This is a genomic window from Labilithrix sp., from assembly GCA_019637155.1.
Taxonomy (GTDB): Bacteria; Myxococcota_A; Polyangia; order Polyangiales; family Polyangiaceae; genus Labilithrix.
The window spans coordinates 113604-170821 of the sequence record JAHBWE010000011.1 but is presented as its reverse complement, the minus strand read 5'-3'; the positions used below and the strand labels follow the sequence as shown (position 1 = coordinate 170821).

Genomic DNA, 57218 nt, shown 5'->3' with positions numbered 1-57218 from the left:
CACCGCGCCGTCGGTCTCGAGGAAGTGCGCGGCGAAGTAGAGCTTCGGCGTAGGGCCGACGCCGACGTCGATCACGCGCGCGCCGGCGGCGACGAGGCCCTTCGTCAGCGCGGCGAAGAGGCGAGGCGACGAGAGGCGGCAGTCGCGCCCGACCGCGACCGTCTTGCCCGCGCCGCCGATCATCGCGCCGAAGCCGCGCCCCACGCCGTAGGCGAGGTCGTCCGAGAGATCGCGCTCGGCCACACCTCGGATGTCGTACTCGCGGAAGATGTGCCCCGGAACGGACGCGCTCATGACCCGCGACCAAACCGCTTTTCTTCGCCGGGCGCAAGCGGAGCGCAAAGCCATGCAGAAGGCATGGTAGGGTGCGCCCGCCGTGGACCCGCCTGCGCCGCCTCCGTCGCACTACGAGGAGCCGCCGTACGTCTATGCGCCGTCGGACATTCGACCGCGGCAGGCACGCGAGATCGAGCTCTGCGAGCAGGCCTCGGGCTTCGACTGGATGTACACCGGCGCGTTCGCGCTCAGCTTCGTCGGCAGCGTGTACCTCAACATCAAGCACCTCAAGCACATGAGCCCCGCGCCGGTGCGCTTCATCGGCCCCACGCTCGTCGGCTTCACGTGGGGCGGCTTCCTCGGCGGCGGCTACCTCTCGCTGCCGAAGTGCGATCCGCTCTATGCGCCCGGCCCGGGCCCGGACGGCAACGTGCGCACGACGTGGCCGATGGCGCTCGCGATCGCGATGCTCGCCGGCGTCAGCGCGCCGATCATGGACTACAACTTCCTCGGCCCGGTGAAGCCCTTCTGGGAGGTCGCCGAGCGCAGCGCGCGCGTGTTCATCGCAGGCGGCTTCGGCGTGCTCGGCTCGCTCTTCCCCTACCTCGTGCCGCCGCGCACATGGTCGGCGGCAAAGGAGATCGAAAAGATGCGCATCGAAGGCTACCGCGACGGCGCCATCCTCTCCTACCGCGTCATCTTCTAACGCGAAGCTCCCCTCTCGAAGAACTCGAACGCGCGGCGGGCGCCGCAGATGCCGTGCGCGAACGCGTAGGGACCGACGAGCCCGCAGCCGCTCGCGGGGTCGACCGGGAAGCCGTGCCACATCCCCTCGACGCGGTAGGTCTCCACCACCTTCTGGTCGTCGTCGTCGAGCCAGACTGCGTGCGGGTGCCCGTCGACCTCGTCCACGATCGACGGCTCCGCCCCCACCCCGTGGAGCTCGGTCCACTGCTTCGTGAGCTCGCGCTGGTTCTTCGGGAACACGACGTTGTCGAGCGCGCCGTGCCAGATCGAGATCCGCGGACGGCGCCCGGTGTAGCTCGGAAACGCGGCCTTCACCCGGCGCGCGTGCTCGCTCGGCGAGCGCTCGATCCCGGGCATCATGCAGCTCACCGACTCCGGCAGCGTGGAGGCGCACCCGTACGGCACGCCGGCGAAGCTCGCCGCGGCGGCGTAGACGTCCGGATACGCCGCCGCGAGATCGACCGCCATCGCGGCCCCCGCCGAGAAACCTGCAACATACACGCGTTCCGCGTCGCCGCGATGGCGCCGCAGCGCGTGCGCCGTCATCTCGCGGATCGACTCGCTCTCGCCGCCGCCGCGCTTCGCGTCGTCGTCGCCGAACCCCATCGGGTTCGCCCAGTTGAAGCAGTAGGCGCCGTTGTTCCAGTACGACTGCTGCGGATAGACGACGATGAAACCGCGCTGATCGGCGAGCTGGTTCCATCCCGTGCCCGCGATGTGGAGCGCGTTCGTGGTGCAGCCGTGGAGCACGACGACGACGGCGGGGTTCGGCGGCAGGTTCGCCGGCACGTGCTCGAACATCCGGAGCGCGCCGGGGTTCCGCCCGAAGCCGGTCACCTCGACGAGCCCGCTGCCGAAGAGCGCCGCGTCGTCGGTCGCGATCTCTTCGCTCTCTCCTTCACGTTCGCTCGGCGGCGCCACGCACGCGGCGGCGGCGACGAACGTGACGGCGACGACGAAGGCACGCATGACGCGGCCGAACCCTACGCCGCGCGCCCGCCGCCCCCGCGTCTCGATCGCGCCCCGTATTGCCCAGCGTTTTCGCCTACATTGCCGCTGATCGGCGCCTCTCCCAACGAGCGACCTGCCGGCCGCCCTGGATTCGGTTAGTTTCCCGCGCATGCAATGCATGAACTGCGGCGGCCAGCTCGAATGGGCCGGCGGCGGGAAGTACGCCCGCTGCATGCGTGATCTCTCGCTGTTCTCGCAGGAAAACGGCCAGCTCACGCCGGTCGTCCCGCAGGCGCCGGGGGGCGGCTTCAACCCCGAGTTCAACAACATGTTCGCGCAGAACCTCGGCTTCGGCCCGCCGCCGCCAGGCGCGCAGCCGATGCCGCCGATGCAGCAGCAGCAGGCGTATCCGCAGCAGCCGCCGCAGCCGAACCACAACGTCGGCGCGGGCCAGTTCGATCTCGGCGGCGGCCATCAGCTCCGCGTGAAGATCAACGGCCAGACGCCGGAGAACTACGTCAAGAACCGCGTCTCGTCGATGGTGTGGGGCTGGATCATCGGCCTCATCGTCCTCGCCCTCATCGTCCTCGGCGGCATCGGCCTTGGCATCTACATCTATTTCCAGGCGAAGGACGGCGGCAGCTCGCCCGTCGCCGCGCAGAAGCAGGCGCAGGCCGCGGCGTGGGACGGCAAGACCCCGCTCACGTGCAGCGGCGTCGACGCGATCGCGGTGAGCAACGTCACCGCGACGGCGGGCGTGGTCGCGAGCGGCAACTGCCAGGTCACCCTCGCGAACGTGAGCATCACCGCCCCGATCGCGATCGAGGCGAGCGCCAACGCGAAGGTCACGATGACGGGCGGCAGCATCACCGCCTCCACCAACTCGGTCGTCGCGAGCGCCAACGCCACCGTCACCCTCACCGGCACGAAGGTCACCGGCAAATCAAAGAAGAACGGCAACGCCAAAATCACCGGCGCCCCGTAACGCTCCTCCGCACCACGACGTGCACGCCGCGACGACGTGCACGTTCGCGACCATCACGAATTTTTCTTTGGCCAGCACGAGTAGCCGGCCTTTCGCTACGTCGTCGGTATGGGGCGCTGTGAGGATCTGCCGTTCGCAACGCCTCGCGGCACCCTCGAGCCAAACCCGCCCGCCCCCGCGCGCCCCCCCCGCCAGACGTGCGCCGCTCGCGTCGCGGCGCGGCGGCCGATGCTACGCTCGCGCGCGTGCTCCGCGCGCCGATCTGCTCGTTGCGCCGGACGTGCGGCGCGCTGTTGCTGCTCGGCGTCGGAGGCGGCGTCGGGGTCGGGGGCGTCGCTTGCGCGAAGCACGTGCGGCCGCATCCGCACGCGACGACGAGCGCGTCGATCGATCTCGCGGTCGGACAAGCCACGTCGATCCCGACGGAGGGGCTGCGCGAGTACGGGATCGACGGGCAAGGGCTCGTCGGGGTCCGCCGGACGAAGGACATGCTCGTCCTCACCGCGCTGCGCCCGGGCACGACCGCGATCTACCTCGTCGATCGCGAGGGCGCGGTCGCGCGGCGCGAGATCCACGTCACGCTGCCCGTCCCGCGCACGCGCGGCGACGAGCTCGCCGACGAGCTCGCGAGCTTCCGCTGCTTCCGCGTCGTCCGCTCGGGCGAGCGATGGACGATCGAGGCGACGCCGCTCGACGACACCGAACGCCTCCAGCTCGAGGAGCTGAAAGACAGCTACGCCGCGCAGAGCGTCGACCTCCACCTCGTACCACGCGCATGCCCCTCCGCCCCGACGCCAGACGCGGGCGCGACACCAACTCCCGACGCGTCCGCGGACGTCGACGCGTCGACGCCGTGATCACGCATCGCCATGTGCCGTGGTGTGCCAAGGCGCGCCAGCGGTAGCAACGTCTCCCCAATTCGCCCGAGTTTCCGCGTCCGCCATACAGGAACGCACCGTGCTTGATGGGGAGCATGCTCGTCCCCTGCCCCGCCTGTCTGCGCCACGTCCGTGCGAACGAAACGTCGTGTCCGTTCTGCCAGAGCGCCCTCGCTGCCGGGCTCGCGGCGCGCGCCGTCCCCTCGACGACGCGACGCCTCGACCGCCTCGCGCGCTTCACCTTCGCGGCGTCGATCGCGCTGGCCGCGTGCGGCGGCCAGACCACGGATCCCACCCCTTCTGGCGCGGTCGTGGTCGGGGACGACGACGAGGACGAGAAGACGTCGACCGAGGGCGTCCCGAAGGTCACGAAGCCGGCGGTCGCCGATGACAGCACGGACGAAGACCGAGGCGGCGGCGGCACGCCCCCTGGAGACATGGGCGGCATGTCGTCCGCCTATGGCGGCCCGCCGTCGTCCTCTGGCTGGCCGCCGCCGCGCGACGGCGGCTCGTGACGATCACGCGAGCTTCAGGAACCGCGCGAGGACCTTCTTCTCGCCCCAGCCTGGGAAGAAGGCGACGACGGCGGGCTCGCCGACCGTGACGACCTTCATCACCTCGCCGCGGCCGAAGCGCTGGTGCACCACCGTGCTGCCGCGGCGGAGCGGGCCCGCCGCGCTCGGCGGCGGGTCGGCGCCCTCGTCGTACTCGACGTAGCGCTCGCCCGGATCGCGCGAGGCCGCGCGATGACGGCGGCTCTGCAGCGCGGCCGGGCCGGGGCCCCACTCGTCGCCGGGGATGACGTCCGCTTGCGGGTGCTTCCACGCGGGCGACGGCGACGCGGACGGGCGCTTCCAGCTCGTCGGCGCTTGGTCGCGATCGATCCAGCGACCCGACGCCCCCGCCGCGCGCGCGGCCGACGTCTCCATGTGCTCCGCCGCCTCGGGCGGGAGGTCGCCGACGAAGCGGCTCGGGACGCCGAGGCGCGTCGTGCCGAAGATCTGGCGCTGGCGCGCGTGCGTGACGATGAGGTGATGGCGCGCGCGCGTGATCGCGACGTACGCGAGGCGGCGCTCCTCCTCCATCTCCTCCGGCGTGCGCGGCTCCTGGTTCCGGTAGGGGAACATGTCCTCTTCCATGCCGGTGAGCAGCACGAGCTCGAACTCGAGGCCCTTCGCGCCGTGCACCGTCATCAGGGTGACCTTCTCGATCGGCGCGTCGCCCTGGTCCGTGTCCGCGACGAGCGAGACGCGCTCGAGGAAGCCGTCGAGCGTCGGCGGCTCGCCGCGCGCCTCCGCTTCGGTCTCGTAGTCCTGCATCGAGCCCTCGAGCTCGGCGAGGTTCTCGAGGCGGCCCTCCGCTTCGGCGGTGTCCTCGTCTTCGAGCGCCTTTTTGTAGCCGGTCTTCGCGAGGAGGAGACGGAGGACCTCCGGCGCGGAGCGGGCGCGCGCCTCGCCCGCGAGCAGCTTCATCAGCTCGCGGAACTGGCCGAGGCGCTTCCGCGGCGCGGAGCCGAGGTCCTCCGCGAAGTCGTCGAGCCGCTCGAGCGCCTCGAAGATCGAGATGCCCTGCATGTTCGCGTAGCTCGCGACGCGCTCCACCGTCGTGCTGCCGATGCCGCGCGCCGGCACGTTGATGATGCGGAGCATGTCGACGTCGCTCTTCGGGTTCACGAGGACGCGCAGGTACGCGATCGCGTCCTTGATCTCGGCGCGGTCGTAGAACTTCGTGCCGCCGATGATCTGGTACGGCATGTCGACCGCGCGGAGCGACTCTTCGAGGACACGCGACTGCGCGTGCACGCGATAGAAGACGGCGATCTCCTTCGGGCCGATGCCGGCCTCGCGCGCGTCGCGGATCGCGCGGACGACGCAGGCCGCCTCGTCGCGCTCGTCGGCGCACGCGATGACGCGGATCGGCGTGCCGTTCGGGTTGTCGGTGAAGAGCTCCTTCGGCTCGCGCGTCGGTGACGGTGCGATGACGGCGAGCGCGGAGGCGACGATGTTCTTCGTCGAGCGGTAGTTCTGCTCGAGCTTCACGACCTTCGCCGCGGGCCAGTCCCTGCGGAAGCCGCGGATGTTGCGGACGTCGGCCCCGCGCCAGCGATAGATGGACTGATCGTCGTCGCCGACGACGCAGAGGTTCTTCGTCCGCGACGCGAGCTTCTTCAGGAGGCGGTACTGGATCTGGTTCGTGTCCTGGAACTCGTCGACGAGGACGTGATCGAACTTCTTGAGCAGCGTCTCCTGCGCGCGCAGCACCTCGACCCCGACCGAGCCGTCGGCGGGGGCCTCGAGCACGCGCACCACCGAGAGGATGAGGTCCTCGAAGTCGAGCGCGTTCGCGGCGCGGAGCGCGGCCTCGTACTTGCGGTAGGCCTTCTGCACCGCGTCGTCGAGGTAGCTGTCGAGGCTCATCTCGTCGGGGCCGCGGCCCTCTTGCTTCTCTTTGTGGATGCGACCGAGCACGGCCTTCGGCGTGTAGCGACGGTCGTCGAGGTTCATGTCGCGGAGCACGCGCGTGACGACCGCCTTCTGATCGGTCGAGTCGTAGATGACGAAGCTCTTGCTGCGCTCGATCGCTTCGGGAAACATGCGGAGGAACTTCGCGCACGTCGCGTGGAAGGTGCCGACCCAGAGGTCGCGCGCGACGGGGCCGAGGAGGTCGGGGCGCTCGAGGCGCGCCCGCATCTCGCCCGCCGCTTTGTTCGTGAACGTCACCGCGAGGATGCGCCACGGCGCCACGCGCTCGCGCGCGACGAGGTTCGCGATGCGGTACGTGATGACGCGCGTCTTGCCGCTGCCGGCGCCGGCGAACACGAGGAGCGGCCCGTCGACGTGGAACGCCGCCTCGGTCTGCGGCTCGTTCAGCTCGGGCTGCATCGAACCGAAGGACTTAGCCCACTTCACGTCGGCGTGCGATCACTACCGCGGCGCTCGGAGCGAGCCCGAGCATGTCGCGTCGACGCGGAATCCAGTGCCGTCGAACGGCACAGCGATGAGCCGCGCCGAGCCGCGGCGCTGTCCGAAGCCGAAGGGTTCTCTCTTGAGTGTGGGCAATTCGGGTATAGTCGTGGGCATATGTCCGGCGAAGGCGAGAGCGAAGAGAAAGACACCGGCGCGAACGGCGAGAGCGAGGCTGCGAGCGGCCAGCCCGCCTCGGCGCCCGCGAAGGCCGAAGTGGATCCGGTCGCGGAGGCGAAGGCCGAGGCCGCGCGCATGAAGGATCAGTGGATGCGCACGGCGGCGGACTTCGACAACTTCCGGAAGCGGTCGCGACGGGAGATCGAGGACACGCGGAAGGCGGGCAAAGAGGACCTCCTCAAGGAGTTCCTCCCCGTCTTCGACAACCTCGAGCGCGCGATCGCGAGCGCCCAGCGCGCGACGGACGTGAAGGCCGTCGCCGAGGGCCTCACGATGGTCCTGCGCCAGTACACCGACACCCTCGCGCGCGGCGGCATCACGAAGGTGCCCACCGTCGGCGAGCAGTTCGATCCGACGCACCACGAGGCGATCCAGCAGGTCGAGACCGACGAGCATCCGCCAGGCACCGTCGTCGCCGAGGTCCAACCCGGCTACGCGCAGGGCGATCGACTCATTCGCGCCGCCATGGTCGTGGTCGCGAAGCCGAAGTCGAAGTCCGAGTCCGAGGGGAAGGCAGAGGGGTCTGGGTCCGACGACGCGAAGGCGTCTTCGTGAGGGCGTGAGGGGTTAAATGTCGAAGGTCATCGGTATCGACCTGGGCACGACGAACTCGTGCGTCGCCATCGTGGAGACGAGCCCGACGGGCAAGGTCGACGTGAAGATCATTCCGAACGCCGAGGGCGCGCGCACGACGCCGTCGATCGTCGCGTTCACGGGGAGCGGCGAGCGCCTCGTCGGCCAGCCCGCGAAGAGGCAGGCGGTCACGAACGCGACCAACACGGTCTACGCCGTGAAGCGCCTCATCGGCCGCAAGGTGAAGTCCGAGGAGGTGCGCCGCCAGCTCGACCGCAGCCCGTACAAGATCATCGAGGCGCCGAACGGCGACGCCTGGGTCTCCGTCGGCGGCAAGGACATGTCGCCGCCGGAGGTGAGCGCGATGGTGCTCACCCGCATGAAGGAGATCGCGGAGAGCTACCTCGGCGAGCCGGTGACCGAGGCGGTCGTCACCGTCCCCGCGTACTTCGACGACGCGCAGCGCCAGGCGACGCGCGACGCCGGCAAGATCGCCGGCCTCGACGTCCGCAGGATCATCAACGAGCCCACCGCCGCCGCGATCGCGTACGGCCTCGACAAGAAGACGACCGAGCGCATCGCGGTCTACGACCTCGGCGGAGGCACCTTCGATATCTCGATCCTCGAGATCCAGGAGGGCGTCTTCAGCGTGAAGGCGACCAACGGCGACACGTACCTCGGCGGCGAGGACTTCGACCTCCGCATCGTCGACGCGATCGCGGAGGTGTTCCAGAAAGAGAACAACGTCGACCTCAAGAAGGACCGGATGGCGCTCCAGCGCCTGAAGGAGGCGGCGGAGAAGGCGAAGCACGAGCTCTCGTCCTCGCTCGAGACCGAGCTGAACCTCCCCTTCATCGCGACCAACGCGAAGGGGGAGCCGCTCCACGTCCAGCGCACGATGACGCGCGCGGAGCTCGAGCTCCTCACGACCGAGCTCATCGAGCGGAGCCTCGAGCCGTGCCGCAAGTGCCTGAGCGACGCGGGGGTCAACCCGAGCGACATCCAGTCCGTCGTCCTCGTCGGCGGCATGACGCGCATGCCGGCGGTGCAGAAGGCGGTTAAGGAGTTCTTCGGCCGCGAGCCGAACAAGGGCGTGAACCCGGACGAGGTCGTCGCCGCGGGCGCCGCGCTCCAGGGCTCCGCGCTCGGCGAAGAGTCGCCGGTCGAGATGCTCCTCCTCGACGTCACGCCGCTCTCGCTCGGCGTCGAGACCGGCGGCGGCGTCTTCACCGTCCTCATCCCGCGCAACACCACGATCCCGACGGAGCGAAACGAGGTCTTCACGACCTCCGTCGACAACCAGAATTTCGTGCCGATCCACATCCTCCAGGGCGAGCGCCCGATGGCGGCCGACAACCGCTCGCTCGCGCGCTTCGAGCTCACCGGCATCCCGCCCGCGCCGCGCGGCGTGCCGAAGATCTCGGTCACGTTCCGCATCGACGCGAACGGCGTCGTCAGCATCGACGCGAAGGACCTCGGCTCGGGGCGCTCGCAGCAGATGAACATCACGCCGACGAGCGGCCTCTCGAAGGACGAGATCGACCGCATCGTCACCGAAGGCGAGCGCCACCAGGCCGCGGACGCCGTGCGCAAGGAGCTCGCCGAGGTGCGCAACCAGGCCGAGACGCTGCTCTACACGACCGAGGCCGCGCTCGAGGGCTACCAGGACCTCGTCGACGGCGAGATGATCGAGCGCACGAAGGACTCGTGCAAGCGGCTCCGCGAGCTCATCGAGCAGCAGGGCGATCTCACGAGCATCCGCTCGCAGTACCAGGACCTCGAGGCGCTCACCTTCAAGATCGCCGAGTCGCTCTACGGCACGGGCTGATCGCGACGCGGGAGGGGCGGGGCGATGTTCGAGAAGTCTTCGGGCACGATCCGCCATCGCCGCAAGTGGCTCCTCGTCGCGATGAAGAGCTGGATGCTCGGCGGGCTCGTCCCGCTGGTCGGGGCGATCCAGCTCTCCGCGCCGATGTGGCTCGCGACGCTGCTCGCCGGCTTGTACCTCACCGGCGTCATCGGGGCACCCCGCGCATGGCTGGCGTTCCGGACCGAGCGGCGCGGGCCGCTCCGCGCCGACGAGGAGGGCCTGTGGCTCGACGGACGCCTCGTCGTCGCGCGGAGCGCGATCCAGCACGCGTACCCGCTCGCCGACGGCGGCGGCCTCGTCCTGCGACTGCTCGAGCGCGGGACGCCGGCGACCGCGATCGACGTCGCGGTGACGGACGACGCGGAGGCGGCGGAGCTCCTCGGCGCGCTGCGGCTCGACGCAGGGCGCTCCCTCACGGAGTGGGAGCTTCGCGGCGGGACGAAGCTCTCCGATCGCAAGCAGCTCGTGCTCGAGGGCATGGCCGTCTCCTTCGCCGTCGCGATGGGCATGCTGTTCACCGCGACGGGGCTCAAGGCGCAGAGCGTCGCGTTCACGATGATGGGGGGGACGTTCGTCGTGGCGGCGATGATCGGCTTCCTCCTCGCGCGGCACTGGCGCGCGGCCTACGTCACGGTCGGCGCCGACGGCGTGCGGGTCCGCGAGCTGCGCGGCACGCGCTTCGTCCCGTTCTCGGAGATCGAGCGCGTGCGCTCCGAAGGGAACGACCTCATCCTCGATCTCCGCGACGGCACGAACGTGGAGCTCCATCATCCGATCGGCTCGAACGCGAGCCTCGAAGCGGACCGGAGCCACGAGGCGAAGAAGCTCGGCGAGCGGATCGCGGAGCAGCTCGCCGCCCATCGGCGCGCGCCGCGCGTGAACCTCGACGTGCTCACGCGCGCCGGACGCCGCGCCGAGGAGTGGCTGCGCGCGACACAGGCGCTGACCGAGCAGAACGCGACGTTCCGCACGCAGGCGGTGCCGCACGAGGCGCTCTGGCGCGTCGTCGAGGACGCGAGCGCGGCGCCGACCGCGCGCGCCGGCGCGGCCCTCGCGCTGCGGCGCGAGCTCGACGACGCCGCGCGCACGCGCCTCCGCGTCGCCGCCGACGCCTGCGCCGCGCCGCAGCTCCGCGTCGCGCTCGAGGCGGTGACGTGCGAGGACGACGACGCGCTGCTCCACGCGCTCGAGCCGCTCGAAGACGAGGGACGCCGCCTCCGGATGGCGTGAAGGATCGCCGCTTCACCGCGAGATCGAGGCGATCCGCGAGGATGCGCAGAGCGGGTTCGAGGCTAGCCACTCGTCGCCGGCGGGAGACGCCAGGCTGGAACGCAAATGCAGGCATTTCATGCATTTGCGTTGGCGCTCGGCCGGGCACGACTCCTGAAAAGAGGGGTCCCCATGACGCGCAAGCACTTCGTCACGTCGATCGTCTTCGGTCTCACGGGTGTCCTCAGCTTCGCGTGCGGCGAGCCGGACTGGGTCGGAGGGGAGCTCGACGAGGACACGAACCAGGGGCAGCTGACGAACGAGCCGGAGGAGGCGTGCACCGAGAGCGGCGGGGACGGCAAGCCGGGCCTCGGGGTCGACCCTTCGACGCTCGAGGCGTGCTGCGAGGACAAGGGCAAGGCGCACTGCGTGGACGAGGCGCTCGTCAGCTCGTCGAAGGACAAGCTCGACGCGTGCGGCAGCGGCGGGCGCTGCGTGCCGGACACGATCATCACCGGGACCGAGGCGAAGACGTGCACGAGCTCCGTCACGAACAGCCCGGGCAAGTGCCTCAGCCCGTGCATCAAGGCGATCGCGGAGAAGGCCTCGCTCCTCAAGGCCGACGGCTGCACCGGCGGCGAGCTCTGCGCGCCGTGCGAGCTCGGCGGCACCCCCACCGGCGCCTGCGAGATCGGCAAGCCGAAGAGCGGCGGAGGCGCGAAGACGTGCGCGCCGAAGAACGGCGACAAGGAGTCGAAGGAGCCGGCCGCGGATCCGCCGAAGAGCGCGGGCTGCTGTGGTGGCAAGGGCCTCTGCGTGACGAAGGACGTCGTCGAAGCGAAGATGCCGGGCAAGAGCGATCAGCTCGACACGCACGAGTGCACGGACGGCTTGCTCTGCGCGCCGACCGAGAACGCGGCCGCCGACTTCGAGCCGAAGAAGTGCAAGGCGAAGGGCTCCGTCACGGGCCTCTTCATGGGCGAGTACGAGGGCGTCTGCCTGAGCAACTGCCTCAAGTTCAAGCGCACGCAGCAGTTCGCGAGCGCACAAGGCGACTGCGACGACGAGCACCGCTGCATGCCCTGCGAGGTCCTCGGCCGCCCAACCGGCGCCCCCGGATGCGAACAATGAGCACCAGCACACGGGGCCCCAGAAGCGGCCGCGGATGCGGGCGCGAAGCCCCGACGTTGAGTAAGCCCCCGACGTTGAGTGCCCTCGGCTTTGCAGCTTCATTCTTCGCGGCGGCGTTCCTCGCCGCTCCTTCGGCGTTCGCCGGTGGCCTCGAGACGCCGGACAACGGCACGGAGGCGCTCGGGCGTGGCGGGGCCTTCGCCGCGAAGGCGGACGATCCGACCGCGCTCCACCACAACATCGGCGGGCTCGCGCAGCAGGGCGGCACGCGCCTCCTCGTGAACGCCAACGTCGCGCGCAACTCGCTCAGCTTCCAGCGCGAGGGCGTGTACGAGGGCGATCCGGGCACGACGGCGTGGGCGGGCCGGCGGTACCCGCTCGCCGAGAACCAAGGCGGCGTCGCGGTCCTCCCGTTCGTCGCGGCGACGAGCGACTTCGGCACCGAGCGCATGACGTTCGCGCTCGGCACGTTCGCCCCGCACTCCGTCGGCGGGAAGGTCTACCCGCTCGTCCAGAACGGCGCGCCGAGCCCCGCGCGCTACGACGCGATCGGCGGCATGCCGACGCTGCTCCTCTACCACACCGCGGCGATGGGCTACCGCGTCGCCGACTGGCTCGACGTCGGAGTGGGCTTTCACCTCGTGCAGGCGCAGATCGGGACGCGGCTGATCGCGTACATGAACAAGTACTGCAGCGGCTTCGAGGAAGCCGCCTGCGACGCGCGCGGCGAAGCGACGACGAAGGGCTGGTCGGGCACGGGCTCGATCGGAGCGATGGCGCGCCTCGGCGAGGGCCTCTCCGCCGGCCTCCACTTCCGCGGACCGGCGCCGATCACGACGGAGGGCACCGCGAAGATCGATCCTCCGTCGGTGGCGAAGGGCTTCGAGATCCCGGCCACGCGCGTGATGGTCCAGACCGCGATGCCGTGGGTCGTCCGCGGCGGCGTCCGCAAGGTCTTCGGTCGGGAGAGGAGCTTCGCGGCGCGCGGCGAGCGCGGCCGCGGCGAGCCGACCGAGGGCACGGGCGACCTCGAGCTCGACGTCGTCTACGAAGGTTGGGGCTCGGCGATGAACCCGGGACCGCGCGTCGTCCTCGACGACGTCAAAGGCGTGGGCCGGATGGAGCGGACGGTCACGAAGCGCTACTCGAACACGCTCAGCGTCCGCGTCGGCGGCTCGTACACGCTCCAGGGGCTCTCCGTCCCGGTCACGCTCCGCGGCGGCGGGTACTACGACGGCTCCGCGACCGCGGGGGCGTACACGCGCCTCGACGCCGACACGCTCGACAAGGTCGCCCTCACCGCCGGCGTCGGCGTGCGGTTCGGATCCGTGCGCATCGACGCCGCGTACGCGAGCGCGTTCGACTTCGCGCGCACGGTGAAGGACGGCGATCTCCGCTCGGCGGAGGGCGCGCCGGCGGTGAACAACGGCGTCTTCACCGGTCACACGCACATCGCGTCGCTCGGCGCGGTCATCGAGCTCGATCGGATCTTCGGCGGCGGCAGGCTCCCCCTCCCCAAGCCGGACGGCGACCGCGTCGCGAGGCGCTGACGAGGACGACCGTCAGCTCGACTTCGGCGGCTTCTGGTTGAGGACCAACCAATAGAGCCCGAGCTGCCGGACCGCGTCCGCGAACTGCGTGAAGTCGACGGGCTTCACGATGTAGCTGTTGGCGCCGAGCGCGTAGCCCTTCACCAGATCCCGGTCTTCCTTGGAAGACGTCAAGATGACGATGGGGAGGACCTTCGTGCGCGCGTCGGCGCGGATCGCGCGGAGGACGTCGAGCCCGCCCACCTTCGGCAGGTTCAGGTCCAAGAGGACGACCTGCGGCTCCTCTCGCGGATCGCGTTCCGCGTAGGCTCCTCTCACGAAGAGGTAGTCGAGAGCGGCCGCGCCGTCTCGAGCGACGACGACCTTGTTGCCGATGTTGCTCTTCCGGAGGGCGCGCAGCGTCAGCTCTTCGTCGCTCGCGTTGTCTTCGACCAACAAGATGACCTGCTCGCTCATTGCCGCTGACCCCTTTCATCCAACGTAAAATAGACGGTGGCTCCGGCGCCGACTTTTCCCTCCGCCCAGATTCGTCCGCCGTGACGATGAATGATCCTCTGGACCGTGGCGAGCCCGATCCCGGTCCCTTCGAACTCTTCCGCCGTGTGGAGCCGCTGGAAGACGCCGAAGAGCTTCGGCGCGAAGGCCATGTCGAAGCCGGCGCCGTTGTCGCGGACGTAAAAGACGCGCTGATCGCCTTCTTGCTTGGAGGCGAACTCGATGCAGCCCTTTGGCTGATTCCGGGTGAACTTCCACGCGTTGCCCAGCAGGTTCTCGAGCGCGACGGCGAGGAACCGGCTGTCGCCGGTCGTCGACAGCCCTTTGCCGATGAGGAGCTCGATGTTCCGGTCGGGCTCGAGGGACCTCAATCGTTCGGCGGTCGCGCGGGCGAGCTCGCTCAAGTCCACCTGCTCGCGGCGGAGATCGCCGCGCGCGATCCGGGCGAGCGAGAGCAAGCTCTCGATGAGCTGGGCCATGTGCTGCGCCGACTCGCGCACACGCCGTAGATATCGCTGGCCCTCCTCGTCGAGCTTCTCGGCGTAGTCCTCGAGGAGCGCCTGGCTGAAGCCGTCGATCCCGCGCAGCGGCGCGCGGAGGTCGTGCGCGACCGAATAGCTGAAGGCCTCGAGCTCGCGATTGGCCGCTTCGGTCGCCTCCTTCGCGTGCGCGACCGCCTCCTCGGCGCGCTTGCGATCGGAGATGTCCCGCGCGACCTTGGAGGCGCCGACGACCTGACCGCGCGAGTCGTGAATCGGTGAGATCGTGACGGAGACGTGGATGTCTCGTCCGTCTTTCCGGCGGCGAATCGTCTCGAAGGACTCGACGCGCTCTCCTCGCTTGAGGCGCTCGACGATCGCGGGCTCTTCGCCTTGGCGCCCCGGCGGGAGGAGGAGGGAGATCGGTTTCCCGATCGTCTCCTCGGCCCGGTAGCCGAAGACGCGCTCCGCCCCGACGTTCCAGCTCCGGATCGTGCCGTCCAAGGACTTGCTGATGATCGCGTCGTCGGACGAGTCGACGATGGCGGCGAGCTGCGCCCGCAGCTCCTCGGTCCTCTTCCGCTCCGTGACGTCGCGGATCGTGCTCGAGACCAGCATCCCCTCTTCGGTGGCGAGCGGGCTCAGGCTGATCTCGACCGGGAACTCGGTGCCGTTCCGGCGGCGTCCCCACAGGTCGAGGCCCGACCCCATCGCGCGCGCCTTGGGATCGCCGAAGTAGCGCGACCGATAGCCGGGATGCGCCTTGCGGTAGCGCTCCGGGACGAGGACCTCGACCGGCTGCCCCACGAGATCGGCTCGTTTGTAGTCGAAGAGCTTCTCGGTCTGCGAGTTCACGAGCACGATGCGTCCGTCGCGGTCGACGATGACCATCGCGTCGGGCGCCGACTCGAGCAGGCCGCGGAACTTCTCCTCCGCCCGCTTGCGCTCGGTGATGTCACGGATGGCGCTCGAGACGAGGGTGCCTTCTTCGGTGGAGATGGGGCTCAGGCTGATCTCGATCGGGAACTCCTTGCCGTCCTTCCTCCGGCCGTAGAGCTCGAGCCCGGAGCCCATCGCGCGGGCCCTCGGGCCCGCGAAGAAGCCGCTCCGGTGCGCGGGGTGCTGTCGGCGATACCGCTCCGGAATGAGGATCTCGACCCATTGGCCGACCAGCTCGTCGCGGCTGTACCCGAAGAGCATCTCGGTCTGCGCGTTGACGAGCACGATGCGCCCGTCCTTGTTCACGATCACCATCGCGTCGGGCGCCGACTCGAGCAGACCTCGGAACTTCTCCTCCGCCTTCTTCCGATCGGCGATGTCGCGGATCGCGCTCGAGACGAGCGTGCCGTCTTCGGTCTCGAGCGGGCTCAGGCTGATCTCGATCGGGAACTCCGAGCCGTCCTTGCGGAGGCCGAAGAGCTCGAGGCCCGAGCCCATCGACCGCACCTTCGGCGCCGCGAAGAAGTCGGCCCGATGCTTCGGGTGCTTGGCGCGGAACCGCGCGGGGACCAGCTTCTCGACCAGCTGGCCGAGCAGCTCTTGCCGCGGATAGCCGAAGAGCTTCTCGGTCTGCGCGTTGACGAGCACGATGTTGCCGTACCGGTTCACGATCACGATCGCGTCGGGAGCGGACTCGAGGAGGCCCCGGAACTTGTCCTCCGCCTTCTTTCGTTCGGTGATGTCGCGAATGGCGCTCGCGACGAGGAGCCCGTCCTCCGTCTCGAGCGGGCTCAGGCTGATCTCGATCGGGAACTCGGTGCCGTCCTTTCGGAGGCCGTAGAGCTCGAGCCCCGAGCCCATCGACCGCACCTTGGGCGCGCCGAAGAACTCCGCGCGGTGGGTCGGGTGTTTGCTCCGGAACCGCTCGGGCACCAGCTTCTCGACCCGTTGCCCGACGAGCTCCTGGCGCGAATAGCCGAAGAGCTTCTCGGTCTGCGCGTTGACGAGCACGATCGCTCCCTCCCGGTTCACGATGACGACCGCGTCGGGGGCCGCCTCGAGGAATCCGCGGAGCTTGTCCTCGGCCCGCCTGCGCTCGGTGATGTCGCGGATCGCCGCCGTCACGAGCACACCTTGGCTGGTCTGGACGGGACCGAGGCTGATCTCGGCGGGGAACTCCGTCCCGTCCTTGCGCACCGCGAAGAGGTCGACGCCCGCGCCCATCGGGCGGGCGCGCGAAGCGGCGAAGTAGCCCGCGCGATGGGACGGGTGGCCCGCCCGATAGCGCGCGGGGACGAGCACCTCGATCGGCTGGCCGATCAGCTCGGTGCGCTCGTACCCGAACAGCCGCTCGGCCTGCCCGTTGACGAGCAGGATGCGACCGTCCTGCCCGACGATCACCATCGCGTCGGGCGCGGCCTCGAGGAACGCGGGAAAGTTCGACTCGATCGCCGCCTGGATGTCGAGCATGCGACCCATTCCGGCGTAACGCAGAAGCTCCGTGGGCAGTAGAGGCACGGTGCCGCATGGCCGTCCGTGAGCTTCGGCGGAATACCGCGGGAGAGCCGCGGGTATCGTCTCGGCATGTTCGAGCGCGCCAACGCCGTGGTTCGGGTTCGGCGGGCTCGCTTCTACGTGATCGAACGGCGCGGGCGGCTCCACGTCGAGGACGACGTGGTCCACCTCGACGGCGAGCGCGTCGCGCGGCGCGGGGACATCCGACACGCGTACACCGTCTACGAGCGCGGGCGCACGCTCGTGCGGCTCACGCGCAGCCGCGCGTTCGGCGGCGACGTGGACGTCGAGGTCGACAGCGCGGAGGAGGGCGATCGGCTCGTCGCCGCGCTGCGGCTCGACGGGGCGCGGTCGGTCGGGGAGTACACGTTGACCGACGGCAGCCTCCGCGTCGGGCGCATGCGCCTCGCGATCAAGGTGCTCGGGATCCTCTTCTTCCTCGCGATGAGCGAGCTCCTCCTCTTCCGCGCCGCGCGCGGGCACGACGCGATGCTGCACCTGCTCGCGCCGACGATGTACTTCCTCGCGACGATCGGCTTCGCGATCGGGACCGCGTCGCGAGCGGTGCACGCCTCCGTCGGCGCCGACGGCGTGCGGCTCCGGCGGCTCGCCGGGACGCGGTTCATTCCGTTCGCCGACGTCGCGTACGTGCGGCTGCTCGGGCGTGAGATCGAGCTCGGGCTCCGCGACGGGTCGAAGACCGTGGTGCACTACGCGCCGGAGCACCGCTACGAGGCCGAGATGCTCGTGGAGCGGATCGAAGGACAGCGCACCTCGCAGCGCGTGCGCGCGCAGGCCGCGAAGGCGCCGGACGCCGACTTCCTCGCGCGGCACGGACGCACGGCGGAGGAGTGGATGCGCGCGGCGGAGACGCAACACGAGCGCAACGCGACGTTCCGGACCTCGGTCGTGCCGGGGGAGCGGCTCTGGGAGATCGTCGAGGACTCGGCCGCGCCCGCGACCGCGCGGGCGGGCGCGGCGCTCGCGCTGCGGCACGAGCTCGACGGCGTCGCGCGGATGCGCCTCCGCATCGCGGCGGAGGCCTGCGCCGATCCGCGGACCCGCAGCGCGCTCGAGTCCCTCGCCGCCGCGAAGCAGGACTCCGCGATCCTCCGCGCCCTCGAGCCGCTCGAGGACGCTACGCCGGCGCACGCGCGATCGTGACGACGACCGACTTCGACGTCGGGGTGCGGCTCTCGTCGGCGAAGCTCTCGAGCGGGACGAGCGGGTTCGTCTCCGGGTAGTAGCCCGCGACGTTGCCGCGCGGGACGTCGTAGGGGAGCGCGCGGAAGCCCGCGAGCGTGCGCGTCGTGCCCTCGAAGCGGCTCGTCACGACGACGGCGTCCTCGGCCGCGATGCCGCGGTACAGCATGTCCGCCTCGTGCATGAAGATCACGTCGCGCCGCCCGTAGACGCCGCGGTAGCGATCGTCCTTGCCGTAGATCGTGGTGTTGAACTGGTCGTGGCTCCGGATCGTCATCAGCACGAGCTCGTCCGCGGCGAGGCGGCGGCCGACGAGCGGGACGACGGACAGCACCGCCTTGCCGCTCGGCGTGTCCCACCGCCGTTCACTCGCGGCGTTCACGAGCGTGAACCCTTCGCCGGCGCGCACGCGCGCGTTGAAGTCCTCGAAGCCGTCGACGACGCGGGCGATGAGGTCGCGGACGCGATCGTAATCGGCGGCGAGCGACGGCCAGTCGACGACCGCGCTCGTCTTCGCGGTGGCGTGCGCGACGCCGGCGACGATCGCGACCTCGCTCTCCAGCCCCTCGTCCGCCGGCGCGAGGTTGCCCGCGCTGAGGTGGACGCGGCTCATCGAGTCCTCGACCGTCACCGCCTGCGGGCCCGCCGCGCGCACGTCGCGCTCCGAGCGCGCGAGGCACGGGAGCACGACCGCGATCGCGCCGGTCTCGAGGTGCGAGCGGTTCAGCTTCGTCGCCACGTGCACGGTGAGCCGCGCCTTCCGCAGCGCGGCGGCGGTGCGATCGCAGTCGCTCATCGCGCGCACGAAGTTGCCGCCGAGGCCGATGAACACGCGCGCCTCACCGCGCTCGAACGCGCCCACCGCCGCGACCGCGTCGACGCCGTGCGCCCGCGGCGACGTGATGCCGGTCGCCGCATCGAGCCGCGTGAGGAAGTCGGACGACGGCTTCTCGTAGATGCCCATCGTGCGGTCGCCCTGCACGTTGCTGTGTCCGCGCACCGGGCAGACCCCGGCGCCGGGGCGGCCGATGTTGCCGCGGAGGAGGAGCAGGTCGACGATCGCGCGCACGTTGTCGACGCCGTTCTTGTGCTGCGTGATCCCCATCGCCCAGCACGCGATGACGCGCTCCGCTCGCGCGTAGAGGAGGCCGAGCTCCTCGATCGCCTCGCGCGAGAGGCCGCTCTCCGCGACGACGTCGTCCCATGACGTCGCGTCGAGATCGGCGAGCAGCGCGTCGAGGCCGACGGTGTGCTCGGCGAGGAACGCGCGATCGAGCGCGTCCTCCGCGACGACCACCTTCATCATGCCCTTCAAGAGCGCGACGTCGCCGCCGATGCGCACCTGCGCGTAGTGCGAGGCGATCCGCTCGCCGAGGCCGAGCATCCCGCGCACGGTCTGCGGATGTCCGAACGAGACGAGGCCGACCTCCTTCAGCGGGTTGATCGCGACGATCGCGGCGCCGCGCTCGCGCGCCTCGGCGAGGGTGCTCAACATGCGCGGGTGGTTCGTGCCCGGGTTCTGCCCGAGGATGAGGATCAGATCGGCCGCCGCGAAGTCCTCGAGCTGCACCGTGCCCTTCCCCACCCCGATCGTGTCGCCGAGGCCGACGCCGCTCGACTCGTGGCACATGTTGCTGCAGTCCGGGAGGTTGTTCGTTCCGAACGCGCGCGCGAAGAGCTGGTAGAGGAACGCGGCCTCGTTGCTCGCGCGGCCGGAGGTGTAGAGCACGAGCTCGTCCGGCGACCGCAGCGCCGAGAGCTCCTCGCCGATCAGCGCGTAGGCGTCGTCGTACGAGAGCGGCTCGTAGCGCGCCTCTCCCTCCCGCTTCACGAGCGGCGTGACGAGGCGTCCCTGCTGCTCGAGCCAGTAGTCGTCGTGCTCCGCGAGCTCGGCGATCGTGTGCGCGGCGAAGAACGCGGCGTCGGCGCGACGGGCGTCGGCCTCGTGCGCGGTGGCGCGCGCGCCGTTCTCGCAGAACTCGGCGAACGAGCGGTGGTGTGGATCGGGCCACGCGCAGCTCGGGCAGTCGAAGCCCTTCACCTGGTTGAGGCGCAAGAGCGCCCTCGTCCCGCGCACGAGGCCCGAGGTCGAGCGCGCGTACGCCATCACGTGCGTGACGCCGGGCAAGCCGGCGGCGGGCTTGTCGTACGTCGGGCATACCGGCGGAGGATCGAGCTCACGACGAGCCATCGATCCCAATGCTAACGTGAGGCCCGATGAAGTTGCGCATTCGCGGGGACTCGCTCCGCCTCCGTCTCACGCGGCCCGAGGTCGACGCGCTGCGCGAGCGCGGCCGCGTCGAGGACGCGACGTCGTTCCCCGACGGCGCGGTCTTTCGCTACACCCTCGAGGTCGGGGCGGCGACGACGGCGTCGTTCGACGCACGGGGGATCGTCGTCACGTTGGAGCGCGGCGAGGCCGAGGCGTGGTGCACGTCCGAGAGCGTCGGCGTCCGCGGCGCGGTGGGCCCGTCGAGCATCCTCGTCGAGAAGGACTTCGCGTGCCTCCGCCCGCGCGAGGACGAAGACCCGGCCGAGCACTTCCCGCACCCCGACGCGAAGTGAGCGGACGCGCTCAGTCGACGCGCTCGGCGCCGGAGTAGACGACGAGGTCCGAGCCGCGCACGAAGCCGGCGAGGACGAGGCCGCCCTCGCGCGCGAGATCGACCGCGAGCGACGACGGCGCCGACACCGACGCGACCGCGTCGACGCCGGCCGCGAGCGCCTTCTGCACGATCTCGAAGCTCGCGCGACCGCTCACGACGAGGAGCCGCCCCGCCACGCCGAGATCACCCGCGAGGACACGGCTCCCGACCACCTTGTCGACCGCGTTGTGACGCCCAACGTCCTCGAGCGCGGCGACCACCGCGCGCGGTCCGGCCTCCTCGAGCGCGGCGGCGTCCGTGAGCGCGGCGGCGTGGCAGCCGCCGGTCGCGTCGAACAGCGGCTGGCGTTCGCGGAGCGCGGCGACCGCGGCGGCGATCGCTTCGGCGGAGAAGCGCGCCTCCGAGCGACGCGGCTGGATCCGCGCGAACAGATCGTCGAGCGTCCTCCGCCCGCAGACGCCGCACGCGCTCGTCGTCATCGTCCCGCGCCGGACCCGCTCGCTCTCCGGCGGCCGCGCGGTCGGACCGAGCACGACCGCGATCGTGTTCGCGTAGCCGGGATCGCCCGGGCGCCCGCAGTTCGCGAGGCTCGCCACGTCGCCCTTCGCGCGGATGATCCCTTCCCCGAGCAAGAAGCCCAGCACGAGCTCGCGATCGTGCCCCGGTGTCCGCATCGTGATCGCGAGGGTGTCGTCGTCGACGCGGATCTCGAGCGGCTCCTCGACGACGACGCGGTCCTCCTCCGCCGCGCGCGCGCCGGAGCGGACGCGCTCTACGGTGATCGTCTTCGCCGCCACCGCGCTATCGTACCGTGCGTGGCGCGAGCGCTCGGCGGCATCTTCGTAGGCGGCGCCGCGACGCGCTTCGGCGGCGTCGCGAAGGGCCTCCTCCCCGCGCCCGACGGCTCCCCCTCGATCGTCGCGCGCACCGTCGCGCTCCTCCGCGCGCACGACGTCGAGCCGGTCCTCGTCGGCGCGCATGCATCCTACGAACATCTCGATCTCCCGATGCTCGCCGACGCGGGCGAAGGCCCGCTCGGCGGACTTCGTGCACTCTACACACATGCGGGCGACCGGCGCGTCGTCGTCGTCGCGTGCGACATGCCGTTCGTCGCGTCGCTCGGGCTGCTCCTCGCGCACGCGCCGGCGGCGCCGCTCGTCGCGCCGCGACGCGAGGGACGGTGGGAGCCCTTCTTCTCGCGCCACGATCCGCGCGTCGTCGCGCCGATCGCGGAGGCGCACGCCGCCGCCGGCCGCCTCGCGCTGCAGCCCCTCTTCGACGCGGTCCCCGCCACCGCGCTCGACCTGCCCGCGCGCGAGCTCGACGACTGGGACACGCCGGAGGACCGCGCCCGATGAGCGAACGCTCGACGACCGTCCACGTGCGGCGCACGTGGGTGCTGGTCGTCACCGCCGTCTTCTCGCTCGCCGGCCTGCCCGCCACCGCGTACGGCATCGCGAGCAAGACGCCGGGCACCTGGCTGCTCCCCGTCCTCTACCCGTTCCTCCTCGCGGGTGGGATCTACGCGTGGCGACGCTGGCGCCGGACCAGGCATGGACGAGTGGAGGCGACGGACGAAGGGCTCTTCCTCGACGGCCGCCTCCTCGTTCCCCGCGCTCACATCCGCCACGCGCATGTCCGCCGCGATCGCGACGGCGCGCTCGTCCTCCACGTCGCACGTCGCGACGCGCTCGTCCGCGCCGTCGACGTCGCGATCGCGACGGAGGAGGAGGGCGCCGCGCTCCTCACCGCGCTCCGGCTCGATCCCGCGCGCTCGCGCTCCGAATACGAGATGACGCACGGCTCGCTCCGGCGGTTCGTCGCCATCTTCGGCGGCGCGTACGCGACGTGGATCGCGATCATGGCCGTCGCCGGGTACTTGCTGTTCCCGCTGGGGCCGAACATGCCGCTCTCGCGCCTCCTCGAGTTCTACGGCGTGATGGCCGTCTGCTGCGCGGTGATCGCCGCGATCTACCATCGGTTCACGCCGAAGGTCCACGTCTCGGTCGGCGCCGACGGCGTGCGCCTGCGCCGCAACCGCCGCGTCACGTTCCATCCGTACTCCAGCGTCGCCTCCGCGAAGACGACCGGCACGGACGTCGAGCTCACGCTGAAGGACGGGACGGCGATCGCGTTCCATCACCAGGGCGGCGGCAAGCTCGGAACGCTGTCCGACCGCGAGCGCGACGCGCACGCGCTCGTCGCGCGGATCGAGGAGCGCCTCGCGGCCCAGCGCGCGGAGCCGGGCGCCGACACGAGCACGCTCGCGCGCAACGGACGCGACGTGCGCGACTGGCTCCGCGAAGCGGCGACGGTCAAGGACAGCGTCGCGAGCTTCCGCACGAACGCGCTCCCCGCCGAGCAGCTCTGGCGCGTGGTGGAGGACACGACCGCGTCCGCGACCGAGCGCGCCGGCGCCGCCCTCGCGCTGCGGCACGAGCTCGACGAAGGCGCGCGCGCTCGGCTCCGCGTCGCGGCCGACGCGTGCGCGGCGCCGCACCTGCGCGTCGCGCTCGAGCACGTCGCCGACGCCGCGGACGACGATCAGCTCGCGGACGCGCTCGAGCAGCTCGGCGACGAGTCACGCACGACGCCCATGCGCACCATGTCGAAGTAGCGCCCGTTCACGCAGTACTCGTCCTTGAGGACACCCTCGAGCTCGAAGCCGGCGCGGAGGTACATCGCCTGCGCGCGGCGGTTGTCCTTCCGCACGATGAGCCAGAGCTTGTGGAGGTCGAGCTCGCCGAACGCGCGCTCGATCAACGCGGTGAGCATCGCCGCCCCGCGCCCGCCGCCCTGCATCGACCTCCGAACGACGAGGAAGACGCGGCCGTTCCGCGCCGCGAGGAGCTTCGTCAGGAAGGCGCGCTCCTCGTCCTCGGAGATGTGCTCCTGGCGCAGCGCGAAGTACTGCATGACCTCGCGATCGTTGACCCACGTCATGACGTGCGGGACGTGATCGAGCGTGGTCGGGACGAGGCGGAGCGTCATTCGGCGTCGGGGCGCGGTGGCGCGCGGCGTCCGCCGCGGCCGTCGAGGATGCGCGCGGCCTGGATGTTCGCGCTCCGCTCCGCCGCGTCGAGCGCGGTCTCGTCGAGGACGCGCTCGTTCACGTTCGCCCCCGCGTCGAGGAGCGCCTTCAACATCCGCGTGTTGCCGGCCTCCGCCGCGGCGAAGAGCGGCGGCCGTCCGTCCGGCAGGCGCCGGTTCACGTTCGCGCCGCGCGCGAGGAGGAGCTCGACGATGCGCTCCGCCTCGGCGGAGCTCGACGCGTAGCCGTCGATCGCGGACCCGAGCGCGGAGCGACCGTCCTTGAGATGGAGATCGGCCGGCGCGCCGGACTCGAGCAGCGCCTTGACGAGCGGGACGTCGAAGCGCTCGACCGCGTCGACGAGCGGCGCGGTGGTGCCGGACTCGCCGTCCTGCCAGTTCCACACGACGCCGCGCGAAGCGACCTTCTTCACGAAGGGGACCTGATCGCCCGTCGCGTGCGAGAGCGCGACCGCGGTCGCGCCCGGCTCGAGCTTGCCCGCGAGGAGCGCGTCGAAGGCCTTGCCCTTCGCGGGGCCCTCGTCGAGCTCGAACGCCGCCCAGAGCGCCTCGCCCGTCACCGTCGCGCGCTTGGCGACGAGCATCTGCACGAGCGCGAGACCGGCCGCGCCGTCGTCCTCGCCGGTGCAGAGCTCGACCGCGGCGGCGAGCGGCGTCTTCCCGCTCCCGCCCTCGCCCGCGTTCGGGTCCGCGCCCGCGGCGAGCAGCTTCTCGACGATGACGCGACGGTTCTCGCTCGTCGCGAGGGTGGAGGTGACCGCGTCGAAGAGCGGCGTCGTCCCGTCGCCGGGGTTGGCCGTCTTCTTCGCGGCGAGGATGCGCGTGACCGCGTTCGGCGCGCCGGCGATCGCGGCGACGGAGAGATCCGGCTCCTCCGCTCCGCGCTCGAGGAGCAGCGCGACGACGTCGGCGTGCTCGTCGGCGGCGAGGAGCGGCGCGTCGACGTCGCCCTCGGAGACGTGCACGTCGGCGCCGTGCTCGAGGACCCACTCGACGCTCGCGCGCTTGCCGTAACCGGCGGCCGCCTTCAGCGCGAGCCCGAGCGGCTCGCTCTTCGTGTAGAGGCGGTCGAGCGCCTTCGTGTCGCCGTCGCGGAGCGCGCTGTCGAACGCGACGCTGAGCGACGGCGCGGGGCTCACGCCGATCGCGATCGGCGGCGGCGTAGGCTTCGGCGGTAGCGGCGTCTGCGGCACGTACGTGACGAGCGGCGCCGGCGCGGGCGGACGCACGCGCGGCTTGGCGATGCGCGCGACGAGCGCGACCGAACCGACGGAGACGAAGATGGCAGCGCCGAGCTGAAGACGATGACGCACGCGCGAAGTCAGCGGCATGACTCCAGTGTACGGCCGCGTTCGAAGAGTGGTCTCCGACCCTCGAGATAAGTGGGACGAGGTGCGCTAATCCAGCGTGTCGTCGCCGTCGACGAGGGAGGAGTCGGGCGGCGGGGAGATGACCGACGACGGCGAGCCGGAGGCCTTGGACTCGGCCGGCGACATCAGCTTTCGCACGAGATCCGCGCGGTTCGAGACGCCGAGCTTCTGGTAGAGGCGGCGGACGTAGGTGCGGACCGTGTTCTCGGAGAGGCCCGAGATGGCGGCGACGTTCACGCCGCTGTAACCGGCGACGAGGAGGCGGGCGATCTCGCGCTCACGCTTCGAGAGGCCCTCGATCGGCGCCGCCTTGTCCTGCGGCTCGACGCGGAGGATGGCGCACTTCGCGTTGTTGAAGACGGGATCGCCCTCGACCTTCGCGACCGCGACGACCGCGCCGGCGGGCAGGCGCGGCGGCGTTGGGAGCGCCTCCTGCTTCGCGCGCGCCTGGAGCGACTGCTCCGCCGCGTCGACGATGTGGTCCTCGATCGGCTGCACGTCGGCGTCCCACTCGATGCCGCGGTCGCGGTTCGCGGCCCAGATGACCTTCCGCTTCTCGCGATCGACGACGAAGAGCGAGCCCGCGACCTTGCTGAACGCGCGCAGCGCGACCGCCTCGCGCGAGAGCTCGTCGTACGCGATCTGCGCGCGCGCGCCCGCGGCGACGAACGGACCGAGCGCCTCGAGCTTCTCGACGTCGGCTTGCGTGAACTCGCCCTCGCCCTCGCGCCGCTCGAGGCCGGCGAGCCCGAAGAGGACGCCGCCCTCGTGGAGGAAGAAGAGGAGCGCGTGCTTGAAGCCGTGCGACGCGTGCGCGGAGAACCACGGGAGCTTCACGCGCTCGGAGTCGGGGTAGAGCTCCGTCGCGAGGTAGACGCGCCGCGTCGTCTCGACCACGCTCTTCGTCTCGAACCCGAACGCCTGAGTCAGGCGGACGCTCGGATCGAGCGCGACGGGCCGCAACACCCCGTCGACGACGCACGAAGAATCCGCGCACGCGCGCGCGTCTTCGGTCCCGAAGCAGATGAACGCCCCCGGCGCGGGAACGAGCTGACGCATGGCGTCCATGACGCGACGGCGGAAGCTCGTTCGCGTCCCGTGTTGAACGACCGACAGTCTCGCGGCATCGAGCCCGGCAAGTTCCATGGCATACTCTAACCCATGTCGGACTCTGCCAGCGTTGGCGATCGCGCCTCCGCCCTCGTCTTCGATTGGAACGAGCTGAATCGCAAAGGGCGCATTCTGCCCGCGAATTTCTCCTTCTTCGACGAGACCCTCCGCGACGGCCTCCAGAACCCGTCCGTCGTCGACCCGGGCATCGAGCACAAGCTCAAGATCCTCCACCTGATGGAGGACCTCGGGATCCACTGCGCCGACGTCGGCCTCCCGGGCTCGAGCAAGCGCGCGTTCGACGACGTCCTCCGCATCTGCAAGGAGGTCGTCGACTGCAAGATGAACATCAAGATCGCGTGCGCGGGACGCACGGTGGTCTCCGACATCACGCCGATGATCGAGGTCTCGCAGCGCGCGGGGATCCCGGTCGAGGTGTACGCGTTCATCGGCAGCTCGCCGATCCGCCAGTACGCCGAGGACTGGGACGTGGACCTGATCGCGAAGCGCAGCGCCGACGCGATCGACGTCGCGGTGAAGGACGGCCTCCCCGTCGCGTACGTCACGGAGGACACGACCCGCTCGCGCCCCGAGGTGCTCACCACGCTCTTCCGCACCGCGATCGATCACGGCGCCAAGCGCCTCTGCCTCTCCGACACGGTCGGCCACGCCACGCCCGACGGCGTGAAGAACCTCATTCAGTTCACGAAGAACGTCATCGCCGGCACCGGCGCGGAGATCGGCATCGACTGGCACGGCCACAACGACCGCGGTCTCGCGCTCGACAACGCGATCTACGCGTTCGAGCACGGCGCCGACCGCGTCCACGCGACCGGCCTCGGCATCGGCGAGCGCGTCGGCAACGCGCAGATGGAGCTCCTCCTCCTCAACTTGAAGCTGCTCGGCCAGCTCGATCACGACCTCACGAAGCTCGGCGACTACTGCACCACGATCGCGAAGGCGGTGAAGTGGGACGTCCCGATCAACTACCCGCTGATGGGCCGCGACGCGTTCCGCACCGCCACCGGCGTCCACGCCTCCGCGATCATCAAGTCGATCGCGAAGGGCGACACCTGGCTCGCGGACCGCATCTACAGCGGCGTCCCCGCGGGCATGATCGGCCGCACGCAGGAGATCTGCATCGGCTTCATGAGCGGCGCCTCCAACGTGAGCTACTGGCTCGCGCAGCGAAAGATCCCGAGCGACGAGACGCTCGTCGCCGAGATCCTCAAGGCCGCGAAGGCGCAAGACCACATCATGACGGAGGAGGAGGTCTTCGCCGTCATCACCCGCGTCCGCGGAGCAGCGCCCACCGCGACCGCGAGCGCGTAGTCACCGCGCTCAGTCGCAGCTGCCTGCCTTGGGGAGGCACTGCCTGCTCGAGCCGAGCTGGGAGCAGAGGAAGCCGTCGGGGCAGTCGGCGGACGTCGTGCAGGCGTGGCCGCAGAAGCCGCGGCCGATCGGGGCGCCGGAGTCGTCGGCGCTCGTGTCGCGCGGGGGGCCGCCGCGAAGGATGCATACTGCACCCGATTCGCAGTCGGAGTTCGCGTCGCACGGCGTGCAGAGGACGCCGGTGCCCGGCTCGGGCTCGGGGTCAGGATCGGGGTTCACCACGCCCGCGTCGATGCCCGGGCTCGGCGCGCCCGACGTGGACGTGCTCGACGACGCCGGCGGACGCGGGTTGTACCCGCACTCGTCCCAGCACTGATCCCAGCACGTCGGGTAGCAGCTCCAGTAGTCACACCAGTAATCGCAGACCGTTCGGCACTGGCGATACGTGTAGTCGCAACGGTCGTAGCGACCGTAGTAGCCGCGACGGTCATCGCAGGCGGCGGTCGCGACGAACAAGGAGAGCACGGCCGTTCCGGTCAACGCAGCGCGCGCGAGAAGCGACGAGGCCATGACTCGAGTGTTGCGCGCCCTCGCCTCCCTGACAAGGCGCGACTACAGGCCGAGCCACACCGCCGGCGGCATCGTCTGCGTCGCATGGCGGATCTCGAAGTAGAGCATCGGACCTCTGCCTTCATCGCCCACCGTGCCGAGGCGCTCGCCGGCCGAGACCTCGTCACCCACCTTCACCTCGATCGCGGCGAGGTTGCCGCTCACCGTGTAGTAGTGCTCGCCGTGATCGACGATCACGAGCCGGCCGTACGGACCGTAGCGATCTGCAAAGGCGATGCGCCCGCCGAAGACCGCGCGCACCGGGGCGTTCATCGTCGCCTTGATCTCGAGGCCGGGTCCGTCGGTGCCCTCGCGCTTCGCGGGCCGGACCTCGGAGCGCCCCGCGAGCGGGAACAGGAGCCGGCCCTTGGAGGACGCGAAGCCGCCGATCGCGGTCGGCGGCGCCGCGCCGTTCGCGCCGTACACCGCCACGTACTCCGAGCTGCCGCTCGAGGTGGAGAACGCGCGGTCGAACGCCATCTGCCGGCGGTTCTCGTCCTCGATCGCGAGCCGCGCCGCGTCCATCGCCGTGCGCTGGCTCGAGAGCGCGACGCGATCGCGCGCGATGCGCTCGAGGCCGCGCGACAGCGAGACGCCGCGCTCGCGCAGCTTCTTCTCACCCGTGAGCTCCGTCGCGAGCGATCGGCGCGCCCGCTCGACGCGGAGCGCGTGCGTGACGAGCGCGTCGAAGCCGCCGCCCACCGGCAGCATCCCGGCGCGGGTGAGGCGATAGAACGCGCGGCCACGCAGGAGCGTGCGCGCGTGCGCCTCCGCGATGCGCGTCCCGAGCTCGGAGAGCTCACGCTTCGACACCTCCTCCTCCGCGTCGAGGTCCGCGATGCGCCGGTCGAGCGCCGCGAGCGCGAGCGCGGTCGACTGCGTCGACGCCGCGGGCGCGGCGGGCGGCGGGTTCACCGGGACGAGGTCGTGCGAGCCGGACGCGAGCGCGCTCTGCGCCAGGAAGACGAGGGCGATGCCGAGCGTGCGCTTCATCAGACCGTCACGAGGCGGCGGAGGCCGAGGAGGGCGGCGAACATGCCGAGGAGCATGCCCATCGCGATCATCCCGAGGACGACCTGCCACGGCAGGAACGAGGGCTCGATCCCGACGAGGCCGGCGAGCTCGGCGTCGAGGCGGCCGCGGACGACGAAGAAGAGCGTGGCGAGGAGCGCGATCGCGCCGGTCGCGCCGAACGCGCCCTGCGACATGCCCTCGACGAGGAAGGGTCCCTTGATGAAGCGATCCGTCGCGCCGACCAGCTTCAGCACCTCGACCTCGGTGCGCCGGCGCTGGAGCGCGAGGCGGATCGTGGAGCCGACGACGGCGAGCACCGACGCGAAGACGACGACCGCGAGGAGCGCCGCCGCCGCGACGCCGCCGCGGATGAGGCGGCCGAGCCGCTCGGTCCAGGCCTGGTACGTCTCGACGTCGTCGACGGCGGGGAGCTGGCGCAGCTTCGCGACGACGGAGTCGAGCTCGTCGTCGGTGACGTCGCTCCGGACCTCGATCTCGAGCGAGGCGGGGAACGCCTCCACCGGCAGCGCCGCGAGCTCCGCCTTCGGCCCCGCCTCCTTCTGCCCGAACTCGGCGCGCGCTTGCGACGCGGAGACGTAGCGGACCGACGTGACGATCGGGACCGCGCCGAGCGCCGCCTTCAGCTGCTCGACGTCCTGCGCCGCGGCGTTGTCCTTCAGGTAGATCGAGGCGCGCCCGGCGTGGGCCCAGCGCTCCTCGATCGCGCGGAGGTTCGTGAGGACGAGGAGCGCCGCGCCGAGGCACACGAACGCGACCGCGAGCGAGAACACGCTGAGCGCGTGGAGCCGCCACTCGCGGAGCATCCCGCGGCGGGCCCGGCGCGTCGTACCGATGGATCCGTCGAGCATCTTCTTTCCTTCAGTCCTTCAGATAGGCAGCGAGTGTTCGAAGCGGTCTTCTTCGCCGCCGACGCCGTTCGGGACGTCCATCGCCTTGCCTTCGTCGAGGACGATGAGGCGGCGCGCGCGGACGTCGAGGAGCGAGCGATCGTGCGTCGCGAAGAGCACGGTCGTGCCCGCGTCGTGGATCTCCTCGAAGAGGCCGAGGATGTCGAGCGCGAGCTGGGGATCGAGGTTGCCGGTCGGCTCGTCCGCGAGGATGAGCGCGGGCTCGCCGACGATCGCGCGCGCGATCGCGACGCGCTGCTGCTCGCCGCCGGAGAGCACGCCCGCCGGATCGCCGCCGCGACCGTGGAGCCCCACGCGCTCGAGCGCCTCGCCGACGCGCGAGCGGATGAGGCGCGAAGGGAGCCCCAGCACCTCGAGCGTGATCGCCACGTTCTCGAAGACGCTCCACGACTGCACCAGCTTGAAGTCCTGGAAGACGACGCCGATGTTGCGGCGCAGGAACGGGACCGACTCGCCGCGGAGGCGGACGATGTCGCGCCCGAGGAAGAGGATGCGCCCCTCGTCGGGCTTCTCCGCCGCGTAGAGGATGCGGAGGAGCGTGCTCTTGCCGGACCCCGACGGCCCGGTGATGAAGACGAACTCGCCGCGCTCGATGATGAGGTTCATCCCGCGGAGGACGGGGGCGCCGGGCCGGTACGACTTGAAGACGTCCTCGAACATGAGGATCGGCCGGGACGCGGTCTCCCTCGCGAAGCGCTCCTGACCCTTGCGGAGCATCGGCCGGAACGGTCGGGAAACCGACTCGTCGTCCTCGTGGTGGCTCATGCTCCTCGGGTATCAGCCCGCCGGATACACCTACAACTTTTCGGCCTCAGTCGGCGCTGGGACGGAGCAGGAAGAGCAGGCCGAGCGCGACGAAGATGACGCCGGCCGCCCGCTTCAGCCACACCGGCGAGACGAAGCGGCTCACGCCTTCACCCAGCGCCACCGCGATCGCCGAGCTCGCGGTCAACGCGAGGGCGGAGCCGAGGAACACGATCCACTTCGACTTCGAGCCCGCGGAGAGCGAGAGCGCCGCGAGCTGGGTCTTGTCCCCGAGCTCGGCCACGAAGATCGCGCCAAAGGTCGAGACGAACAGCTTCCAGTCCATCGGGTTTTCATAGCAGGGGCTTCGCCCCTGCACCCCCGCTCTCGCGTTTGGCTGCGGGCGGCGTCGCTCCGGCGCGAGTTACTCGCCGTGGGCGTGGGCTCCGTGGGCTCCGTGGGGCGGGGGGATGCTCTTGATGTCGCGGAGGCCGTCGTCGAGGTCCTCGTCGGGGACTGGGTTCAGAGCGTCGCGGCGCGCGACGAGGAGGAGCATCGCCGGCAGGGCGAGGAGCGAGACGACCATCCCGACGAGGAGGCCGCCGATGACGACGGTCGCGAGCGGACGCTGCACCTCCGAGCCGGTGCCGGTCGCGATCGCGGCGGGGATGAAGCCGATCGCGGCGACGAGCGCGGTGCTGAAGGGCGCGCGGAACGCGCTCAGCGAGGCCTGCCGCACCCGCGCGACGGCGCTCTTCGGGTCCGTCGGATCGCCCTCCAGCGGCGTGTCGACGAGGCTCTGCGTCATGACGATGCCGGTCATGACCGCGACGCCGCAGAGCGCGATGAAGCCGACGCCGGCGGGGATGCTGAACGGGAGGCCGCGCAGGATCATCGCGAAGACGCCGCCGCCGACCGCGAACGGGAGGTTCAGGAGCGTGATCACGGTGTACGAGAGGCGCCGGAACATGAAGACGAGCATCAGCGCGATGACGCCGATCGAGATCGGGACGAGGAGCGAGAGGCGCGACTTCGCGCGGTTGAAGTTCTCGAACTGCCCGCCCCACACGACGTCCATCGACTTCGGGACGTTGAGCTGCGCGACCTTCGCCTGCGCCTCCTTCACGAAGCCGACCATGTCGCGCCCGCGCACGTTGGTCTGCACGATGAGGCGGCGCTTCATCTGCTCGCGGCCGACGATCACGGTCGTGTCCTCGAGCTTCACGTCGGCGACCATCGAGAGGGGGACCAGGTTGCCGCCTTGGGTCGCGAGCGGGAGGCGCTCGAGGTCGCTCTCGTCGTCGACGCGATCGCCGCCGAGCCGCACGACGAGGTCGAACACGCGCTCGCCCTCGCGCACGACGCCCACCGTCTGACCCGCGCGCGCCATCGCGAGCGCGTCGAGGATGCTGCCCGGCGGCACGCCCACGCGCCCGACCTTGTCGCGGTTGACGAGGACGCGGAGCGAGGGGAGCCCGGTCGCGATCTCCATCTTCGTGTCCGCGGCGCCCGGCGTCGACGCCACCACCTTCCGGATCTGATCGGCGACCTCCTGCATCTGCGCGAGGTCCTCGCCGTAGACCTTGATCGCGACGTCGCCCTTGATGCCGGCGACGAGGTCGTTGACGCGCATCTCGATCGGCTGGCTGAACGCGTGGAGCGTGGCCGGGACCGTGCGCTCGAGCTTGTCGGAGAGCTCCTGCGCGAGCTTCTCCGGCGTCATCCCGCTCCGCCATTTCTCCCGCGGCTTGAGGATGACGAAGCAGTCGCTCGACTCCGGGCCCGCGAAGTCGACCGCGCCCTCGGGGCGGCCGATGCGGCTCACCACCGTCTCGACCTCGGGCGTCTCCTTCAGCACCTGCTCCGTGATCTTCGAGAGGTCGATCGCCTGCTTCACGTTCGTGCTCGGCGGGCGGAGGACGTCGAGCGCGTAGGCGCCCTCGAAGATGCGCGGGAGGAACTCGGCGCCCATCGTCGCGCCGGTCGAGAGGAGCCCGATGCAGAGCACGAACGCGCCGGCGATCGCCGCCCCCGGACGCTTCAGCACGAAGTCGAGCGCGGGCGCGTAGACGACGCGGAGCTTCCGGATGAGCCACGGCTCCTTCGCGTCTTCGGAGCCCTGGAGGAAGCGGGGCCCGACCGCGGGGACGAGCACGAGCGCGTAGAAGAGCGCGCCGGCGAGCATGAAGCAGAGCGAGATGACGACGGGGCGGAACATCTTGCCCTCGATGTCCTCCAGCGTGACGAGCGGGAGGAAGACGAGGATCGTGATGACGACGCTGAACACCGCCGGCTTCGCGACGCCCGCCATCGAGTTCATGATCATGCGCCGCCGCCGGTTGCGGTCGGCGATGTTCGCGCCGTGCGACATCGCGTGCTCGACCATCAGCACCGCGCCCTCGACGACGATGCCGAAGTCGATCGCGCCGAGGCTCATCACGTTGCCGGTGTAGCCGACCGCGTTGAGGCCGATGAAGCCGACGAGCATCGCGAACGGGATCGCCCCCGCGACGAGGAGGCCGGCGCGGAGCGATCCGAGCGTGAGGAGGAGGCAGACGACGACGATGATCGCGCCCTCGGAGAGGTTCTTCGCGACGGTGTGGAGGACGCGGTCGATGAACTCGGCGCGGTCGTAGTACGGCTCGATGCTGACGCCGTTCGGGAGGCGGGGGCCGACCTCCTCGATCGCCTCCTTCACCCGCGCGACGACCTCGCGGCTGTTCTCCCCCTTGAGCATGAGGACGCTGCCGCCGACGATCTCGCCGCGTCCGTCGCGCGTCATCGCGCCCTGGCGCTGCGCCGGTCCGGTGTCGACGACGCCGAGCTGCGCGATGCGGACCGGGATGCCGGACTCGTCGGTGCGGACGACGGTGGCGGCGATGTCCTCGAGGCCCTTGAAGCGCGCGTCGCCGCGGAGGACGATCTGCTCCCCCGACGACTCGACGTACCCGCCGCCGCCGACGCGGTTGTCGCGCGCGATCGCCTCCTTCACGTTCTCGATCGAGACGCCGTGCGCGGCGAGGCGGGCGGGGTCGAGCGTGACGCGGTACTGCTTGAGCGCGCCGCCGAAGCCGACGACCTCGATCACGCCCTGCACCTGGCGGAGCTTCGGGCCGATCTGCCACTCGACCATCGTGCGGAGCTCCTCCGGCGACCTCCCGTCGCCGCGGAGCTCGAACATGTAGATCTCGCCGAGCGCGGTCGTGATCGGGCCGAGCTCCGGCTTCCCCATCTCGGGCGGGATCTGCTCCTTGATCTGGATGAGCCGCTCGTTGACGAGCTGGCGCGCGAAGTACACGTCGACGCTGTCGTCGAAGATGAGCCAGACGATCGAGATGCCGAGCTTGCTGACGCTGCGGGTGAGGCGCAGCCCCGGCACGCCGGCCATGCCGCGCTCGATCGGCTGCGTGATCTGCGACTCGACCTCGGTCGCCGAGAGCGCGGACGCGCGCGTGACGACCTGGACCTGCACGTTCGTGAGGTCGGGCACGGCGTCGATCGCGAGCTCCTTCGCCGCGAACACGCCCGCCCCGATGATGCCGAGGCAGATCATGATCGCGAGGAACGCGTTCTTCGCCGCCCATAGGACTACGCCGCGCATGGCTACTGCTTCGTCACTTCGCCGCGGAGGACGAAGGCGCCCTCGACCGCGATGCGCTCGCCCTTCTGGAGGCCTTCACGGATCTCGGCGACCTGGGTCGTCGTGCGCGCGACCTGGACCTTGCGGACCTCGAAGCTGCCGGGCTCCTTCTGCTCGACGAAGACGACCTTCTCGTCGCCGATCGGCTGGACCGCGGGGGCGGCGATGAGGAGGCGGCCCTGCGCGACGGCCTCCGGGAGCTTGATGCTCGCGCGGATGAAGAGGCCCGGCTTGAGGAACCCGTCCTTGTTGTCGACGTTGATGTACGCGCGCGCGGAGCGGCTCTGGCGGCCGATCTGCGGCTCGACGAGGATGATCTGTCCCTTGAACGACTTCCCCGGCAGGGCGTCGACGAAGACCTCCGCCTCCTGGCCGACGTGGAAGTAGGGGAGGTCGGCCTCGTAGACGTTGAGGGCGGCGCGGAGGTCGGCCGGATCGGCGATGACGAACGCGGTCTCCTTCGCCTGGAGGAAGCGGCCGAGCACGGCGTCGCGCCGGACGACGACGCCGTCGATCGGGGCCGTGAGCGTGAGCACGCCCGCGCCGGAGATGCTCGCGCCGGCGGTGGGGCGGCCGACGCCGAGCGCGTCGAGCTTCGCCTTCGCGGCGGCGAGGTCGGCCTCCGCGCGCGCGGCCTCCGCCTTCGCGACCTCCGCCTCGCGCGCGGTGGTGAGGCCCTTCTCGAGGAGGTTGGTCTCGCGATCGAGGTTCGTCTTCGCGCTCTTGTCGGCGGCGTTCGCGGAGAGGTACTCGGCCTGCGCGTTCGCGATCGAGGGGACGACGAGCTGCGCGAGCAATTGTCCCTTTTTCACCGGATCGCCCGGCTTCACCGTAATCGCCGTAAGGCGCCCGTCGACGAGGGTCCCGACCTCGGCGTAGTGGTCGAGGTTGTACTCGAGCGAGCCCGGGACCTCGAGGTCGAGCGTCCCGCTGTTCGACCCCGCGACCTCCACCTTGATCCCGAGGCGCTCGAGCGACTTCGGATCGAACTTCACGGTCTTCGGACCGTCCGGCTTCGCAGCCGGCTGGGCGTCGTGCGCCTGGCTCGCCTTCTCACGGCAGCCGCCGAGCAGAGCCGCGACGAAGAGAAGGGCGACGAGAGATAGTGGCTTCGACACCGCGGGCCGAATCATGCCACCAACGACCGGCAATTGCCATTCCTCGGAGCGGCAGATAGTTGCTGCCCCAACTATTTTTCGTGAATATTTACGTCGCAGTACACAACAATGTCGCAGCAGCGTCTCTTCATCAGCCGCCGACGCCGAACTTGAACGGGAACCCGGCGACGGTGGTGGGGGAGTCGCTGGCGGGGAATTTCCAGCGCTGGACCTGCCGCACGACACATCCCTCGACGCGCGGGTTGTTGAGCGTGGTCGACGCGACGGACGCGCGCGTCACCGCGCCGGAGGGATCGATCTGCCACTCGACCGTCACGCCGCCCTTGAGGCCGGGGTTTCGCTGCGCCTCGGTCTCGTAGCAAGCGCGCACGGCGCCGAGGTGCTGCATCACGACCTGCTTGATGCGCTCCGGCGAGAGGCCGCCCTTCGCGGCCGCGCTCCCGGCGCCGACGTTGACCGCGGCCTCGCCGGGCGCTTTTCCGCCGCCGGCTCCGCCGCTGCTTCCGCCGGCGCCGTTGCCGCCCGTGCCGCGGCCGCCGGGCCCACCCGCGCCGGTGCCGCCGCCACCTCCCGTGCCGGCGCCGGATCCGGTGTCCATGTTGCCGCCCCCGAAGAGGGTGCCGGCTCCGGTGCCGCCGCCGCCGGGTCCGCTTCCTTTCAGGCCGGTGCCGGAGCCGCCGCCGGCGACGAGGTCCTTCTGGTTGAGCCCCTGCAGCACGGACGACACGCTGCTGATCTGCTGCAGCGTCGACTTGATCTCCTTGCCGGTGTCGCCATCGAGCACCTCGCTGAGGCCGCCGAAGTTCTGCGCGGGGCGGTTCTCGCCGGGGAGGCTCGTCTTCTCGTGTGACTTGTTGAAGCCGAGCTTCCCCTCGTCGTTCTTCATCTTGCGACCGCCGCCCTGCTCCTTCTTGTCCTGGACGCCGGGGTCCTTCACGCCTTTGTCGCCGGCCTCGGTCGGGGGCGGCTCGGGCGGCGGCTCGAGGTCGGCGCGCTTCATCTTGAAGCGGCGCGCGAGGTCGTCGGCGGACTCGAGCTCGGGCGGCTTCGGCAGCGGCAGCGGCGTCGACAGCGTCGACAGAAGACCCATCCCGCCGAGGTGGAGGATGGCGCTGCACAGCGCGGCGAGGAAGACGAGGACCTCGGTCGGCTTCCGGCCCGTGATCGCGATCGGCTGCGTCGTGTACTGGAAGAAGAGCGAGACCTGTCCGTACTGGATGAGCCCGAAGTCACCGGGCATGATCGGCACCGCCGCCGACGTCTTCGCGATCGCGGCGGGGTCTTCCGCGCGCCCCCGCAGCGTGAGCAACCCGCCGACGCAGCCCCGCGCGTCGAGCTCCCAGCCTCCCGCGTTCGCGCGGACGGGCAGCGGCGACATCTCGACGCCGTCGGGGATCGGGAGCGCGCAGCCCGGCCCGTCACCGAGGAGGAACGACTGCCCGCGCGTCAGCGTCTTCAGCGCGACGATGGTGGTCCCCCACGTGACCGCGACGCGCAACGCGTTGGGAGCTTGCGGAGCGGCAGCGGTCATCGCTCCTCGAGCGTATCACCAGTCATCAGACTGTCAGAAGCTCGGCTCGTTCTTCGTCTCCCCGAGCTCGCGCATGAAGGAGCGATGCCCGAGGTCCCCCGCCGCAAACTCCGCGCGCACGCGGCGAAGGAAGTAGACGATCTGAGGGCTCTTCAGCCTCCCTTCGACCTCGACCTCGCCGAAGCGAAACACCCGCGCTCCACCGTCGCTCGCGGTCTTCTGCTCGAGGACGGCGCCACCCTTCAGCGCCCCCGCGTCTTTCGCGGCGACCTCCGGCCCTTCCTTCGCCGCCATCGGCGCGCCACCTTCCGCCGACGCAGCGGACGCCGCCGACGCGGCCGGCCGCGCCGCCCCTCCCGGCTTCCTCTGCTGCGCCCCCGCAAGCAGCGAGCACGCCGTCACCCCCGCCACGACCAGGAACACGAACACGCGCTTCACGAGCAACCTCCGCTCCCCCACCGGCCCCCCGCGCCAGCGCGCCCCCGACCGGCAAGGTCACGATAACCGCCACGACCTTCCCCGACGCATAGCCACGTGTCGCCGCGACCTTCCCCGACGCATGGCCACGACTCGCCGCAACCTTCCCCGACGCATAGCCACGTGTCGCCGCGACCTTCCCCGACGCATAGCCACGTGTCGCCGCGACCTTCCCCGACGCATAGCCACGTGTCGCCGCGACCTTCCCCGACGCATAGCCACATGTCGCCGCGCCCCTTCCCACCGCGTAGCCACGAGTCGCGCACTCCCTGGTCGCGTCGCACGTGTGGTCGCGACATGCCCGTCTCGGGCGCTCGCACCTTCCCCGGGCCGGGCCTGATACACAACTCTGGTTGTGTATCCGATGCACAACCAGAGTTGTGCATCCATACAGCAGAAGGACGAGCCGCGACGCTGCGCCCCCGCGAGCTTGCACAACCGTGGTTGTGCATCCAATCCATAGCGGTGGTTGTGCATTCGTGCGACAGCGGGGCAGGGTGCGCCTTCACGCTCGCGAATTTGCACAACCGTGGTTGTGTATCTGATTCACAACCCAGGTTGTGAATCGCCCCGGGCGCGGCGGTCACTTCTTGACTCCTTGCTTCGGGGTGGGAGCAGGTTTGGTCGGCGTCGAAGGGGCGGGGGGCGCGGGTGGGGCCGGCGCGACGGGCGGGGCCGCGGCGGACCTGTTGCCGAGCTGCTTCTCCGCCTCGGGGCGGGCGGGGTGGTCCTTCGGCGCGTCGTCGAGGAAGCGGTCGAAGAAGGGCTTCGCGTCGGCGGGTCGCTTGAGGGAGTCTGCGAGGAGGATGCCCATGTTGAAGAGGGCCGCGACGTTGTGGGGCTCGCGCTCGAGGACCTGCGCGAGGAGCGTGCGCGCCTCCTCGAGGAGCTTCTGGTCCTTGCCGTTCGACTCGCCGCGGAGCGCCGCGGCGAGGCCGAGCTGCGCGGCGGTCTCCTCCGGCGACGCGGCGAGGGCGCTCTTGAACTGCTCCGCCGCCTTGGCGTACGAGCCCGCGCGGAGGAGCACCGCGCCCATGTTGAGGCGCGACGTCGTGTCCTTCGGATCCTCCTGCGCGGCGAGGGAGAAGGCCTTGAAGGCGGAGGCGTCGTCGCCCTCCGCGAGCGCGACCAGGCCCTGCGCGCGATGCGCGACCGCGTAGCTCAAGACGCGCGCCGGAGACGGCGGGCTCGCCGCGTTCACGTCGAGCGACTGTCGCACGAGGAGGTTCGCCGTCTCGCGCTCGCCCTTCCCGAGGTGGCAGAGCGCGAGCTCCGCGAGCGCCGTCGCGTCGCCCGGCTTTCGCGCGAGGACGTTGCGCGCCTCCGCGATCGCCTTGTCGTGCTGGCCCGAGTCGCGGAGCGCGGCGACGAGGAGCGTCCGCGCCTCGAGCGCGGTCGGGTGCTCCTTCACGAACGCCTCCAGCGCGGCCGCAGCCTCCTTCTGCGAGCCGCGACGGCGGCGTACCTCCGCGAGCGCGACCGCCACCTCCTCGCGCTCCGGCGCGATCTTCGCGGCGGCGGCGAGCTCCTGCTCCGCTCGCGCGAGGTCGCCGCCGTTCGCGAGCACGACGCCGAGATCGAACCTCGCCTCCCAGAGGTTCGGGTCGATCGCGATCGCCTCGCGGAGGAGCGCGATGGCGCGCGTCTGCATGCGCGGGTCCTTCGCCGCCGTCACCCCCTCGACCATCCGCTGCACCGCGACCGGATTCGCCGGCGGCAGCCCCTTCGCCGCCGCGGCCGGCCCCGCCGCCTGCTTCCCCCCCCCACACGCAACGACCGCAAGCACCAACATGACCGCACCAAGCCAACGCGCGACGGCAGGCGGTGCCGACGCCATGAGGCCCCCGCGACCGCAGCTGCCACAGCGGTTGCTAAGCAACCCGAGCGCGCAGCGCGAGAGCCGGGGTCGCGGGGCGGGGGTGGCGGGCGCAGAGCCCCCGACGTCGAGAGGGGCCCCGCGACCGCGGCCGCCACAGCGGTTGCTAAGCAACCCGAGCGCGCAGCGCGAGGGCCGGGGTCGCGGGGCGGGGGTGGCGGGGGCAGAGCCCCCGACGTTGAAAAGAAGCCTCATTTCTTCTTTCCTCCCGCGGGCGGAGCGGGCTTCTTCGGCGCTGGCGGCGCGGTCGGAAGCGGGGCTGCGGGAGCCGGCGGCGCCGCCGCCGCCGCGGGGCCGCGGCGTGGGGAGTCGATGAGCGCGGGGAGCGGCGTGGGGGCCTGCGAGCGGATCTCGAAGCCGATCTCCTTGAACGGCGGGTAGAGCTCGGCGTTCAGGCGGCCGAGCGCTTCGCGCATCTTCGCGGTCCACTGGTTGTAGATGCCGAGGTCGGTCGCCTTCTTCCAGCCGTTCTCGTATGCGTCGAGCGACCGCTCCTCGATCGGCACCACGAACTCGTCGATCTGCTGCTGGTACGCCTCCTTGTCCGCGCCTTCGAGGCCCGAGGGCGCGGGGGAGTCGCGGAGCGTCTTCGCGAACGACTCGTACGTGCGGCCGATCTGGTAGAGCGCCGCCGTCGTCCACTCCGCGACGCCGAGCGACACGACGTCGAGGAAGACCTTCGCCGCCTCCGCGAGGAGCGTCGCCTTCTGCTTCAGGCGCTGCGACAGCTGCTTCACGTCGCCCGAGATCTGGATCGCGTCGAAGCGCGCGAGCACGCGCTCGCCCTCCATGTAGCGCGCCTTCGCCGCGGCGTACTTGCCGTCGGGGCCGAGCTCGCCCTTGCGATGCTTGCCGATGTCGACCGCCGTCTTGAGCGCGTCGGCGGCGCCCTTGTCGTCGTTCGTCTTGATGAGCGCCGCCGCGAGGAGCACGTAGCCCTGCACGCGATGGTCCTGGTTCTTCGCCTTCGCGACGTAGCGGCGATAGAGGTCCGCCGCCTCCTTGTCGCGGCCCGCGTTCTGATGCGCCTTGCCCATCTGGAACACGACCTCGTCCGCGTCGGCCGCGTTCGGGTACTGCGCGAGGTAGCGGTTGCCGTTCGCGATCGCCTTGTCGTGGTCGTTCGTCGCGACGCGGAGCACGACCGCGTTGAACGCCGCGTCCTTCGCGTGCTCGAACTTGAGGTAGTGCGGGTGGTCCTTGTCCGCGAGCGACGCGATCGCCTCGTCGAGCTCCGCCGCCTCCGCGAAGAGACCGAGCGACTGGAACGTGACCGCCGCGATCCACGCGCCCTGCGGCGACTCGGGCTTGTCGCGGTAGTCGGGGCCGGTCACGAGCTTCGAGGCCTCGCGCAGCGTGTCCTGATCGCCCGCCTTCTGCGCCTCGATCTCCGCGTTGACGCACGCCTGCGCAGCGCGCTGGTCCTTCGGGAACTCCTTCGCCGCGCGGAGGTAGGCCTTCGCCGCGGCCTGGTGCTCGCCGGCCTGCGACTTCTGCTCGCCCTGCTTGAAGACGCTCTGCACGATGAGCGTGTCGAGCTTCTTCTGGTTCGCGTCGCTCGCGAACGCCGGCGCGCTCTTGAGGCGGCGCGCCCACGTCTCGATGTTGTCGTAGTCCTTCGCGCGGTTGAACGAGTCGAGGATCAGCTCGCCGGCCGAGAGCGCGAACGTGCTCTTCGGGAACTTCTCGAGCAGCGAGCCGAAGATCTTCACCGCCGAGTCGTAGATGCCGTTGTCGTAGTACTGCCGGCCCTGGCGGAAGAAGAGCTCCGGCAGCGCGGGGTCGTTCGGGTAGAGCTGCGCGTAGAGGTCGAGCGCCTCGGCGAACTTCTTGTCCGCCTCGCTCTCCTTGTTCGTGGCGCTCTTGTCCTTCTTGCGCGCCTCGATCTCCGCGAACCGCACGCGCTCGAGCGCCGCGAGCGCGTTGTAGATCGCGTCGTGGCGCAGCGTCTTGAGCGGGTCGACCTCCGCCTCCTTCGCCGGGATCGCGCGCGCCGCCGCCATGTACTCGGTCGCCGCCTCGGTCGGCTTGTCGAGGCGATGGAAGCGGATCTCCGCCAGGTAGTAGTGGACCTGGTACGCATCCTTCTCGCCGCTGAACTTGGAGAGGTAGACGACGTAGAGCGCGGCCGCGCCCTCGAACTCGGCGCGGCTCGTCTTGTCCTTCTGCGCCTTCGCGTGGAGCTGGAGCGCCTGCTCGCGGAGCTGCGCCGCCGTCGCCGCCGTGTTCGCGGCGACGACGCTCGGATCGCCCTGCGTCTTCGCCCAGGACCCGCCGGCGGTGTAGTCCGCGACCGCGCGCTCGTACGTCTTCGTGAGCTTGGGCCAGTCCTCCATCGAGTTGTAGCAGCCCGCGATCGCGAGGACCCACGAGCCCGCCTCGCTCGACGCGGGCTCGAGCTTGAGGAGCAGCTCGTACGCCTCGATCGCGCGATCGAAGTGCGCCTGATCGTTGAACTGCACCGCGAGGGCGCGCACGATCTTCCCGGCGAAGCGGTCGCCGCCCATCTTCACGAGGAAGCCGTAGACGTCCTGCGCGGTGTTCTTCTCGTCCTCGGTGAAGACCTCGACGAGGTACTTGAGCGCCTCGCTCTGCAGCTCGTCGAGCTGCTTCCGCTGGACCGCGTTCTTCTGCCCGTCCGCGATCTCGAAGACCGCGACGAAGCGCTTCGCCGACTCGTCGCTGCGCCCGAGGCGCCAGAGGCACCACGCGCTCTTGAACATCGCGAGGCCGTAGAGCTCGCTGCTCTTGAACTGAAGGACTTTATCGTATTCGACGAGAGCCCCTGCGTAATCGTATTTACCGTTGAAGAGCGACTCCGCGCGCGCCATGTGCGCGTCGGCGCGAAAGCGGGAATTCGGATAGTCCTTGAGGATCTTGTCGAAGCGCGCGAGCGCCTCGTCCTGCTTGTTCTGCTCGTACGCGAGGAAGCCGTCGACGTAGAGCGCGAGGTCCATCTGCTGGAACCACGGGTAGTCCTTCAGCACGCGCGCGAAGAGGTCGCGCGACGGCTGGAAGTCCGGCTCCGGCGCGGGCCCGCGCTGATCGACCGGCTTCGCCTCCCAGGCCTGAAAGCGCAGCGCCGCCTGCTCGCGCTCGAGCTCCCACTTCAGCTCGCCGAGGCGGAGGAGCGCCTCCGGCATCTCGCGCGACTCCTTCGGCGTCTCGGCGACGAACGTGGTGAGGAGCCCGATCGCCTCGCCGCGGAGGCTCTTCACCTCCGCGACGTCCTTGTCGATGCGCGCCTCGAGCTGCTTCGCGAGCTGTGCGCGCATCGCGGGCGGGAGCTTCGGCCCGCTCGTCGCCGCGCGGCGCGCCGCCTCCTTCGGCTTGTCCGCGCGTTTGTCGGCGGCCTTCGGCGCCACCTTCACGTCGAGCGTCTTCTCCGCCGTCGCCTTCACCGACGTGACGGGCTCGGACGCCGCGGCGGGCGCCGGCGCCGGCGCGGCGGGCTTCGCCGGCGGCGCCGCGTTCGCGACGCCGGCGCCGAGCACGATCAGGAGCGCGAGCCCGAGCGTCCTCATTTCTTCTTCTTCTTGCCCTTCGGCTTCTTGCCCGCCGGCTTGGCGGGCTCCTCCGCGGCCGGCTCCTCGTCGAGGCCGGCGCCCTTGCCCTCGAGCGCGCGGAACGGCTTCGGCGCGATCACCCAGTGACCGTTCACGAACGCGAGCCCGTCGTACGCGGTCCCCGTGTCCTTGCCCGGCTCGACGAACTTGAAGCGGTAGAACGTGGCGTTCGGGGCGATGTGTTTCCCGAGCTTCTTGTACCCCGCCGGGAACTCCTTCGCGTTGCCCGTCCACGCCGCGAGGTCGGCCCCCGTCGCGCTCGCGATCTTCACCTCGGTCTGGCCCTGCCCCGGCCTGATCGCGGCCTTGCCCGAGGCCCAGTCCTTCGACTGGCCGCTCTCGATCTTCGGCGCGGTCGCGGCGTCGAAGAGCGCCTTGTAGTCGTTCGTGCTCGGGCGCAGCGAGCGCGTGAGCGCGACGTGATCGGCGTCCGGCGCGACGAACTGGGCGAGGAGCTGGCGCGCCTCTTCTTCGTCGCCCTTCATCAGGGACGCGCCCGAAGCGATGAGGAGACCACCGCCCTCGGCGAGGAGGCCGCCGTCCAGCACCTCGTGCGCCCACGCCGCGGCCGCGGCGTCGGGATCGTCCGGCTCTTCGCTCGCCGAGGTCTCCGCGGCGGGCGGCGGCTTCGGCGGCGGCGCCGACGCGCAGGCCACCGCGCCGCCGAGGCCGAGCACGCACGAGAGGAAGAGCGCGCGGGCGCGGGTCACTTCAGCCCCTCGCTGCCGACGAACTCGTCGGGCCAGTCGTCGCCCTCGAACGGCCAGTACTCCTCGTTGTCGCGGAGGTAGCGCGCGGCGTCGAGCGAGTCGATCGCGTCCTTCGGGAGGTAGCCCGCGTTGATCGCCTCGATCTCGACCTCGAGCGCGCGCTTCTTCCCGAGCACCGACTCGATGCGCCCGAGGCGCGCGCGGCGGAGGAGGCGCGAGAGGCGGAGGTCGAGCCGGTGGAGCGCGTCCTTCGCGAGGACGCTCTCCGCGGCGGCGAGCTCGGCGCGGACGTCGTCGAGCGCGCGGCCCATCGCGGCGCCGGACGCGGCCTCGTTCTTGAGGAGGTCGGGGAGATCGACGCCCGCGCCCGCCGCCGGTGCGTCGGCGCTCGCCGCGTTCGCCGCGCTCCAGCGCGCCTCGAGCGCGGCGAGCTCCGCGCGCAGCGCGGCGACGTTCGCGCTCTGGCCAGCGCGTGCCTGCTCGAGCTCGTCGATCTGGCGGCGGAGGCCGTCGAGCGCGGCGCGCGCCTCGCCCGCCTTGTCGACCGGCGCGCTGGCTTCGACAGCCGCGCGCACGCCGGTCGGCGACGCGAGGCTACGCTGCATGTCGCCGAGCGTGCCGAGCGCGAGGCGAAGACCGCTCGTCTCGCGATCGAGGACGGCGCGCCGCTTCGCGATCTCGCCGTAGGCGGGATCGATGCGGACGAGCGCGGCGACGGCGCGGAGCTGATCGACGGTCACCGCGGCGCTGGTCGCGTCGGTGCCGCTCGCGTCGGCGGAGGTCGCGGCGGCCGCGAGCAGCGCGCGCGTCCCGCGGTCGTTGTCGGCGAGCCGGCGCGCGGCGTCGCGGACGGGCTCGTAGTCGGCGAGGAACGCCTTGAGCTTGTTGTCGGCGGAGGCGAAGCGGCAGAGCGCGAGATCGATGTACGCGTCGAGGATGCGCGTCTCGTCCTCGTAGCGATGGTGCGTCTTCAGCCCGAAGAGCTCGTCGAGGAGCGCGCGCGCGCCATCGTAGTCCTTCTTCTCGTAGCGGGTCGTCGCCGCTTCGTAGAGCGCTTCGGCGAGGCGGTCCGAGTCGCGCGGCACGAGGTAATAGTAGTAGCGCGCGTCGTCGTGCCTGAGCTGTTCGTGCGCGACGCGACCGAGCGCGAGGCGGGCGAGGTCACGCACCGCGAAGAAGCGCTCGTCGGCGAAGACCGGCACGCTCCTGTCCTGCCGCTTCGGGTCCGCGACCTTGCAGAACAAGTCCTCGCCTTCGCGCATCTTTCCGCGCTCGACCTGCATCAGGCCCGACAAGTACGTGGCCTGGGACCAGAAGCGCGACGTCTGCGGGACCCTGCCGTATTCGGCGAGCGCGCCGTCGACGTCGCCGGCCGCTTGCCGCGCGCGCCCGCGCAGGTACGAGACCTCGGCCTGCACCTCCGGCGGCGCGCTCGCGGGCACGGTCGCGAGATCGGAGAGCCCCGCGTCGTAGGCGCGCCGCTCGAGCGCGATCTCGACGATGCGGCGCACCGCGCGCGCGGAGTCGGGTCCCCACGTCCGCGCGATCGATCGACGGAGGTACGCGCGCGCGCTCTCGTGGATGCCGGCCGACGCGAGCGCGTGACCGAGGAGGTAGAGCGCGGCGCGTCCGGTCGAGCCGTCGGCCTGCGCGTCGAAGCCGGGGTGCTCGATCGTGGCGGTGAGCCGCGCGATCGCCTCGTCGTGACGCCCCGTCGCGATGAGCTTCTCCGCCTCCGCGACGCGCTCGGGCAGCGCCTCGCTCACCCCTTCTTGCGAGCCGAGCCGGCGCTTCGAGAGGGCGTCGTGGTAGACGCGCATCTTGTCGCCGCGCGAGGCGTCGGGCGCGGGCGCAGGCGCAGGCGCGGGCTGCGCCGCGGCGGTGCCCGCGAGGAGCGTGAGCGCGAGGACGGCCCGGAGACGCATCGTCTACTTCCCGACCGGCTTCGCCACCGCCTTCACGCGCAGGCGGAGGTCGTACTTGCCGCTCCGATCCGAGGGGAAGTCGCCGCCCATCGACGAGTCGTCGATGACCTTCACCTGCACGTCGAGCTTGTTGTCGCGCGGGACGTCGACGATGAAGCGCGAACGCTGCGAGGTGCGGAACGACTCGTCGCGCGCGTCCTTGCGCTCGACGTCGACCGTGACCGCGTGGCGACCGGGCGCGACGGCGTGGTCGTAGACCACCGTCATGTCGGCGGCGTTGAAGTTGGACGGCGCGGTGTAGACGACGCCGTCGTCGAGCGACACGGCGAGGAACGCGACCTTCGCGTGGTCGCCGTCGAGCTGCAGCGCGATCGCCACGCGCGAGCGGTAGAGCGAGTCCGCCACCGCGGCGACGCGCGCACGGAGCGCGGCGACGTCGGCGAGGAGCTTGTCGTAGTCGACCGGCACGCCCGCGTCGATCGACGTGTTCCGCAGCTCCTCCGGCTGCGGGTTCAGCGGAGACCACTTGCCGCCGTCGCCGACCTCGGGCGGCGGAGGGGCGACCGGCGCCGCGGCGTCGACGCTCGCGGGGACGGTGTCCCCGTTCGGGCTCGCTGCGCCGGCCTCCGCCGTCGCCGCCGGCGCGGCGGACGCGGGCGGCGGCGCCGGCTTCGGCTTCGCGGGCTGCGCCGACGCGAGCGTCATCGCGCCGGGGACGACGAGGAGGACGAGGGCGAAGGCGATACGTGCAAGCTTCATCGATCAGCCTCCGAACGGCAGGAAGATGCTGACCCCGCCGGTGACGAGGATGTCGTTCACGAGGTGCTCCTCGCCGATGAGCGTCTCCTTCAGGATGTGATCGCGGACGTCGATGCGGACGGCGAACCACTTGCCGAAGTACCACTTCGTGCCGAAGCCGAAGCTTCCGGTGATGCCTTGCGCGGTGGAGTCGTCGGTGACGCCCGCGCCGGCGGCGAGGTTGAAGTCGAACCGCGTGATGCCGCCGCCCATCCAGCGCAGCTTGCCGTAGGCGAAGCTCCAGACGAGGTGACCGAAGTACAACCGGCCGGGGCGGTTGGTGCGCTCCTCGACTTGCACCTGCGGGTAGCGCCGCTCGTACGAGTCGGTCGCGGCGGTGCGGAAGCGCGTGAGGTTGAAGCTCGCCTCGAGGCCGAGGTCCTCGGAGAAGTGGAACGTGTACGCGCCGCCGACGAGCCAGCTCGAGGAGTAGAGGTCGGCGGAGTAGAGGCCGCCGAGCGCGGAGAGCTCGTGACGAAACGCCTTCGTGAAGAGCCGCTCCTGCACCCCGCGGTAGTGACGGCCGGCGACGAGCTCCTGCTTCAGCTCTTCGTCGACGCACTGCGCCCGTGCCGAAGGCGCAAAGCAGCAAATGGCGAGCGTTATCAACGCCGCTGAGGGCCCGTGCCGCATCGGCGGCCATAGTCGCCGCTGCCGCGAGGAAGCACAAGCGGCGATACTCGGGCCGCCGATGAAACGACGATGTGTTCTGGCGATCGGAGGTCTCGATCCCGGCGGCGGCGCCGGCATCCTCGCGGACGCCCGCGCGATCGCGCGCGCCGGGGCCTACGCGTGCGCCGCGACGACGCTCCTCACCGTGCAGTCGACGCGCGGTGTGCGGACCGTCACACCGCTGCCCGCCCGCGAGGTCATTGCAGAATGCAAGGAAGTCCTCGCCGTCCAGGACGTGGGCGCGATCAAGGTGGGCGCGCTCGGGAGCGAGGAGAACGTGCGCCGCGTCGGCGCGTTGCTCGCGTCGCATCCGCATCTGCCGTCGGTCGTCGACACGGTCATGCTCCCGACGCGCGGCCGCGCACGGCTCCTCGCGGAGCGCGGCGCCGAGCTCCTCCGCGCGCGGCTCCTCCCGCACGCGACGCTCGTGACGATGAACGCAGCCGAGGCGGCGGCGCTCACGGGGCAGCGGGTGACGAACGCGGCCGACGCCGAGCGCGCCGCGCGAGCGCTCGACCTCCGCGCGGTGCTGGTGAAGGGCGGCCACCTCGACGACGACGACGCGGTCGACGTCCTCGTCGCCGCCGGCCGCACGCACCGCCTCCGCGCGAAGCGCCTCCCGCTCCGCGCCCCGGTGCACGGCGCCGGCTGCACGCTCGCCTCCCTCATCGCCACGCGCCTCGCGCAAGGCGATCCGCTCCTCACCGCCGTCCGCGCGTCGAAGCGCATGCACCACCGAGCGCTCGCGGACGCCGCCGACGTCGGCGGCCCGATGCGCGTGCTCTTCGCCTGACGCGCGAAAGCTGGCCCCTGGCCTGGCCCTGGCCTGGCCGGGCCATAGGGTCACGCGCAGCAAGCACGCGAGATCGCTCGCGCGCGCAAGTGGCCCGCCGCGTGCTTGGGCGCGCGCATGCCCTCAGCTCTTCACGAGGCTCCGCTCATCTTGATCCGACAAGCTCCTTCGCTCGTGCCGGAGCTGGCGCGCGAGCTTGGGATCGTGTTGCCCGCCTACGCCAAGGCAAAGCTCGTGGATCCGGACGCATCGCAGGTCACGCCGCTCGAGCGCCGCGCGGACGCGGTGGTCGCGCTGGAGGACGCGAACGGAGACGTCGTCGCCCTGCTCGTGATCGAGGTGCAGCTCGCCGTCGACGACGAGAAGCAGTTCACGTGGCCGCTCTATCTCGCTTCCGTCCACGCGCGACATCGCTGCCGCGCGCTCTTGGTCGTCGTGACGCCGTTCGAGGCGGTGGCGGAGTGGGCGGCGCGAGCGAGCGCGACGTTCCAGCCGCCGTCGGCGTTCCGGCCGATCGTGCTCGGCCCCGCGGAGATCCCGCGGATCGACGACGCCGAGGCGGCGATCGCGTCGCCCGAGCTCGCGCTCCTCAGCGCCTTCGTCCATGGCCCGAAGCCGGACGGCGATCCCGTCGTCCGCGCCGCGTTCCAAGGCGTGCGGTCGCTGGAGAGCCCGCTCGCCGGCATGTATGCTGATCTCGCGTTGGTCGTTCTCGGCGAGGTGGCTCGCCCGTTCATGGAGGCAGTGATGGCGTATCCCCCCGGCTACCAACCGATGAGCGACTGGGCGAAGAAGCACTACGGCGAGGGCCTCGAGAAGGGCCTCGCACAAGGCAGCATCGGCGCGGCGCGGCGTGCCGTGCTGATCGCCGCCGAGGCGCGGGGGCTCGAGCTCTCTGCGACGGCGCGGGCGCGCGTCGAAGCATGCGCCGATGTGGCGACGTTGGAGGAGTGGCTGCGTCGTGTCGCGAGCGCGACGAGCGAGAGCGACGTCTGGCCGGCGGACTGACGCGCCGTCAGCGCGTGTCTTCCTTGAGCTGGCGCATCGCGACCTTCATGCCGCGGAGCGAGCGCGGGCTGTCGTCGACCAGCTCTTCGACGTCGCCGAGGCCGCGGCGGATCACCTCCGGCGGCGTCACGGTGAGGTCGACGACGGTGGTCGGAACGACGCCGCCCGCGCCGCCGTCGAGGACGAGCCCGAGGCCCGAGAAGTCCTCGTCGATCTCGCTCGGATCGACGTGGGGCGCCTCCTGTCCCGACCGCTGCGCGGTGGTGGAGAGGACCGGACGACCGAGCTCGCGCACCACCGCGCAGATCACGGCGTGGTTGGGCACGCGGATGCCGATCGTCTTGCGCTTCGACTGCAACATGCGCGGGACCTCCCGCGTCGCCTCGAGGACGAAGCAGTAGGGTCCGGGAAGAAAGCGCCGGAGGACGCGGTAGACCTGATTGCCGACGATGGCGTACTTCGCGATCTCCGAGAGGTCCGGGACGATGAACGCGAGCTGATGCCCGCGGTCCATTCCCTTCATCTGGTAGAGACGATCCTGCGCCTTCTTGCTCGCGATATCGACGCCCAGACCGTAGACCGTGTCGGTGGGGTACGCGATGACCTCACCTGCCTTCAGCGCCTCCACGGCGCGCGCGATCTTGCGCGGCTCGGGGTGGTCGGTGTTCACTTCGACGAGCATCGGGTTTCCGGCCCACGCTACCACGTTCGCCCCTAGCCCATGCGCCTCGACGAGCTCCTACGTCTGACCCCGGACAGCTGGGCGCTCTTGCCGCTGTGGCTCGCGCGGGCGTTCGTGTTCGCGTTCGGGCTCTTGTGGGGCAGCTTCCTCAACGTCGTCATCTACCGCCTGCCGCGCGACATGAGCGTCGTTCGACCGGGCTCGCACTGCCCCGGCTGCGGCAAGCCCATCGCCGGCTACGACAACATCCCGGTGCTCACCTACGTGATCCTCCGCGGACGTTCGCGCTGCTGCGGGACGAAGATCAGCCCGCGATATCCCCTCGTCGAGCTGATGGGCGGGATGCTCTCGCTCGCGGTGTTCGAGGTGCTCGTCCTCTCCTTGCCCGGCGCGACGCCGGCGCACCGCGCGCTCGCGATCTACGGCGCCGACTTCACGCTGTGCCTCGGCCTCGTCGCGGCGGCGTTCATCGACGCCGAGTTCATGATCCTGCCGGACAGCATCACGATCGGCGGCGCCGTCCTCGGCGTCGCGACCGCGTCGCTCCGCGATCTCGGGATGAAGGACGCCCTCATCGGCGCGACGGTCGGCTTCGTCGGCCTCTGGTTCCCCTTCACCTTCCTCTACAAGGGTCTCCTCGGACGGACCGGCATGGGCCTCGGCGACGCGAAGCTCATCGGCCTCGCCGGCGCCTGGTTCGGATGGCCGGGCGCCGTGGTCGCCCTCTTCGCCGGCGCGTTCCAGGGCACGATCGCGACCGGCATCGCCTACGTCGCCGGCTGGGAGCCGTCGCTGCCGTCGGGCGTGCGCGAAGACATCGCCCAGCTCGAGGCCGACGCCGCCGCAGGCGACGAAGAGGCAAAGAAGGCGCTCGCGGAGGACCCGCTCACGGAGGAGGAGGACGCGTTCATCCTCCGCTTCTTCCGCCGCCTCTTCGGCATCCCCGAGCCCGAGCCCGAGCTCGACCTCGAAGGACCACCGACCGAGGAGGAGCACGCCGAGATGACCAAGCCCCCACGCGCCCGCATCCCCTTCGGCCCCTTCCTCATCCTCGCAATCCTCGAGCTCCTCTTCGCCGGCGACTGGCTCAAGTCCCGCATCGGCCCCTTCCTCTGGCCGGTGCTCTAGCTAGCTCTAGCTACGCTGCTCGATCGGAACGTACTGGCGCTCGGTCGGGCCGGTGTAGATCTGGCGGGGGCGGCCGATCTTCGTGGAGGGGTCCTCCATCATCTCCTTCCAGTGCGCGATCCAGCCCGGGAGGCGGCCGATCGCGAAGAGGACGGTGAACATCGACGTCGGGAAGCCGAGCGCGCGATAGATGATGCCGGAGTAGAAGTCGACGTTCGGGTAGAGCTTCCGCTCGACGAAGTAGCTGTCCTTGAGCGCCGCCTCCTCGAGCTCCTTCGCGATGTCGAGGAGCGGATCCTTCACCCCGAGCTTGCTGAGCACCTTGTCCGCCGCAACCTTGATCAGCTTCGCGCGCGGGTCGAAGTTCTTGTAGACGCGGTGGCCGAAGCCCATCAGGCGGAAGCTCGAGTTCTTGTCCTTCGCCATCTCGACGAACTTCTTCACGTTGCCGCCATCCGCCTGGATCGCGTCGAGCATCTCGATCACTTCCTGGTTCGCGCCACCGTGGAGCGGGCCCCAGAGCGCGAGGATGCCGGCCGCCACCGACGCGAAGAGGTTCGCGCGCGAGCTGCCGACGAGGCGCACCGTCGACGTCGAGCAGTTCTGCTCGTGGTCGGCGTGGAGGATCAACAAGAGGTTCATCGCCGACTCGACCTCGGGGTCGATCTCGTACGGCTCCGACGGGACCGCGAACATCATGTGCATGAAGTTCGCGACGTAGCGGAGGTTGTTCTGCGGGTAGATGAACGGCTGACCGATCGACTTCTTGTACGCGTAGGCCGCGATCGTGCGGACCTTCGAGACCAGGCGCGCGATCGTGATCGCCATCTGGTCCCGGTCGTTGATGTCGTGCTCCTCCGGGTAATACGTCGAGAGCGAGCAGACCATCGAGGAGAGCACCGCCATCGGATGGGCCGTCGACGGGAAACCGTCGAAGAAGTGCTTCATGTCCTCGTGAATGAGCGAGTGCCGCGTCAGCAGCGTCGAGAACCGCTCGAGCTCCGCCTTGCTCGGCAGCTCTCCGTAGATGAGGAGGTACGCCGTCTCGACGAACTTCGACTTCTCCGCGAGCTGCTCGATCGGAATTCCGCGGTAGCGGAGGATCCCCTTCTCTCCGTCGAGGAACGTGATCGCGCTCTTCGTCGACGCCGTGTTCATGTACGCCGGGTCGAGCGTGACGAGGCCCGTCTTGGCGCGCAGGTTCGCGATGTCGATGGCAGGCTCGTTCTCGGTACCCACGATGATGGGCGCCTCGAACGACTTGTCCTTCAGCTTGATTTCGGCCTTCTCGCTCATAGGGGTGCGCCGACTATAGGGGGCCCCGGCGAGGATATGGAGCGGAAATGACGCGCCGGGCTACTGCTTCTTGCAGAAGGTCGCCTTCGTCTCGCCGTCGCCCTTGTAGGTAATGTCGCCCGCGCCGCTGCGCGTGAGCACCGCCCCGCGCTTTCCAGCCGCCGCGCCGCCCTTGAACTCGGTCACCGTGCCGGTGCACACGTCGCCGCTCGCGTTGCAGCTGATCGTCGAGTAGCCGTCCTGCTTGCCCGGAAAGGTGCGGACCTCGACGCTGTTCCCCTTCTGCGTGACCTTCATGTTGCCGAAGCACTTGTACGTGCCCTGGAAGGGTCCGCCCTCCTTGACCGGCTCGGTCTTCGCCGCGACCTTCGCCGCCGTCGCCACCGGCGTCGGCGCAGCAGAGAGCGTCGCCGCCGGCGCGGCGTCCTCCTCCGGTGCCGCCGCCGTCTCCGCCTCGGCCGGACCTGCCTCTGCCTCCGGCTCGGCGACGGCGCCGGCCTCCGGCGCTGCAGGCACATCCTTCTTGCACGCGCTCGTGCCGAAGAGCCCGACGGAGACCGAGACCGCGGCGAGGAGGAAGTAACGCTTCATCGGGCGCCGATACTACCGACGCGTTTCGCTACAGACCAGCTTCTACGAGCGCCACATGCGGCGCTGATCGGCCTGCGCCTGCGAGAGCCGCCGCTGCTCCTGGACGAGCGCGCCGTAAGCGCGCGGAACCCGTGGATCTCGGCCGAGGGCGTACATGACGCGGAGCGCGGCCTCCGCGTCGTCGCTCGCGCGGTGCGCCTGTTCGAGCTTCACGCCGAGGCGCTCGGCGACGTCGCCGAGGGCGCGCGACTTCTGATCGTGCTGGATGTCGCGCGCCCACACGAGCGGGTCGACCCACTCGACGTCGCGCTGCAGCGCCGCGACGCCGATCGTGTCCGCCTTCGCGCGCGCGAACTCGCTCATCATGAAGGCGCGGTCGAAGAGCGCGTTGTACGCGGAGGGCACGCAGCCCTTCAGCGCGGCCGCGATCTCGGCGGCGATCTCCTCGAAGCGAGGCTTGTCCTTCACCATCTCGTCGGTGATGCCGTGGATCGCGGTCACCTCGGCCGGGATCGGCATGCCGGGGTGGATGAGCCAGTTGTATCTTGCAACTACCTCGCCGTTGCGACCGACGACGATGCCGACCTCGACGACGCGATCGACCGACGCGTCACGGCCCGTCGTCTCGACGTCGAGGAGCGCGACGTCGATCTCCTGCCACGGCACGTCGGCGGCGAAGCCCTCCGCGAGGCCGCGGATGACGACCTTGAGCAGGTGCGCGATGCCGGGGTAGTGCCGCCCTGTCGGGAAGCACCCGCAGCCGTCGGAGACGGCGCGCGTCACCGCTTACCGGCGTCGCCGGGGGCGGGGGCGGGGGCGGCGTCCTTGCCCGCGTCGGCGGCCTTCGCGGCGCCGGCGTCGGATGGGGGCGCGGACGACGCGGGCGTCGGCTGCTTGCCGATCATCTGGAGCTCGAGGTTGAGCCACTCGTCCATGTCCTGGCGCCCGTCGAAGTGGCGGCCGTTGATGTAGATCGTCGGCGTCCCCTCGAGCTTGAGGTCCTCGCCGAGCTTGTGGTCCTTGTTGATGCGCTCCTGCGTCTCGGGGAGCTGCATGTCGGCGTGGAGCCGCTCGACGTTCAGGTCGAGCTGCTTCGCGAGCGCGTCGAGCCCGGCCTGATCGAGCCGGCTCTGGTTCGCGAAGATCAGCTTGTGCATCTCCCAGAACTTCCCCTGCTTGCCCGCCGCGATCGCGGCGCGCGCGGCGTTCTCGGAGTTCGGGAACTTCCCGAGGACGTAGAACTTGAAGACGAAGCGGACGTCGTTCTTGCGGCTCTCGAACATCTTCTCGAGCAACGGCGCCGTCTCGCCGCAGTGCGGGCACTGAAAATCGGCGAACTCGACGAACGTGATCGGCGCGTTCTCGGGCCCCTTCGACGGCGAGCCGTCGACGGGGACGTTCTTGATCATCGCGGGGTCGAAGCGGTTCTTGTAGCTCTTCTCGACCTGCTCACGGCTCATGCCGTCCTTCACGCCCTTCATCACGAACTTCGCGGCGGGCGCGCACTTGTCGCAGTCGCGCTTGTCCTTCACGCACTGCGCGATCGAGACGGGGACGCTCTGGCAGGGCGAGAGGAACTCGGAGACGTAAGAGCTCCATTCCTTCTTCTCCCGCTGCGTGAGCGCGCCCGTGTCGATGCCCTCGAGCTGCACGATCGGGGCGTCAGGACCGGGCTTCTCCTTCGTCGGATCCTCGGTGGACTTGCCGCACTCGGCGCCGGACAGCGCAAAAGCGCCGAGAATCAGAGCGGATATCGCCTTCGCTGCCATGGGATTTGGGCGGCAGCTTACCAAGTTTGCGTGTCCTAGCGGTAGCGGCTAAAGGAGGCCTCGATGCGCAGCGTCATCTTCCGCTACGAAAGCGTCGCGGAGCTCTCCGCGGCGCTGTCCGGGGCCGGGGGATCGCTCGCGCTCCCGCAGGGCGAGGCCGTCAACGACGGCGAGTGGGTGCTCGCGATCTTCGAGATCGGCTCGAAGAAGCGCGCGACCGCGGCCGCGGCGCGCGGGACGAAGGGCGCCGCCGGGATGGCGCTCACCTTCGAGCGCCGCGACTGGGACCGGCTCGTCGGGTTCGTCAGCGCGCGGAGCGAGCACATGCGCGCCTCGCGCCCCGTCTCGCGTCCGCCGGTCTCGTCGGCGAAGGTCCCCGTCGCGCCGCCGAGCGCGCCGCCGGCGTCGGTGAGCGACGCGCCCCCGCGCTCGCGGCGCCTCGACGACCTGCCGTCGACGAGCGCGCTCGAGTCGAGCCGCGTCCCGTTCGGCGCGCGCGTGCTCGTCGTCGACAGCGAGGGCGCGGCGGAGGAGGACCTCCGCGCGGTGCTCTCGGAGATGGGGCTCGTGGTGGAGCTCGTCGCGACGACGGCCCTCGCGGAGGAGAGCCTCGAGGACGAGTCGTTCGACGCGATCGTCCTCGACCTCCGGCTGCCCGCGAGCGATCCGCGCGCCTTCGTCGGCAAGGTCCGCGCGAACGCGCGCATCGCGGACATCCCCGTCCTCTTCCTCTCGAGCAAGCCGACCTCGCGCGACGTCGTCGACGCGTTCGCGTGCGGCGGCGACGACTTCCTGCCGAAGCCGTTCCGCACGACGGAGCTCGCGGCGCGCATCTTCGGGCTGCTCCGCCGCGCCCACCTCGCGCGCACCGCCGCCGGCGGGACCTGAGGCCACGTCGTGAGCAACGAGAGCTTCCCGCCGCCATCGCTGCCGCCGCCGTCGCTCGAGCTCGATCCGGAGATCGAGAACGCGCGCGGCGCGCGGCGCATGCTCGTCGTCGGCGGCGGCCGCGGCGGCGCGGGCAAGAGCCTCGTCGCGCAGAACCTCGCGGTGTACTTCGCGCAGCTCGGCAAGAGCGTCATCCTCGTCGACCTCGATCCGACCGGCGCCAACATCCACGCGCAGTTCGGCCTCTCCGCCGCGGTCCACACCCCGGACGAGACGGAGAAGGAGCTCGCGAAGTCGCTCGTCGCCACGAACGTGCCCGGCCTCTCGATCCTGCCGGGCGCGCACGACGCGATCGAGCCGCCGCTCCAGCTCCGCGCCGGGCGCAAGGCGCGCTGGCTCTCGCGCCTCCGCGCGCTCCCCGCCGACTACCTCGTCATCGACGTCGGCCCCGGCCACTCGCACCTCGCGCTCGACATGATGCTCGCGGCCGACATCGGCATCTGCGTCACCGTCCCGGAGCCGCCCGCGATCGAGGCGACCTACCGCTTCGTCCGCGCCGCCTACCGCCGCCGCCTCCGCCGCTCGCTCGCGAAGGATCGCTTCCGCCTCTCCCTCGTCGATCGCGCGATCAAGGAGATCGGCCGCCTGCCCTCGCCGCTCGATCTGCTGCGCATCCTCGCGAAGAGCGATCGCTCGCTCGCGGAGCTGGGCTGGGCGGAGGCGCATCGCATGCGGCTCTACCTCGCCGTGAACCAGACGCGCGTGCGCACCGACCTCGAGCTCGCGAGCGCGATGAGCTCGCTCGCGCGCGCGCACTACGGCCTCGCGCTCGAGGAGCTCGGGCACATCGAGCACGACGACACGGTGTGGCTCGCGGTCCGCCGCAAGCGCCCCATCCTCGTCGACTCTCCGACGTCGAAGGCGGCGCGCAACATCGAGCGCATCGCGCGCCGCGTCGTCGCGCTCACCACCTCCGCGAAGATGGAGCCGCGCGAAGCCCCGCCGCCGCTCTTGCCTGCGCTCGCGCCGCCGGACCACTACACCGTCCTCGGCATCGGCCGCGCCGCGAACGACGAGGAGATCCGCCGCGCCTTCAAGCGGCAGCGCGAGATCTACGCGACGGGCGGCCTCGCGACGTCGTCGCTCCTCGACGAGCACGAGCTCGGCGGCGCGCAGGCGCGCATCGACGAGGCGCACGACACGCTCCTCGATCCCGTCCGCCGCCGCGCCTACGACCTCTCGATGTTCCCGGAGCCGGAGCAGCCCGCGTCGATGCCGCCGCCGCGCCCCGCCCTCGCGGCGGAGCAGCTCCTCTTGCAGGGGGAGCTCCAGCGCGAGATCGGACCCGACACCGAGTTCACCGGCCCGCTCCTGCGCAAGGTGCGCGAGTCGCAGGGGATCGAGGTCGCGGAGATCAGCGCGCGCACCAAGATCTCGAAGGTGCACCTCGTCGCGCTCGAGGAGGAGAGCTACGAGCAGCTCCCCGCCGTCGTCTACGTCCGCGGCTTCGTCACCGAGCTCGCGAAGTACCTCCGCCTCGACCCCGCCCAGGTCCAGCGCACGTACATGCGCCGGATGCGCGAACGCGAAGTCTCCTGATAACCTGCAGGCCGTCTCGACTCGGATGTGATGGCGGCGCGGCGATACCTGCATCCGGCTCTGTTCTTCGTCGTCGCGTTCGTGTTGCGGTTCGTGGCGGCGCGCCTCTTCGCCGGGGAGCCGGTCTGGGACGGGCACTACTACGACTTCGGGGCGCGCCGCATCGCGGAGGGGCACGGGTACTCCGACGACCGCGTCGTCAACGGCGTCACGGAGTGGCATCCGTGGTGCCACTACCCCGTCGGCTACAGCGCGTTCCTCGCGCTCTTCTACGTCGTGCTCGGGAGCAAGGCCTGGGTCGCGCAGCTCGCGAACTCGCTGACCGGCGCGCTCGTCGTCGTCGTCGTGTACGAGCTCGCGCGCGCGACCTTCACCACCCACGCGCGCGCCGTCGCCGCCGGCGTCGTCGCGGCGCTGCACCCCGGGATGGTGCTCTACGGCG

50 protein-coding genes (2 of these 50 cut by a window edge) are annotated in these 57218 nt (G+C 70.7%); 20 read left to right on the top strand and 30 right to left on the bottom strand.

Going from position 1 to position 57218, the window contains the following annotated elements; translation table 11 throughout:
• On the bottom strand, positions 1-294 hold the beginning of the coding sequence (locus KF837_24045) for a phosphomannomutase/phosphoglucomutase (GenBank protein ID MBX3230416.1). Its footprint begins 1107 nt before the window's first position; 294 of the gene's 1401 nt are visible here — the first part of the coding sequence; its start codon is at positions 292-294; its stop codon lies off the left edge, out of view.
• Between the two features lie 82 nt (positions 295-376).
• Here KF837_24045 and KF837_24040 point away from each other — a divergent pair, with 82 nt between their 5' ends.
• Complete coding sequence (locus KF837_24040) at positions 377-982, top strand: hypothetical protein (protein ID MBX3230415.1); 606 nt, start codon at positions 377-379, stop codon at positions 980-982.
• On the opposite strand, the gene KF837_24035 is transcribed toward KF837_24040, so the two are convergent.
• Positions 979-1992 (bottom strand): PHB depolymerase family esterase, encoded by a 1014-nt coding sequence (locus KF837_24035; GenBank protein ID MBX3230414.1) that lies wholly within the window; start codon positions 1990-1992, stop codon positions 979-981. The genes KF837_24040 and KF837_24035 overlap by 4 nt on opposite strands.
• A gap of 214 nt (positions 1993-2206) precedes the next feature.
• On the opposite strand from KF837_24035, the gene KF837_24030 reads away from it, so the two are divergent.
• The 3 genes from KF837_24030 to KF837_24020 all read left to right on the top strand — a co-directional run bounded on the left by KF837_24030 (position 2207) and on the right by KF837_24020 (position 4352).
• Positions 2207-2959: a hypothetical protein gene (locus KF837_24030; GenBank protein ID MBX3230413.1), complete on the top strand. Its 753-nt coding sequence runs from the start codon at positions 2207-2209 to the stop codon at positions 2957-2959.
• Between the two features lie 245 nt (positions 2960-3204).
• A complete protein-coding gene (locus KF837_24025) occupies positions 3205-3816 on the top strand; it encodes a hypothetical protein (protein MBX3230412.1) in 612 nt (203 codons plus the stop codon).
• A gap of 116 nt (positions 3817-3932) precedes the next feature.
• On the top strand, positions 3933-4352 hold the full coding sequence (locus KF837_24020) for a hypothetical protein (GenBank protein ID MBX3230411.1): 420 nt from the start codon (positions 3933-3935) through the stop codon (positions 4350-4352).
• Between the two features lie 3 nt (positions 4353-4355).
• Here KF837_24020 and KF837_24015 read toward each other — a convergent pair whose 3' ends face one another.
• Positions 4356-6746, bottom strand: a complete 2391-nt coding sequence (locus tag KF837_24015) for a UvrD-helicase domain-containing protein (GenBank protein ID MBX3230410.1) — start codon at positions 6744-6746, stop codon at positions 4356-4358.
• Positions 6747-6917: 171 nt separating this feature from the next.
• On the opposite strand from KF837_24015, the gene grpE reads away from it, so the two are divergent.
• From grpE to KF837_23990, 5 genes are all read left to right on the top strand, one after another.
• Positions 6918-7535 carry a nucleotide exchange factor GrpE gene (gene grpE, locus KF837_24010; protein ID MBX3230409.1) on the top strand — a complete coding sequence of 206 codons (618 nt, stop codon included), beginning with the start codon at positions 6918-6920 and terminating at the stop codon, positions 7533-7535.
• 16 nt (positions 7536-7551) lie between these two features.
• Positions 7552-9381: a molecular chaperone DnaK gene (gene dnaK, locus KF837_24005; GenBank protein MBX3230408.1), complete on the top strand. Its 1830-nt coding sequence runs from the start codon at positions 7552-7554 to the stop codon at positions 9379-9381.
• A gap of 24 nt (positions 9382-9405) precedes the next feature.
• Entirely contained in the window at positions 9406-10653 is a 1248-nt protein-coding gene (locus KF837_24000; protein ID MBX3230407.1) for a PH domain-containing protein, read from the top strand.
• A 171-nt stretch (positions 10654-10824) separates the two neighbouring features.
• On the top strand, positions 10825-11763 hold the full coding sequence (locus KF837_23995) for a hypothetical protein (protein ID MBX3230406.1): 939 nt from the start codon (positions 10825-10827) through the stop codon (positions 11761-11763).
• A gap of 74 nt (positions 11764-11837) precedes the next feature.
• Positions 11838-13313 (top strand): outer membrane protein transport protein, encoded by a 1476-nt coding sequence (locus KF837_23990; protein MBX3230405.1) that lies wholly within the window; start codon positions 11838-11840, stop codon positions 13311-13313.
• 12 nt (positions 13314-13325) lie between these two features.
• On the opposite strand, the gene KF837_23985 is transcribed toward KF837_23990, so the two are convergent.
• The gene (locus KF837_23985; protein ID MBX3230404.1) at positions 13326-13769 is read right to left on the bottom strand and encodes a response regulator; all 444 of its coding nucleotides are present in this window, start codon (positions 13767-13769) and stop codon (positions 13326-13328) included.
• A complete protein-coding gene (locus KF837_23980) occupies positions 13766-16705 on the bottom strand; it encodes a PAS domain S-box protein (GenBank protein ID MBX3230403.1) in 2940 nt (979 codons plus the stop codon). The genes KF837_23985 and KF837_23980 overlap by 4 nt, the downstream gene beginning before the upstream one ends.
• A 105-nt stretch (positions 16706-16810) precedes the next feature.
• Here KF837_23980 and KF837_23975 point away from each other — a divergent pair, with 105 nt between their 5' ends.
• Positions 16811-17905, top strand: a complete 1095-nt coding sequence (locus KF837_23975; GenBank protein MBX3230402.1) for a hypothetical protein — start codon at positions 16811-16813, stop codon at positions 17903-17905.
• Here KF837_23975 and KF837_23970 read toward each other — a convergent pair.
• Complete coding sequence (locus KF837_23970; protein MBX3230401.1) at positions 17880-20135, bottom strand: FdhF/YdeP family oxidoreductase; 2256 nt, start codon at positions 20133-20135, stop codon at positions 17880-17882. The two genes, KF837_23975 and KF837_23970, sit on opposite strands and share 26 nt — an antisense overlap.
• Before the next feature lie 26 nt (positions 20136-20161).
• Between KF837_23970 and KF837_23965 the strand changes: the two genes are divergently transcribed.
• On the top strand, positions 20162-20509 hold the full coding sequence (locus tag KF837_23965) for a hypothetical protein (protein ID MBX3230400.1): 348 nt from the start codon (positions 20162-20164) through the stop codon (positions 20507-20509).
• A 10-nt stretch (positions 20510-20519) separates the two neighbouring features.
• Here the strand turns inward: KF837_23965 and fdhD are convergent, their stop codons facing one another.
• The gene (fdhD, locus tag KF837_23960; GenBank protein ID MBX3230399.1) at positions 20520-21530 is read right to left on the bottom strand and encodes a formate dehydrogenase accessory sulfurtransferase FdhD; all 1011 of its coding nucleotides are present in this window, start codon (positions 21528-21530) and stop codon (positions 20520-20522) included.
• Between the two features lie 27 nt (positions 21531-21557).
• Here fdhD and KF837_23955 point away from each other — a divergent pair, with 27 nt between their 5' ends.
• The gene (locus tag KF837_23955) at positions 21558-21908 is read left to right on the top strand and encodes an NTP transferase domain-containing protein (protein ID MBX3230398.1); all 351 of its coding nucleotides are present in this window, start codon (positions 21558-21560) and stop codon (positions 21906-21908) included.
• The gene (locus KF837_23950; GenBank protein ID MBX3230397.1) at positions 21905-23167 is read left to right on the top strand and encodes a hypothetical protein; all 1263 of its coding nucleotides are present in this window, start codon (positions 21905-21907) and stop codon (positions 23165-23167) included. The genes KF837_23955 and KF837_23950 overlap by 4 nt, the downstream gene beginning before the upstream one ends.
• Here KF837_23950 and KF837_23945 read toward each other — a convergent pair.
• The 3 genes from KF837_23945 to KF837_23935 form a co-directional block, all read right to left on the bottom strand.
• Positions 23095-23541 (bottom strand): GNAT family N-acetyltransferase, encoded by a 447-nt coding sequence (locus tag KF837_23945; GenBank protein MBX3230396.1) that lies wholly within the window; start codon positions 23539-23541, stop codon positions 23095-23097. The two genes, KF837_23950 and KF837_23945, sit on opposite strands and share 73 nt — an antisense overlap.
• The gene (locus KF837_23940) at positions 23538-24932 is read right to left on the bottom strand and encodes an ankyrin repeat domain-containing protein (GenBank protein MBX3230395.1); all 1395 of its coding nucleotides are present in this window, start codon (positions 24930-24932) and stop codon (positions 23538-23540) included. Before KF837_23940 ends, KF837_23945 begins: the two co-directional genes overlap by 4 nt.
• A 66-nt stretch (positions 24933-24998) precedes the next feature.
• A complete protein-coding gene (locus tag KF837_23935; protein MBX3230394.1) occupies positions 24999-26030 on the bottom strand; it encodes a helix-turn-helix transcriptional regulator in 1032 nt (343 codons plus the stop codon).
• Between the two features lie 102 nt (positions 26031-26132).
• On the opposite strand from KF837_23935, the gene KF837_23930 reads away from it, so the two are divergent.
• Positions 26133-27413: a 2-isopropylmalate synthase gene (locus tag KF837_23930; protein MBX3230393.1), complete on the top strand. Its 1281-nt coding sequence runs from the start codon at positions 26133-26135 to the stop codon at positions 27411-27413.
• 9 nt (positions 27414-27422) lie between these two features.
• Here the strand turns inward: KF837_23930 and KF837_23925 are convergent, their stop codons facing one another.
• From KF837_23925 to KF837_23855, 15 genes are all read right to left on the bottom strand, one after another.
• Positions 27423-27983 (bottom strand): hypothetical protein, encoded by a 561-nt coding sequence (locus KF837_23925; GenBank protein ID MBX3230392.1) that lies wholly within the window; start codon positions 27981-27983, stop codon positions 27423-27425.
• 42 nt (positions 27984-28025) lie between these two features.
• Positions 28026-29015, bottom strand: coding sequence for a peptidoglycan DD-metalloendopeptidase family protein (locus tag KF837_23920; protein MBX3230391.1), 990 nt, complete (start codon positions 29013-29015; stop codon positions 28026-28028).
• A complete protein-coding gene (locus KF837_23915) occupies positions 29015-29890 on the bottom strand; it encodes a permease-like cell division protein FtsX (protein MBX3230390.1) in 876 nt (291 codons plus the stop codon). Before KF837_23915 ends, KF837_23920 begins: the two co-directional genes overlap by 1 nt.
• Positions 29891-29923: 33 nt before the next feature.
• Positions 29924-30625, bottom strand: a complete 702-nt coding sequence (gene ftsE / locus KF837_23910; protein MBX3230389.1) for a cell division ATP-binding protein FtsE — start codon at positions 30623-30625, stop codon at positions 29924-29926.
• Positions 30626-30776: 151 nt separating this feature from the next.
• Positions 30777-31055, bottom strand: coding sequence for a TMEM165/GDT1 family protein (locus tag KF837_23905; GenBank protein MBX3230388.1), 279 nt, complete (start codon positions 31053-31055; stop codon positions 30777-30779).
• A 78-nt stretch (positions 31056-31133) separates the two neighbouring features.
• Positions 31134-34310, bottom strand: a complete 3177-nt coding sequence (locus KF837_23900; protein MBX3230387.1) for an efflux RND transporter permease subunit — start codon at positions 34308-34310, stop codon at positions 31134-31136.
• Positions 34311-34312: 2 nt separating this feature from the next.
• The gene (locus KF837_23895) at positions 34313-35482 is read right to left on the bottom strand and encodes an efflux RND transporter periplasmic adaptor subunit (protein MBX3230386.1); all 1170 of its coding nucleotides are present in this window, start codon (positions 35480-35482) and stop codon (positions 34313-34315) included.
• A gap of 115 nt (positions 35483-35597) precedes the next feature.
• A complete protein-coding gene (locus tag KF837_23890; protein MBX3230385.1) occupies positions 35598-36998 on the bottom strand; it encodes an AgmX/PglI C-terminal domain-containing protein in 1401 nt (466 codons plus the stop codon).
• Positions 36999-37031: 33 nt separating this feature from the next.
• The gene (locus tag KF837_23885) at positions 37032-37436 is read right to left on the bottom strand and encodes a hypothetical protein (protein MBX3230384.1); all 405 of its coding nucleotides are present in this window, start codon (positions 37434-37436) and stop codon (positions 37032-37034) included.
• A gap of 622 nt (positions 37437-38058) precedes the next feature.
• Complete coding sequence (locus KF837_23880; protein ID MBX3230383.1) at positions 38059-39267, bottom strand: tetratricopeptide repeat protein; 1209 nt, start codon at positions 39265-39267, stop codon at positions 38059-38061.
• A gap of 275 nt (positions 39268-39542) precedes the next feature.
• Positions 39543-42875, bottom strand: coding sequence for a tetratricopeptide repeat protein (locus KF837_23875; GenBank protein MBX3230382.1), 3333 nt, complete (start codon positions 42873-42875; stop codon positions 39543-39545).
• Positions 42872-43627, bottom strand: a complete 756-nt coding sequence (locus KF837_23870; protein MBX3230381.1) for a hypothetical protein — start codon at positions 43625-43627, stop codon at positions 42872-42874. Before KF837_23870 ends, KF837_23875 begins: the two co-directional genes overlap by 4 nt.
• Positions 43624-45552: a hypothetical protein gene (locus KF837_23865; protein ID MBX3230380.1), complete on the bottom strand. Its 1929-nt coding sequence runs from the start codon at positions 45550-45552 to the stop codon at positions 43624-43626. Before KF837_23865 ends, KF837_23870 begins: the two co-directional genes overlap by 4 nt.
• A 3-nt stretch (positions 45553-45555) precedes the next feature.
• The gene (locus KF837_23860; protein MBX3230379.1) at positions 45556-46311 is read right to left on the bottom strand and encodes a hypothetical protein; all 756 of its coding nucleotides are present in this window, start codon (positions 46309-46311) and stop codon (positions 45556-45558) included.
• 3 nt (positions 46312-46314) lie between these two features.
• Positions 46315-46959, bottom strand: coding sequence for an outer membrane beta-barrel domain-containing protein (locus KF837_23855; protein ID MBX3230378.1), 645 nt, complete (start codon positions 46957-46959; stop codon positions 46315-46317).
• Positions 46960-47041: 82 nt separating this feature from the next.
• Here KF837_23855 and KF837_23850 point away from each other — a divergent pair, with 82 nt between their 5' ends.
• Both KF837_23850 and KF837_23845 read left to right on the top strand, forming a co-directional pair.
• Positions 47042-47815, top strand: a complete 774-nt coding sequence (locus tag KF837_23850) for a bifunctional hydroxymethylpyrimidine kinase/phosphomethylpyrimidine kinase (GenBank protein ID MBX3230377.1) — start codon at positions 47042-47044, stop codon at positions 47813-47815.
• A 150-nt stretch (positions 47816-47965) separates the two neighbouring features.
• On the top strand, positions 47966-48823 hold the full coding sequence (locus KF837_23845; protein ID MBX3230376.1) for a hypothetical protein: 858 nt from the start codon (positions 47966-47968) through the stop codon (positions 48821-48823).
• Between the two features lie 7 nt (positions 48824-48830).
• On the opposite strand, the gene KF837_23840 is transcribed toward KF837_23845, so the two are convergent.
• Entirely contained in the window at positions 48831-49505 is a 675-nt protein-coding gene (locus KF837_23840) for a threonylcarbamoyl-AMP synthase (protein ID MBX3230375.1), read from the bottom strand.
• A 39-nt stretch (positions 49506-49544) separates the two neighbouring features.
• On the opposite strand from KF837_23840, the gene KF837_23835 reads away from it, so the two are divergent.
• Positions 49545-50633 carry a prepilin peptidase gene (locus KF837_23835; GenBank protein MBX3230374.1) on the top strand — a complete coding sequence of 363 codons (1089 nt, stop codon included), beginning with the start codon at positions 49545-49547 and terminating at the stop codon, positions 50631-50633.
• Positions 50634-50639: 6 nt separating this feature from the next.
• On the opposite strand, the gene KF837_23830 is transcribed toward KF837_23835, so the two are convergent.
• From KF837_23830 to KF837_23815, 4 genes are read right to left on the bottom strand one after another with little or no spacing between them, the layout of a single operon-like run.
• A complete protein-coding gene (locus KF837_23830) occupies positions 50640-51929 on the bottom strand; it encodes a citrate synthase (protein ID MBX3230373.1) in 1290 nt (429 codons plus the stop codon).
• Between the two features lie 60 nt (positions 51930-51989).
• On the bottom strand, positions 51990-52520 hold the full coding sequence (locus KF837_23825) for a hypothetical protein (protein ID MBX3230372.1): 531 nt from the start codon (positions 52518-52520) through the stop codon (positions 51990-51992).
• A 42-nt stretch (positions 52521-52562) separates the two neighbouring features.
• Positions 52563-53303, bottom strand: a complete 741-nt coding sequence (locus tag KF837_23820; GenBank protein ID MBX3230371.1) for a 3'-5' exonuclease — start codon at positions 53301-53303, stop codon at positions 52563-52565.
• Positions 53300-54289 (bottom strand): thioredoxin domain-containing protein, encoded by a 990-nt coding sequence (locus tag KF837_23815; GenBank protein MBX3230370.1) that lies wholly within the window; start codon positions 54287-54289, stop codon positions 53300-53302. Before KF837_23815 ends, KF837_23820 begins: the two co-directional genes overlap by 4 nt.
• A gap of 63 nt (positions 54290-54352) precedes the next feature.
• Here KF837_23815 and KF837_23810 point away from each other — a divergent pair, with 63 nt between their 5' ends.
• The 3 genes from KF837_23810 to KF837_23800 form a co-directional block, all read left to right on the top strand.
• Entirely contained in the window at positions 54353-55177 is an 825-nt protein-coding gene (locus tag KF837_23810; protein ID MBX3230369.1) for a response regulator transcription factor, read from the top strand.
• Between the two features lie 99 nt (positions 55178-55276).
• Positions 55277-56776, top strand: a complete 1500-nt coding sequence (locus KF837_23805; GenBank protein ID MBX3230368.1) for a helix-turn-helix domain-containing protein — start codon at positions 55277-55279, stop codon at positions 56774-56776.
• 30 nt (positions 56777-56806) lie between these two features.
• Positions 56807-57218: the 5' portion of a glycosyltransferase family 39 protein gene (locus KF837_23800; protein MBX3230367.1), read on the top strand. 1010 nt of this gene lie beyond the right edge of the window; the window shows 412 of its 1422 coding nt (coding positions 1-412); its start codon is at positions 56807-56809; the stop codon falls past the right edge of the window.

Coding starts and splice junctions, on each gene's coding strand:
- KF837_24035 (MBX3230414.1), bottom strand. CDS start 1,992: ATGCGTGCCTTCGTCGTCGCCGTCACGTTCGTCGCCGCCGCCGCGTGC.
- KF837_24030 (MBX3230413.1), top strand. CDS start 2,207: ATGCGTGATCTCTCGCTGTTCTCGCAGGAAAACGGCCAGCTCACGCCG.
- KF837_24020 (MBX3230411.1), top strand. CDS start 3,933: ATGCTCGTCCCCTGCCCCGCCTGTCTGCGCCACGTCCGTGCGAACGAA.
- grpE (MBX3230409.1), top strand. CDS start 6,918: ATGTCCGGCGAAGGCGAGAGCGAAGAGAAAGACACCGGCGCGAACGGC.
- dnaK (MBX3230408.1), top strand. CDS start 7,552: ATGTCGAAGGTCATCGGTATCGACCTGGGCACGACGAACTCGTGCGTC.
- KF837_24000 (MBX3230407.1), top strand. CDS start 9,406: ATGTTCGAGAAGTCTTCGGGCACGATCCGCCATCGCCGCAAGTGGCTC.
- KF837_23995 (MBX3230406.1), top strand. CDS start 10,825: ATGACGCGCAAGCACTTCGTCACGTCGATCGTCTTCGGTCTCACGGGT.
- KF837_23985 (MBX3230404.1), bottom strand. CDS start 13,769: ATGAGCGAGCAGGTCATCTTGTTGGTCGAAGACAACGCGAGCGACGAA.
- KF837_23980 (MBX3230403.1), bottom strand. CDS start 16,705: ATGGGTCGCATGCTCGACATCCAGGCGGCGATCGAGTCGAACTTTCCC.
- KF837_23975 (MBX3230402.1), top strand. CDS start 16,811: ATGTTCGAGCGCGCCAACGCCGTGGTTCGGGTTCGGCGGGCTCGCTTC.
- KF837_23970 (MBX3230401.1), bottom strand. CDS start 20,135: ATGGCTCGTCGTGAGCTCGATCCTCCGCCGGTATGCCCGACGTACGAC.
- KF837_23965 (MBX3230400.1), top strand. CDS start 20,162: ATGAAGTTGCGCATTCGCGGGGACTCGCTCCGCCTCCGTCTCACGCGG.
- fdhD (MBX3230399.1), bottom strand. CDS start 21,530: ATGCGCGCCGACGAGGACCGGCTCGACGTCGTGCGCGCGGAGGAGCGC.
- KF837_23955 (MBX3230398.1), top strand. CDS start 21,558: ATGCTCGCCGACGCGGGCGAAGGCCCGCTCGGCGGACTTCGTGCACTC.
- KF837_23950 (MBX3230397.1), top strand. CDS start 21,905: ATGAGCGAACGCTCGACGACCGTCCACGTGCGGCGCACGTGGGTGCTG.
- KF837_23945 (MBX3230396.1), bottom strand. CDS start 23,541: ATGACGCTCCGCCTCGTCCCGACCACGCTCGATCACGTCCCGCACGTC.
- KF837_23940 (MBX3230395.1), bottom strand. CDS start 24,932: ATGCCGCTGACTTCGCGCGTGCGTCATCGTCTTCAGCTCGGCGCTGCC.
- KF837_23935 (MBX3230394.1), bottom strand. CDS start 26,030: ATGCGTCAGCTCGTTCCCGCGCCGGGGGCGTTCATCTGCTTCGGGACC.
- KF837_23930 (MBX3230393.1), top strand. CDS start 26,133: ATGTCGGACTCTGCCAGCGTTGGCGATCGCGCCTCCGCCCTCGTCTTC.
- KF837_23925 (MBX3230392.1), bottom strand. CDS start 27,983: ATGGCCTCGTCGCTTCTCGCGCGCGCTGCGTTGACCGGAACGGCCGTG.
- KF837_23920 (MBX3230391.1), bottom strand. CDS start 29,015: ATGAAGCGCACGCTCGGCATCGCCCTCGTCTTCCTGGCGCAGAGCGCG.
- ftsE (MBX3230389.1), bottom strand. CDS start 30,625: ATGTTCGAGGACGTCTTCAAGTCGTACCGGCCCGGCGCCCCCGTCCTC.
- KF837_23905 (MBX3230388.1), bottom strand. CDS start 31,055: ATGGACTGGAAGCTGTTCGTCTCGACCTTTGGCGCGATCTTCGTGGCC.
- KF837_23900 (MBX3230387.1), bottom strand. CDS start 34,310: ATGCGCGGCGTAGTCCTATGGGCGGCGAAGAACGCGTTCCTCGCGATC.
- KF837_23895 (MBX3230386.1), bottom strand. CDS start 35,482: ATGATTCGGCCCGCGGTGTCGAAGCCACTATCTCTCGTCGCCCTTCTC.
- KF837_23890 (MBX3230385.1), bottom strand. CDS start 36,998: ATGACCGCTGCCGCTCCGCAAGCTCCCAACGCGTTGCGCGTCGCGGTC.
- KF837_23880 (MBX3230383.1), bottom strand. CDS start 39,267: ATGTTGGTGCTTGCGGTCGTTGCGTGTGGGGGGGGGAAGCAGGCGGCG.
- KF837_23875 (MBX3230382.1), bottom strand. CDS start 42,875: ATGAGGACGCTCGGGCTCGCGCTCCTGATCGTGCTCGGCGCCGGCGTC.
- KF837_23865 (MBX3230380.1), bottom strand. CDS start 45,552: ATGCGTCTCCGGGCCGTCCTCGCGCTCACGCTCCTCGCGGGCACCGCC.
- KF837_23860 (MBX3230379.1), bottom strand. CDS start 46,311: ATGAAGCTTGCACGTATCGCCTTCGCCCTCGTCCTCCTCGTCGTCCCC.
- KF837_23850 (MBX3230377.1), top strand. CDS start 47,042: ATGAAACGACGATGTGTTCTGGCGATCGGAGGTCTCGATCCCGGCGGC.
- KF837_23840 (MBX3230375.1), bottom strand. CDS start 49,505: ATGCTCGTCGAAGTGAACACCGACCACCCCGAGCCGCGCAAGATCGCG.
- KF837_23835 (MBX3230374.1), top strand. CDS start 49,545: ATGCGCCTCGACGAGCTCCTACGTCTGACCCCGGACAGCTGGGCGCTC.
- KF837_23830 (MBX3230373.1), bottom strand. CDS start 51,929: ATGAGCGAGAAGGCCGAAATCAAGCTGAAGGACAAGTCGTTCGAGGCG.
- KF837_23825 (MBX3230372.1), bottom strand. CDS start 52,520: ATGAAGCGTTACTTCCTCCTCGCCGCGGTCTCGGTCTCCGTCGGGCTC.
- KF837_23815 (MBX3230370.1), bottom strand. CDS start 54,289: ATGGCAGCGAAGGCGATATCCGCTCTGATTCTCGGCGCTTTTGCGCTG.
- KF837_23810 (MBX3230369.1), top strand. CDS start 54,353: ATGCGCAGCGTCATCTTCCGCTACGAAAGCGTCGCGGAGCTCTCCGCG.
- KF837_23805 (MBX3230368.1), top strand. CDS start 55,277: ATGCTCGTCGTCGGCGGCGGCCGCGGCGGCGCGGGCAAGAGCCTCGTC.